Source organism: Pelagibacterium sp., assembly GCF_035555455.1.
Lineage (GTDB): Bacteria > Pseudomonadota > Alphaproteobacteria > Rhizobiales > Devosiaceae > Pelagibacterium.
The window spans coordinates 1-48,083 of record NZ_DATMGM010000048.1 but is presented as its reverse complement, the minus strand read 5'-3'; the positions used below and the strand labels follow the sequence as shown (position 1 = coordinate 48,083).

General features: G+C 61.6%; 53 protein-coding genes and 1 tRNA gene. 25 read left to right on the top strand and 29 right to left on the bottom strand.

Annotation, left to right across the window (positions count from 1 at the left end; translation table 11 throughout):
* The 3 genes from VNS12_RS09905 to VNS12_RS09895 form a co-directional block, all read left to right on the top strand.
* A partial coding sequence (locus VNS12_RS09905; protein WP_414693102.1) for a tetratricopeptide repeat protein occupies positions 1-1,870 on the top strand: 1,870 nt, incomplete at its 5' end.
* Between the two features lie 79 nt (positions 1,871-1,949).
* Complete coding sequence (locus VNS12_RS09900; RefSeq protein ID WP_325487667.1) at positions 1,950-2,147, top strand: type II toxin-antitoxin system VapB family antitoxin; 198 nt, start codon at positions 1,950-1,952, stop codon at positions 2,145-2,147.
* The gene (locus VNS12_RS09895; RefSeq protein ID WP_325487666.1) at positions 2,144-2,515 is read left to right on the top strand and encodes a type II toxin-antitoxin system VapC family toxin; all 372 of its coding nucleotides are present in this window, start codon (positions 2,144-2,146) and stop codon (positions 2,513-2,515) included. Before VNS12_RS09900 ends, VNS12_RS09895 begins: the two co-directional genes overlap by 4 nt.
* Here the strand turns inward: VNS12_RS09895 and fliP are convergent.
* Both fliP and VNS12_RS09885 read right to left on the bottom strand, forming a co-directional pair.
* Positions 2,505-3,290, bottom strand: a complete 786-nt coding sequence (fliP, locus tag VNS12_RS09890; RefSeq protein ID WP_325487665.1) for a flagellar type III secretion system pore protein FliP — start codon at positions 3,288-3,290, stop codon at positions 2,505-2,507. The two genes, VNS12_RS09895 and fliP, sit on opposite strands and share 11 nt — an antisense overlap.
* Entirely contained in the window at positions 3,271-3,858 is a 588-nt protein-coding gene (locus VNS12_RS09885; RefSeq protein ID WP_325487664.1) for a flagellar biosynthetic protein FliO, read from the bottom strand. Before VNS12_RS09885 ends, fliP begins: the two co-directional genes overlap by 20 nt.
* A 203-nt stretch (positions 3,859-4,061) precedes the next feature.
* On the opposite strand from VNS12_RS09885, the gene flgB reads away from it, so the two are divergent.
* From flgB to cckA, 7 genes are all read left to right on the top strand, one after another.
* Positions 4,062-4,466 carry a flagellar basal body rod protein FlgB gene (gene flgB, locus VNS12_RS09880; protein ID WP_325487663.1) on the top strand — a complete coding sequence of 135 codons (405 nt, stop codon included), beginning with the start codon at positions 4,062-4,064 and terminating at the stop codon, positions 4,464-4,466.
* Positions 4,467-4,505: 39 nt separating this feature from the next.
* Entirely contained in the window at positions 4,506-4,907 is a 402-nt protein-coding gene (gene flgC / locus VNS12_RS09875; RefSeq protein ID WP_325487662.1) for a flagellar basal body rod protein FlgC, read from the top strand.
* Between the two features lie 26 nt (positions 4,908-4,933).
* On the top strand, positions 4,934-5,257 hold the full coding sequence (gene fliE / locus VNS12_RS09870) for a flagellar hook-basal body complex protein FliE (protein ID WP_325487661.1): 324 nt from the start codon (positions 4,934-4,936) through the stop codon (positions 5,255-5,257).
* Positions 5,258-5,428: 171 nt separating this feature from the next.
* Complete coding sequence (gene fliQ, locus VNS12_RS09865) at positions 5,429-5,692, top strand: flagellar biosynthesis protein FliQ (protein WP_325487660.1); 264 nt, start codon at positions 5,429-5,431, stop codon at positions 5,690-5,692.
* Between the two features lie 2 nt (positions 5,693-5,694).
* A complete protein-coding gene (fliR, locus tag VNS12_RS09860) occupies positions 5,695-6,456 on the top strand; it encodes a flagellar biosynthetic protein FliR (RefSeq protein ID WP_325487659.1) in 762 nt (253 codons plus the stop codon).
* 3 nt (positions 6,457-6,459) lie between these two features.
* Complete coding sequence (gene flhB / locus VNS12_RS09855) at positions 6,460-7,542, top strand: flagellar biosynthesis protein FlhB (RefSeq protein ID WP_325487658.1); 1,083 nt, start codon at positions 6,460-6,462, stop codon at positions 7,540-7,542.
* Between the two features lie 173 nt (positions 7,543-7,715).
* Positions 7,716-10,265 (top strand): cell cycle histidine kinase CckA, encoded by a 2,550-nt coding sequence (gene cckA, locus VNS12_RS09850; protein ID WP_325487657.1) that lies wholly within the window; start codon positions 7,716-7,718, stop codon positions 10,263-10,265.
* A 15-nt stretch (positions 10,266-10,280) separates the two neighbouring features.
* Here cckA and VNS12_RS09845 read toward each other — a convergent pair whose 3' ends face one another.
* A complete protein-coding gene (locus VNS12_RS09845) occupies positions 10,281-10,445 on the bottom strand; it encodes a glycine zipper domain-containing protein (protein ID WP_325487656.1) in 165 nt (54 codons plus the stop codon).
* A gap of 277 nt (positions 10,446-10,722) precedes the next feature.
* Here VNS12_RS09845 and recA point away from each other — a divergent pair, with 277 nt between their 5' ends.
* Both recA and alaS read left to right on the top strand, forming a co-directional pair.
* Positions 10,723-11,790, top strand: a complete 1,068-nt coding sequence (gene recA, locus VNS12_RS09840) for a recombinase RecA (RefSeq protein ID WP_325487655.1) — start codon at positions 10,723-10,725, stop codon at positions 11,788-11,790.
* 226 nt (positions 11,791-12,016) lie between these two features.
* Positions 12,017-14,674 carry an alanine--tRNA ligase gene (gene alaS, locus VNS12_RS09835; protein WP_325487654.1) on the top strand — a complete coding sequence of 886 codons (2,658 nt, stop codon included), beginning with the start codon at positions 12,017-12,019 and terminating at the stop codon, positions 14,672-14,674.
* Here alaS and VNS12_RS09830 read toward each other — a convergent pair.
* From VNS12_RS09830 to VNS12_RS09820, 3 genes are all read right to left on the bottom strand, one after another.
* A complete protein-coding gene (locus VNS12_RS09830; protein WP_325487653.1) occupies positions 14,658-15,629 on the bottom strand; it encodes a DMT family transporter in 972 nt (323 codons plus the stop codon). The genes alaS and VNS12_RS09830 overlap by 17 nt on opposite strands.
* An 89-nt stretch (positions 15,630-15,718) precedes the next feature.
* Positions 15,719-16,699 carry a glycerophosphodiester phosphodiesterase family protein gene (locus VNS12_RS09825; RefSeq protein ID WP_325487652.1) on the bottom strand — a complete coding sequence of 327 codons (981 nt, stop codon included), beginning with the start codon at positions 16,697-16,699 and terminating at the stop codon, positions 15,719-15,721.
* Positions 16,700-16,781: 82 nt separating this feature from the next.
* A complete protein-coding gene (locus tag VNS12_RS09820; protein ID WP_325487651.1) occupies positions 16,782-17,996 on the bottom strand; it encodes an NADP-dependent isocitrate dehydrogenase in 1,215 nt (404 codons plus the stop codon).
* Between the two features lie 185 nt (positions 17,997-18,181).
* Here VNS12_RS09820 and VNS12_RS09815 point away from each other — a divergent pair, with 185 nt between their 5' ends.
* The 3 genes from VNS12_RS09815 to rpsD all read left to right on the top strand — a co-directional run bounded on the left by VNS12_RS09815 (position 18,182) and on the right by rpsD (position 20,918).
* A complete protein-coding gene (locus VNS12_RS09815; protein ID WP_325487650.1) occupies positions 18,182-19,054 on the top strand; it encodes an RNA methyltransferase in 873 nt (290 codons plus the stop codon).
* A gap of 78 nt (positions 19,055-19,132) precedes the next feature.
* On the top strand, positions 19,133-20,080 hold the full coding sequence (locus tag VNS12_RS09810) for a DMT family transporter (RefSeq protein ID WP_325487649.1): 948 nt from the start codon (positions 19,133-19,135) through the stop codon (positions 20,078-20,080).
* Positions 20,081-20,300: 220 nt separating this feature from the next.
* Positions 20,301-20,918, top strand: a complete 618-nt coding sequence (gene rpsD, locus VNS12_RS09805) for a 30S ribosomal protein S4 (protein ID WP_325487648.1) — start codon at positions 20,301-20,303, stop codon at positions 20,916-20,918.
* Between the two features lie 59 nt (positions 20,919-20,977).
* Here rpsD and sbmA read toward each other — a convergent pair whose 3' ends face one another.
* Positions 20,978-22,279 (bottom strand): peptide antibiotic transporter SbmA, encoded by a 1,302-nt coding sequence (sbmA, locus tag VNS12_RS09800; protein WP_325487647.1) that lies wholly within the window; start codon positions 22,277-22,279, stop codon positions 20,978-20,980.
* Positions 22,280-22,712: 433 nt separating this feature from the next.
* On the opposite strand from sbmA, the gene ttcA reads away from it, so the two are divergent.
* Both ttcA and VNS12_RS09790 read left to right on the top strand, forming a co-directional pair.
* The gene (gene ttcA / locus VNS12_RS09795; protein ID WP_414693104.1) at positions 22,713-23,546 is read left to right on the top strand and encodes a tRNA 2-thiocytidine(32) synthetase TtcA; all 834 of its coding nucleotides are present in this window, start codon (positions 22,713-22,715) and stop codon (positions 23,544-23,546) included.
* Positions 23,543-24,355 (top strand): inositol monophosphatase family protein, encoded by an 813-nt coding sequence (locus VNS12_RS09790; RefSeq protein ID WP_325487645.1) that lies wholly within the window; start codon positions 23,543-23,545, stop codon positions 24,353-24,355. Before ttcA ends, VNS12_RS09790 begins: the two co-directional genes overlap by 4 nt.
* 20 nt (positions 24,356-24,375) lie before the next feature.
* Here the strand turns inward: VNS12_RS09790 and VNS12_RS09785 are convergent, their stop codons facing one another.
* From VNS12_RS09785 to purC, 8 genes are all read right to left on the bottom strand, one after another.
* A complete protein-coding gene (locus VNS12_RS09785; RefSeq protein WP_325487644.1) occupies positions 24,376-25,629 on the bottom strand; it encodes a multidrug effflux MFS transporter in 1,254 nt (417 codons plus the stop codon).
* A 206-nt stretch (positions 25,630-25,835) separates the two neighbouring features.
* Entirely contained in the window at positions 25,836-26,171 is a 336-nt protein-coding gene (gene grxD, locus VNS12_RS09780) for a Grx4 family monothiol glutaredoxin (RefSeq protein ID WP_325487643.1), read from the bottom strand.
* Positions 26,172-26,259: 88 nt separating this feature from the next.
* A complete protein-coding gene (locus VNS12_RS09775; protein WP_325487642.1) occupies positions 26,260-26,580 on the bottom strand; it encodes a DUF6665 family protein in 321 nt (106 codons plus the stop codon).
* A gap of 6 nt (positions 26,581-26,586) precedes the next feature.
* Entirely contained in the window at positions 26,587-26,820 is a 234-nt protein-coding gene (locus VNS12_RS09770; RefSeq protein WP_325487641.1) for a BolA family protein, read from the bottom strand.
* Positions 26,821-26,834: 14 nt separating this feature from the next.
* On the bottom strand, positions 26,835-29,054 hold the full coding sequence (gene purL, locus VNS12_RS09765; protein ID WP_325487669.1) for a phosphoribosylformylglycinamidine synthase subunit PurL: 2,220 nt from the start codon (positions 29,052-29,054) through the stop codon (positions 26,835-26,837).
* Positions 29,055-29,669: 615 nt separating this feature from the next.
* Positions 29,670-30,329 (bottom strand): phosphoribosylformylglycinamidine synthase subunit PurQ, encoded by a 660-nt coding sequence (gene purQ / locus VNS12_RS09760; RefSeq protein WP_325487640.1) that lies wholly within the window; start codon positions 30,327-30,329, stop codon positions 29,670-29,672.
* A gap of 342 nt (positions 30,330-30,671) precedes the next feature.
* On the bottom strand, positions 30,672-30,917 hold the full coding sequence (gene purS / locus VNS12_RS09755) for a phosphoribosylformylglycinamidine synthase subunit PurS (protein ID WP_325487668.1): 246 nt from the start codon (positions 30,915-30,917) through the stop codon (positions 30,672-30,674).
* Between the two features lie 51 nt (positions 30,918-30,968).
* Entirely contained in the window at positions 30,969-31,733 is a 765-nt protein-coding gene (gene purC, locus VNS12_RS09750) for a phosphoribosylaminoimidazolesuccinocarboxamide synthase (RefSeq protein ID WP_325487639.1), read from the bottom strand.
* Positions 31,734-32,000: 267 nt separating this feature from the next.
* Between purC and VNS12_RS09745 the strand changes: the two genes are divergently transcribed.
* Positions 32,001-32,327: a DUF1476 domain-containing protein gene (locus VNS12_RS09745; RefSeq protein WP_325487638.1), complete on the top strand. Its 327-nt coding sequence runs from the start codon at positions 32,001-32,003 to the stop codon at positions 32,325-32,327.
* A 3-nt stretch (positions 32,328-32,330) separates the two neighbouring features.
* Here VNS12_RS09745 and VNS12_RS09740 read toward each other — a convergent pair whose 3' ends face one another.
* The 6 genes from VNS12_RS09740 to rpe form a co-directional block, all read right to left on the bottom strand.
* Positions 32,331-33,908 carry a cisplatin damage response ATP-dependent DNA ligase gene (locus VNS12_RS09740; protein ID WP_325487637.1) on the bottom strand — a complete coding sequence of 526 codons (1,578 nt, stop codon included), beginning with the start codon at positions 33,906-33,908 and terminating at the stop codon, positions 32,331-32,333.
* On the bottom strand, positions 33,905-34,906 hold the full coding sequence (locus tag VNS12_RS09735; protein ID WP_325487636.1) for a ligase-associated DNA damage response exonuclease: 1,002 nt from the start codon (positions 34,904-34,906) through the stop codon (positions 33,905-33,907). Before VNS12_RS09735 ends, VNS12_RS09740 begins: the two co-directional genes overlap by 4 nt.
* 64 nt (positions 34,907-34,970) lie before the next feature.
* Positions 34,971-35,522 (bottom strand): RBBP9/YdeN family alpha/beta hydrolase, encoded by a 552-nt coding sequence (locus VNS12_RS09730; protein ID WP_325487635.1) that lies wholly within the window; start codon positions 35,520-35,522, stop codon positions 34,971-34,973.
* 470 nt (positions 35,523-35,992) lie between these two features.
* A complete protein-coding gene (gene purB, locus VNS12_RS09725; protein ID WP_325487634.1) occupies positions 35,993-37,297 on the bottom strand; it encodes an adenylosuccinate lyase in 1,305 nt (434 codons plus the stop codon).
* A gap of 32 nt (positions 37,298-37,329) precedes the next feature.
* On the bottom strand, positions 37,330-37,749 hold the full coding sequence (gene fosX / locus VNS12_RS09720; protein ID WP_325487633.1) for a FosX/FosE/FosI family fosfomycin resistance hydrolase: 420 nt from the start codon (positions 37,747-37,749) through the stop codon (positions 37,330-37,332).
* 2 nt (positions 37,750-37,751) lie between these two features.
* The gene (gene rpe, locus VNS12_RS09715; protein ID WP_325487632.1) at positions 37,752-38,426 is read right to left on the bottom strand and encodes a ribulose-phosphate 3-epimerase; all 675 of its coding nucleotides are present in this window, start codon (positions 38,424-38,426) and stop codon (positions 37,752-37,754) included.
* Between the two features lie 174 nt (positions 38,427-38,600).
* Here rpe and VNS12_RS09710 point away from each other — a divergent pair, with 174 nt between their 5' ends.
* Positions 38,601-39,338 carry a cytochrome c biogenesis CcdA family protein gene (locus tag VNS12_RS09710; protein WP_325487631.1) on the top strand — a complete coding sequence of 246 codons (738 nt, stop codon included), beginning with the start codon at positions 38,601-38,603 and terminating at the stop codon, positions 39,336-39,338.
* Between the two features lie 31 nt (positions 39,339-39,369).
* Here the strand turns inward: VNS12_RS09710 and radC are convergent, their stop codons facing one another.
* The 4 genes from radC to VNS12_RS09690 form a co-directional block, all read right to left on the bottom strand.
* Positions 39,370-40,173 carry a RadC family protein gene (gene radC / locus VNS12_RS09705; RefSeq protein ID WP_325487630.1) on the bottom strand — a complete coding sequence of 268 codons (804 nt, stop codon included), beginning with the start codon at positions 40,171-40,173 and terminating at the stop codon, positions 39,370-39,372.
* Positions 40,170-41,006: a type I methionyl aminopeptidase gene (gene map / locus VNS12_RS09700; RefSeq protein ID WP_325487629.1), complete on the bottom strand. Its 837-nt coding sequence runs from the start codon at positions 41,004-41,006 to the stop codon at positions 40,170-40,172. Before map ends, radC begins: the two co-directional genes overlap by 4 nt.
* A 33-nt stretch (positions 41,007-41,039) precedes the next feature.
* Entirely contained in the window at positions 41,040-41,741 is a 702-nt protein-coding gene (gene sfsA / locus VNS12_RS09695; protein WP_325487628.1) for a DNA/RNA nuclease SfsA, read from the bottom strand.
* A 105-nt stretch (positions 41,742-41,846) separates the two neighbouring features.
* A complete protein-coding gene (locus tag VNS12_RS09690; protein ID WP_325487627.1) occupies positions 41,847-42,311 on the bottom strand; it encodes a hypothetical protein in 465 nt (154 codons plus the stop codon).
* Between the two features lie 122 nt (positions 42,312-42,433).
* Here VNS12_RS09690 and VNS12_RS09685 point away from each other — a divergent pair, with 122 nt between their 5' ends.
* From VNS12_RS09685 to VNS12_RS09670, 4 genes are all read left to right on the top strand, one after another.
* Positions 42,434-43,216 (top strand): competence/damage-inducible protein A, encoded by a 783-nt coding sequence (locus VNS12_RS09685; protein ID WP_414693103.1) that lies wholly within the window; start codon positions 42,434-42,436, stop codon positions 43,214-43,216.
* A complete protein-coding gene (gene gpt / locus VNS12_RS09680) occupies positions 43,213-43,707 on the top strand; it encodes a xanthine phosphoribosyltransferase (protein WP_325487625.1) in 495 nt (164 codons plus the stop codon). The genes VNS12_RS09685 and gpt overlap by 4 nt, the downstream gene beginning before the upstream one ends.
* Positions 43,707-43,985, top strand: coding sequence for an ASCH domain-containing protein (locus VNS12_RS09675; protein WP_325487624.1), 279 nt, complete (start codon positions 43,707-43,709; stop codon positions 43,983-43,985). The genes gpt and VNS12_RS09675 overlap by 1 nt, the downstream gene beginning before the upstream one ends.
* Before the next feature lie 20 nt (positions 43,986-44,005).
* Positions 44,006-44,092: transfer RNA gene (locus VNS12_RS09670), tRNA-Leu, on the top strand.
* 134 nt (positions 44,093-44,226) lie between these two features.
* Here VNS12_RS09670 and VNS12_RS09665 read toward each other — a convergent pair.
* Positions 44,227-44,883, bottom strand: coding sequence for a TetR/AcrR family transcriptional regulator (locus VNS12_RS09665; RefSeq protein ID WP_325487623.1), 657 nt, complete (start codon positions 44,881-44,883; stop codon positions 44,227-44,229).
* Positions 44,884-44,944: 61 nt separating this feature from the next.
* Here VNS12_RS09665 and VNS12_RS09660 point away from each other — a divergent pair, with 61 nt between their 5' ends.
* Entirely contained in the window at positions 44,945-45,469 is a 525-nt protein-coding gene (locus VNS12_RS09660; RefSeq protein WP_325487622.1) for a DUF1772 domain-containing protein, read from the top strand.
* 13 nt (positions 45,470-45,482) lie between these two features.
* Here the strand turns inward: VNS12_RS09660 and VNS12_RS09655 are convergent, their stop codons facing one another.
* On the bottom strand, positions 45,483-45,893 hold the full coding sequence (locus VNS12_RS09655) for a hypothetical protein (protein WP_325487621.1): 411 nt from the start codon (positions 45,891-45,893) through the stop codon (positions 45,483-45,485).
* A gap of 204 nt (positions 45,894-46,097) precedes the next feature.
* The gene (locus tag VNS12_RS09650; RefSeq protein WP_325487620.1) at positions 46,098-46,373 is read right to left on the bottom strand and encodes an EF-hand domain-containing protein; all 276 of its coding nucleotides are present in this window, start codon (positions 46,371-46,373) and stop codon (positions 46,098-46,100) included.
* Positions 46,374-46,753: 380 nt separating this feature from the next.
* Here VNS12_RS09650 and VNS12_RS09645 point away from each other — a divergent pair, with 380 nt between their 5' ends.
* Positions 46,754-47,629 (top strand): TraB/GumN family protein, encoded by an 876-nt coding sequence (locus VNS12_RS09645; RefSeq protein WP_325487619.1) that lies wholly within the window; start codon positions 46,754-46,756, stop codon positions 47,627-47,629.
* A 16-nt stretch (positions 47,630-47,645) separates the two neighbouring features.
* On the opposite strand, the gene VNS12_RS09640 is transcribed toward VNS12_RS09645, so the two are convergent.
* On the bottom strand, positions 47,646-48,083 hold a 438-nt coding region (locus VNS12_RS09640), incomplete at its 5' end, for a gluconokinase (RefSeq protein ID WP_325487618.1).

The window sequence follows — 48,083 nt, the reverse complement described above, 5'->3', positions numbered from 1 at the left end:
CAAACCGCTGCATGAGGGCGTGAGCGTTGCGATCGAGGATCGGCTGGCGGTGATTTCAGCGGAAGCGGGGCTGACGCTTTCCCGCGACGATGGGGTACGGTTTCGCACCCCCGAGATCGTCAGCGAAGCCGCCCTCGACCTGCGATCGGTGATGGCGCCCAATCCCGATGCCTTCCATGCGGCGCGTAGTGAAATCCTAATGCGGACCGCCGAGGCGGAAGGGCGCGAACTGGACCGGGCACGGCTCGAACTCGCACAGTTTTATCTAAGCAACAATCTTGCAGCCGAAGCTATTGGCGTTCTCAATGTGTTGGCCGAAGATTTGCGGCAGACCAGCCTCGAACCGAAGGTGAATATCCTGCTGGCGGCAGCCAATGCGCTGGCTGGACGCAGCTCCGAGGCCGTGGCGATGCTCAACACGCCCGCGTTCCGCGACGATGCCGACGCCATGGTGTGGCGCACCATCGCCCGGACGGAAAGCGGCGATTTCGCCGGAGCGCGGGTCGATGCCTTCGGGGCCGATCTGGTGATCGACAACTATCCCAATTGGCTGCGATCGAAGTTCCACATGGCGGCGATCCGTGCCGCGGTGGAGCAGGAAGATGCCGAGATGGCGGCAAAGATGCTGCGGGCGGTGGACCTGGCGGCGCTGACGCCCGAACAGGTGGCCGAATATGAACTTTTGTCGGGTCGGCTCGACCATGCCAACGGCAATGTGGCCGAGGCTTTGGAGAGTTATGGAAGGGTGATTGCGGCTGACCACCGGGCGCAATCGGCGGAGGCGGTGCTGCGGACGATTGAGTTGCTCGACGAGATGGGGCAGCTCGATCTTGCGCAGGCGATCGACACGTTGGGGGTGCTGTCCACGATCTGGCGCGGGGATCAGGTGGAAGTCGATACCGTCGCCAAGCTGACCGACCTCTATTATCGCAACGGAGAGTATCGCGAGGCGTTCGTGCTGACGCGGCAGATGGCGGACGAGTTCGAAAACAGCAGGGTGCTCGATGGGCTGATCAGCCGGGCGCGCAACGAATTCGCGGGGCTGTTCCTTGACGGACGGGCGGGCTCGCTCGATGCCGTTTCCGCGCTCAGCATCTATTATGATTACCGTCATCTGACCCCGCCGGGCACCGAAGGCGACACCATGATCCGCAACCTGGCCCAGCGGCTGATCGAGGTCGATCTGCTGGCCCAGGCCGCCGATCTGCTGCGCTATCAGGTCGATAACCGGCTTGAGGGGGCAGCGCGCGCCCAGGTCGCCGCCGATCTGGCGGTGGTCTATATCGCCAACCGTGATCCGGGCGCGGCGCTGCGCATCCTCAACGACACACGGCTGGCGGAACTGCCGCAAGGGCTGGAACGGCAGCGGCGCGTGCTGGAAGCCAGCGCGCTGATCCATGCGAGCCGCCACGATCTGGCGCTCGATCTGCTATCGACCCTGTCAGGGCGCGATACAGAGCTGCTGCGTATCGATGCGTTGTGGCGGGCGGAGCGCTATTCGCAGGCGAGTGAGCGGATCGAGGCGCTTTACTCACCCGATGTGGAGAGCGGCACACTGAGCCCGGTGGCGCGGACCAATGTGGTGAAAGCGGCCGTGGGCTATGTGCTGGCCAATGACCAGATCGGGCTCTCGCGCCTGCGCAGTCGGTTCTCCGAGGTGATGGTCAATGCGCCCGAATGGCCGATGTTCGCATTCGTTACCGAAGATGTGGACGCGACGGGATCAAGTTTCCGCCAGATCGCACGGCAGGTGGCCGATACCGGCGCGATCAATGGATTTCTCAACGCCTATCGCGAAATCTATGCTGGCCAGAATGCGGTGACGCCATTGCGGGCAGCGCCTGAAACCGGGCCGGTGGCGAGTTTATAGGATATCGTGGGCGTGCGTGCGTTGGGCCATTCTAAGGCCCGGCATTCGATGCTATATTCAAAAGCGAAGGAGGTGTGGCATGCACACACTGATCGCAGTTGATGATGAACTCGTCGAAAAAGCACGCGCACTGACCGGAGTACAAGAGAAGTCCGCATTGATCCGCGAAGGGCTCAAGGCGCTCATCGCACGAGAAAGCGCTCGGCGGCTGGCGCAACTGGCCGGATCCGAGCCCAATCTTGGCGACATACCGCGCCGGCGAAACGACGCGGAGTGATCCTCGTAGATACCTCGATCTGGATCAACCATTTCCGGGGCGGGGATCGGGAATTGATCGAGCATTTGGAAACCGGTCTCGTGACCATGCACCCGTTTGTCATCGGTGAGCTTTCGCTCGGCAACCTCCAAAATCGCGATGAAATTCTTACTGCACTAGGCAATCTTGCTCCGGTAAAAAGGGCTACGGAAGACGATGTCCTGAAGCTGATCGCCAATAGAAATCTTTGGGGCCGGGGAATTGGCTATATCGATGCGCATTTACTTGCGTCGGCTATAGAGCAGCCCGGTGTGAGGCTCTGGACTGGCGACAAAAGGCTGGCAGCCTGTGCACTCGAAATGGGGATCGGGTATCAGCCTACCCAATAAAACTTCGGATCAGCGAGCCTGCCACCAGGTGCCAGCCATCGACGAGCACGAAGAAGATCAGCTTGAAGGGCAGGGAGATGATGACCGGGGGGAGCATCATCATGCCCATGCTCATCAGCACCGAAGCGACCACCATGTCGATGACCACGAACGGCAAAAAGAGCAGGAAGCCGATTTCGAAGGCGCGGCGCAGTTCGGAGATCATGAACGCGGGAATGAGGATGCGCAGTTCGATCTCTTCGGGATTGTCCGGAACGGGAGCGTCGGTGAGATCCATGAACAGCATCACATCGCGCTCGCGCACGTGGTTGCGCATGAATTCGTGCAGCGGTCCTGCGCTGAGTTCCAGCGCCTCGGTCATCTCGATCTGGCCAGCGATCAGCGGCGCGATGCCCCGGTCGTAGCTGTCCTGAAGCGTGGGCAGCATGATGAACGCGGTCAGAAACAGCGCCAGTGAAATCATCACTGAATTGGGAGGCGCGGTTTGCAGGCCGATAGCCGTGCGCAGCAGAGAGAGCACAACGACGATGCGGGTGAAGCTGGTGACCATCACCAGAATCGAGGGGGCCAGCGCCAGAACGGTGATTAGACCGATCAACTGAATGGCGCGCTCGGTCAGCGTCGTCTCGTCGCCGAAGTCGATGGAGATGTTCTGGGCTAGCCCGGTCGAGGGCAGAAGCAGAAGCGTAGCAGCGGCAAGGCCCAGGGACAGCAGCAGTGTTGCGCCGGGGGAAAGCCCGCGACGCCTTGTTGCGTTACGATCTGCTGGCAGCATCCTCGAAATGATCGTCCCTCGCCTCAACGCGCGGTTCCGAGTCCACAGTGCTGGAAGCGGATACCGATACGCTTGTAGCTGAGTCGGGCACCGAGCGGGCCGGATTGTCGGGCTTTCCCCCAAGCAGGTCGGGTTCATCATCGACGGCGCGCAAAAGGCCGGTGTGACGCAACGAGGTTCCGGCGGGCCGAGCGGGTGTCGCAACGGGCTCGGGTGAAACGGAAGGTGCCGATTCAGCAACGGGCTTGCGGCGCTGCACGCGCTGCATCTGATGAGCCGCTGGCGCTGCAAATCCGCTTTCCACCACCAGATCATTGGGGCCGCCGATGACGATCAGATGCTCAGTCTCGTCGCGACGCACGATGACGGCCTGGCGCTTGTTGTCGATGGCGATCGAGTCGACGATCATCAGGCGGCGATTACGGCCACGGCCCACGCTGCGCGAGGCGTCGCCCACCAGCTTGATAAGCCAGACGGCGAGCACGATGAGCACCAGCACAATGGCAAGTGCGATGATCATGGTGAGGTAGTTGGTTTCCCCGCCGAAGAGGCTGGTCAGAAATCCCACAGGCTAGCTCCCTGGATGTGGCCCTCAGTCGCCAGACACATAACGGCATGAACCGCGGCGGGCAAGACTTGCCTACCATACGCCGCGATTGGGCGAAATTGGGGAGAGATACAGGGGGCCGTCCCGAGGGTTAACGCGCTGTTAACCATGTGGTGGGCAGAATTTGCCCAGTTGGTGGCAATTTCGAGATTCGGGGAGCCCACATGGCCATTGGCGATCTGCCGATCTTTGCGGCGCTCAAAAACAAGATGCAGTGGCATCAGACGCGCCAGACGCTGCTGGCCGAAAACGTCGCCAATGCGGAGACGCCGGGATATCGCGGGCGCGATCTGGCGCAATTTTCCATCGAGGACACGGTGCGCAGGCCCGGCGCGATGGTGACAACGGCGGCGACCAACAAAAAACACTATTCGGTCGGGGGCAATCCGGCCCGGGCCATGGGCGCGCGCACCATGAACAGTTTTGAGATCATGCCCGAAGGCAACGGCGTGACGCTCGAAGAAGAGATGATGAAAGTCACCACCAACCAGATGGATTATCAGGCCGCAACCACGCTCTATTCGCGCTCCATGCGGCTGATGAAGCTGGCGCTCGGAAAGCAAGGCTGACCGGGGCCATAGGGGATTACAGGCGCAATGAACGACTTCATGACATCGATCAAGATTGCCGGTTCCGGGCTCAATGCCCAGACGGCGCGCATGCGGGTGATCGCCGAAAACATGGCCAACGCCGATTCTGCCGGGCGCACCCCGGATGAAGACCCGTATCGGCGCAAGGTTCCGACCTTCCACGCCATGCTTAATCGCGAACTGGGCGCCTATGAGGTAGGTGTGGGATCGCTGTCGATGGATATGAGCGATTTCGATGCGCGGTATGAACCGGGGCACCCGGCTGCCGATGAGAACGGTTATGTCCGCTATCCCAACGTCAACACACTGATCGAAACCATGGATATGCGGGAAGCCCAGCGGACCTATGAGGCCAATCTCAACGTGGTGACCGTATCGCGCCAGATGCTGGGGCGGACCCTCGATATTCTGCGCGGCTGACGCACACACATAGATCTGGAGGGCATATGGCCACCCCATTCAACGCCGCTGTTGCGGCCTATGGTAATGTTTCCCGGCTGGTGAACGATCAGGGCGCTGGCAAAATCGCGGGGGCAGGGGCGGCGGCGTCCGGCCCGAATTTCGGGCAAATGCTGGCCGAACAGATCAATTCGGTGGTCGAGGCGGGCCAGCGGTCCGACCAGGCGAGCATCGACATGGTCAATGGCAACGCCAACGTGATCGACGTGGTGACAGCGTTGGCCGAAACCGAATCTGCGATCGAGACCATGGTGACCGTCCGCGACCGGGTCATATCGGCCTACGAAGAAATCATGCGTATGCCCATCTGAGATTGCATGATGATGGGCTGCAAATGGCGTTTATCTGCGCTTCCGGTGCTCACGTACAGAAAGTACGTTCCGCTCCGGTTCTCGATCAACACCATTTTCGCTCCATCCTGACGCAATCTCGGCTCAGCGGGTGTACCTTGTGGTTAACGAATCGCGGCGGAGCGTAGCGCCATGACAGGGGCGGAAACCCTCGATATTGCCACTTCGGGAATGTGGACCCTGATCCTCGTGGCGGCACCCATGATGATCGTCGGGCTTGTGGTGGGCGTGGTGATCGCGCTGTTTCAGGCGTTGACCCAGATTCAGGAAATGACACTGGTGTTCGTGCCGAAAATCATCGCGATCTTTATCACCATGCTGCTGATGCTGCCCTTTATGGGCGCGACGATGGGGGCGTATATGAACCAGATCGTCGATCTGATCATCCGGTCCTGACGATGGCGGTCATCTGGGGCCCGGATGTCGCCTATTATTTTTTCCTGATCTTTTCCCGGATCGGCACGATCCTGATGCTGATGCCTGCCCTTGGCGAGCAGACGATTCCCGCCCGGATGCGGCTGTCGTTCGCGCTGATGTTCTCCTTCATCCTCTATCCGGTGATCCTGCCGCATCTGGGGGCGGTGCCGGGCAATGTCGCGGGGCTGGCGGCAGCGCTGGGCCATGAGCTGGCCATCGGGTTCATCATCGGAGGACTGACGCGGCTGATCCTCACCGCGGCGCAGGTGGCGGGAGCGGTGATCGCCTATCAGATGGGCCTGTCGATGGCGCAGACCGCTGACCCCACCCAATCGGGCGTGCAGGGGGCGATCGTGGGGAACTTCCTCGCCATGCTCGGCGTGGTGCTGATCTTCACCACTGATCTGCATCACATGCTGCTGGCCGGTGCCTATGCGAGTTATGATTATTTCCCCCCCGACCAACCCTTGATGCTGGGGGATGCGGCCGAAATGGCGGTGCGCATCATCGCCCAATCGTTCATCATCGGCGTGCAGATGGCGGCGCCGTTGCTAGTGTTCGGGCTGGTTTTTTATCTGGGGCTGGGAATATTGGGCCGGCTGATGCCGCAAATCCAGGTGTTCTTCATGGCCATGCCGGCCAACATCATCATCGGGCTGATCCTGTTCGCGATGCTGCTGGGCCTGATGATCGGGCTGTATATGACGCATCTGGAAGATCACTTCGCGCAGTTTCTCGGGTAGGCCATGAGCGACGACAAACCCGAACAGAGCGAAAAGACAGAAGACCCGTCCCTCAAACGGCTGGAAGATGCCCACAAGAAGGGCGATGTGGTCAAAAGCCAGGAAGTCACGAGCTGGTTCATGGTGCTCGGTTCGGCGATGGTGTTTGCATTCGTTGCGCCGATGACCGGTGGCTCGATCATGGAGACGCTGGGGGAGTATATGGCGCGGGCCGATCTCTATGAGGTGGGCGGGCCGGGCTTTAACCAGTTCGTCTATGGCGCGGCGGTCAGCCTGCTCGGCGCGCTGCTGATCCCGATGATCCTGCTGGCGCTCTGCGGCATCGCGGGGAATATGGTGCAGCACAGGATGGTGTTTTCGGCGGAAACGCTGAAACCCAAACTGAGCAAGATTTCGCCGATATCCGGGGCAAAACGGCTGTTCTCCATGGAGGCGCTGGTCAATTTCGGCAAGGGGCTGTTCAAGCTCACGGTGTTTTCCACCATCATGGTGATGGTGGTGTGGCCGGAGCGCGATCGCCTCGACACCATCGTCCACGGTGAACCGTTGATGGTGCTGGAGCTGTTCCAGGAGGTGGGGATAAAGATCTTCATCGCCACGCTGATCGCCATCACCATCGTCGCGCTGCTCGACTATCTTTACATGCGCCACAAATGGTGGAAGCGGCAGATGATGACCGTCAAGGAAGTGCGCGACGAGTATAAGCAGATGGAGGGTGACCCGCATGTGAAGGGGCGCATCCGGCAGATTCGGCTGGAGCGCAGCCGCAAGCGGATGATGGCGGCGGTGCCCGACGCGACAGTGGTCATCACCAACCCGACGCACTACGCGGTGGCGCTCAAATACGATAATGAGATGGCGGCGCCCCAAGTGGTGGCCAAGGGGGTCGATGCCATCGCGCTGCGCATCCGGGGGCTGGCGCGGGATCACGACGTGCCGATTGTCGAAAACCCGCCGCTGGCCCGCGCGCTGCATGCGGGCGCAGAAATCGGCGATCAGATTCCAGCCGAACATTTCAAGGCGGTGGCGCAGGTGATCGGCTATGTGATGCGGCTGAAGCAACGCTCGAGCTGGAAGAGCGGTTAGGGTGAACTCTGACGGCGAAATCCGTCTATCGACCTCGGCTCGGTGCGGGTCAGCGCCTTTTAACCGAGATTGTTAACACTGAGTTAATCGATACTACCCAAGGCAAAGCGCGGTTTGCTACCAATAGAAGCCCGATTCGAACGGTGCGAAAGTTTGTGACGAGGAACAAAGCGATGGCCATGGCCCCGATCCACGAGGACAGCTATCCAGAACCGGTGGTGGCGCGTCCGTCCTCGAACGCGGCGCTGTGGCGCGTGCTGGTGCTGTCGCTGCTGTTCATCGGCGTGGCGGTGGCGTTTTCGCTGATGGGCGAGGTCATTTCGCCGGAAATGGTTGTGCTGTTTCTGGGCCTGCTGGCGGTTATCGGCGTGTTTTCGCTGTTCGCACTGGCGGCGGGACTGTTCCGCTTCGTGGGGGGCAAGGAAAAGCGCACCCTGTCGCGCGCCATCGTCGACAGCCTTCCTTATGGCGCGGTGGTCACCGATCGCGATGGCAAGATATTTTATGCCAATGCCTATTACGCGGAGCTTTCGCGCGGAGTGAGCCGGGGCATGCCGGTGGGGCTGCCGCGTCTGTTTGCCAGCCAGCCCGAAGCCAGCGAGGCGATTTATCGCTTGTCCCGCGCTGCTCGCGACGGGCGCTCGATCATCGAAGACGTCCGCATTGCGCGCGGGAATGACGCCGCGCTGTGGTTCCGGCTGGCGGTGCGCTCCTTGCCCGATTTCGACGGCGCGCCGGGAAAATCGGTGATCTGGACGGTCGAGGATATTTCTCGCGACCGCGAAACGCAGGAAAATTTCTACGTCGAATTGCAAAAGGCTATCGATTATCTCGACCACGCGCCGGCGGGGTTCTTTTCGGCTAATGCGCGCGGGCGCATCCAGTATATCAACTCAACGCTGGCGGACTGGCTCGGCTACGACCTTGCCGCGTTCGAAGCGGGTGATCTAGACCTCAACGAAATCGTCCACGGCGATGGCGCCGGGCTGCTGATGGGCGGCGGGCAGGACGGAGCGGTGCGGACCGAAATCGTCGATCTCGATCTGGTACGCCAGGATGGCACCAATCTGCCGGTGCGGCTGTTGCACAGGGCGGCGCGGCTGGCCGAAGGCGAATTGGGCGAAACGCGCACCCTCGTGCTTGACCGCTCGCGCGGGGTGGACGGTGAAGAGGCGCTGCGGGCCGCGGAAGTGCGGTTTTCGCGGTTTTTCAACAACACACCGATCGCCATCGCAGCGCTGGACAGCGAAGGGCGAGTGGTGCGCACCAACGCGCCGTTCACGCGCATTTTCGGGTTGGCCTCGGGGGAACGCGGCATCGAGGGGCTCGATGTCTCAACGCTGATCGATGCGGAAAACCGCGACAAGCTGGCGGCGGCGCTGGCCGATGCGCGGGCCCACAAATCAGAGATCGCCCCCGTCGACGCGAGCATTCCGGGCGACAAGCAGCGCAGCGTGCGCATGTTCATCTCCGGCGTGGAGCCGGGGGCAGACAGCGATGAAGCGGCTATTTTGCACGCGCTGGACATGACCGAGCAGCGGCAGCTGGAAGAACAGATCGCCCAAGGCATGAAAATGCAGGCCGTGGGGCAGCTGGCGGGCGGAGTGGCGCACGATTTCAACAACGTGCTGACGGCAATCATCGGGTTTTCCGACCTGTTGCTGCTCAAGCACCGGCCTTCGGACCCATCGTTTTCCGATATCATGTCGATCAAGCAGAGCGCCAACCGCGCGGCGGGGCTGGTGCGCCAGTTGCTGGCGTTTTCGCGCCGGCAGACGCTGCGGCCACAGGTTCTGGAAGTGCCCCAGCACATCGATGATCTCACCGTGTTGCTCAAGCGCCTGATCGGCGAGCAGGTGACGCTCGATGTGGAGCATGAGCGCGATGTGTGGCCGATCCGCGCCGATCTGGTGCAGCTCGAACAGGTGATCATCAACCTCGCTGTCAATGCGCGCGACGCCATGCCGGATGGGGGGCAGATCACCCTGCGCACCCGCAATGTGGGCGAAGCGGAAGCGGAAAGCCTTGCCTATCCGGGCATGCCACCGGCGGATTACGTGCTGATCGAAGTGGCCGATACCGGAACCGGCATGCCTGCCGACGTGATGGAAAAGATTTTCGAGCCGTTCTTTTCGACCAAGGAACTGGGCAAGGGCACCGGGCTGGGCCTCTCGATGGTCTATGGGATCATCAAGCAGACCGGCGGCTTTATCTATCCGTTGTCGGAGATGGGCAAGGGAACGACCTTCCGCATCTTCCTGCCGCGCCATATCCCGGAAGAAAAAGACGAGGCCACGCCCAAATCTGTGGCCGCACCGGTGAAGGACCTCACGGGCAATGAGCGCATTCTGATCGTCGAGGACGAGGAAAGTGTGCGCATGTTCTCGGCGCGGGCCCTTGCAACCACGGGCTATGAAGTGTTCGAGGCCGGTTCGGGCGAGGAAGCGCTGGAGGTGATCGAGGAGGTCAATGGCGAACTCGATCTGATCATTTCCGACGTGGTTATGCCGGAGATGGACGGGCCGACGCTGCTGACGGAAGTGCGCAAACGCTATCCCGATCTCAAGGTGATCTTTGTTTCGGGCTATGCCGAGGAAAACGTGCGGCAGGGGCTGGCCGACGACCGGAGCGTGGAATTCCTGCCAAAACCCTATACGCTCGACCAGATCAATTCCAAGGTGAAGGAAGTGCTCTCGGGCAGTGTGCCGGAGAAGTACGAGTAGCGGGGGCGGGCGGGATCAGTCGCGCCCGGATTTCCCTTTCCAATCGAGCGCCGCACCAACGGCGAGGCCGAGGGCCAGCCCGATGCCGATGCCAATGGCGACATTGTTGAGGACCAGGCCGAGCCCCACACCAAGGGCGATGCCGATGGCCACTCCGATGCCCAGTTTCGATCCTTCCATGTCGTATCCTTTCATCGGGCCTTTGCCCGTTGCGTCGTTGCTCGCGTTTCGATTCGCCTGAGCCGGGCCGCTGTTTCTAGCGCTTGTAGCCGAGGCGCGTCGTGGCCGATGGCGCCCAGACTAGCGGATTTTGCATTGCGGGCGCAAATCGCATCGACTTTTCGAGCTTGACATACCGGAAACAAAATGAGAACAAATATGAAACAAGCAATTATATGTCGAGCACCGTCCCTTCGCGTTGCCGCACGGGGCGAATGGTGAAATAAGGAGAACGAGAATGGCGGTTTCACAGCTTCGCGTTATAGACGGGGGTTCGATGGACAAGAACAAGGCGCTTGAAGCAGCGCTCGGGCAGATCGAGCGCAGTTTCGGCAAGGGTTCGATCATGCGGCTGGGGGAGAATACCTCGGTCAATGTCGAATCGATTCCAACCGGTTCGCTGGGCCTCGACATTGCGCTCGGAATTGGCGGATTGCCGCGTGGGCGCATCATCGAAGTGTTCGGGCCGGAAAGCTCGGGCAAGACCACGCTGGCCCTGCATGTGGTGGCCGAGGCGCAAAAGGCGGGCGGCATTTGCGCGTTCATTGACGCCGAACACGCGCTCGATCCAATCTATGCCCGCAAGCTGGGCGTCAATGTCGACGATCTGCTGATTTCGCAGCCGGATGCGGGCGAGCAGGCGCTGGAAATCGCCGATACGCTGGTGCGTTCGGGAGCGATTGATGTGCTGGTGGTCGACTCGGTGGCAGCGCTCACTCCGCGTGCCGAGCTTGAAGGCGAAATGGGCGATTCGCTGCCTGGCCTGCAAGCGCGGCTGATGAGCCAGGCCATGCGCAAGCTGACCGCCTCGATCTCGAAATCCAAGACCATGGTGATCTTCATCAACCAGATCCGCATGAAGATCGGGGTGATGTTCGGCTCGCCAGAGACCACGACCGGCGGTAATGCGCTCAAGTTCTATGCCTCGGTGCGTCTCGATATCCGCCGCATCGGCTCGATCAAGGACCGCGATGAAGTCGTGGGGAACCAGACCCGGGTCAAGGTCGTCAAGAACAAGCTTGCGCCGCCGTTCCGCCAGGTCGAATTCGACATCATGTATGGCGAAGGCATTTCCAAGACCGGCGAACTGCTCGATCTGGGCGTGAAGTCAGGGATTGTCGAGAAGTCGGGTTCCTGGTTCTCCTATGACAGCCAGCGGCTGGGGCAGGGCCGCGAGAACTCCCGCCAGTTCCTCAAGGACAATCCCGAGATTGCCATGCAGATCGAAAGCGGTGTGCGTGAAAGCGCCGGGCTGATCGCCGTCGATCTGATCGCGGCAGGTGGGGAAGACGACGAAGAAGAATAAAAGGCTGGCGGAACGCAGATGTGCACGAATGCCAGCTTGATGAGGGGCGCCGGACATCCGGCGCCTTTCTTGTTGGGCCGAGGCCAGATCACATTGCGCTTGCCGGACGCACGCGATAGAAGGCTTGCTCAGTTTTTGGGCCCTGCGGCATGTGCACGATGCCGGGGCGGCCTTCTGTAACAGACAATGCGGTTTTGGGCCGCAGACAGGGTTTCCGGGCTCGATCATGACAAGCGTAAACGATATCCGTTCGACCTTTCTCGACTTTTTTGCCGTCGAGGGGCACGAGAAGGTCGCGTCGAGCCCCCTGGTTCCACGCAACGATCCCACGCTGATGTTCACTAATGCGGGGATGGTGCAGTTCAAGAACGTGTTCACGGGCCTTGAAAAGCGCCCCTACAGCCGGGCCACCAGCTCGCAAAAATGCGTACGCGCCGGTGGCAAGCATAACGACCTGGACAATGTGGGATTCACGGCCCGGCATCTGACGTTTTTCGAGATGCTGGGCAATTTCTCCTTCGGCGATTATTTCAAGGAACAGGCCATCGAGATGGCCTGGACTCTTGTCACGAAAGAGTTCGGGCTCGACGCGTCGAAACTGCTGGTGACGATCTATCACACCGACGATGAAGCTGCTTCGTTCTGGAAAAAAATCGCCGGGCTGAGCGATGATCGTATCATCCGTATCGCAACGGCCGACAATTTCTGGACCATGGGCGATACGGGCCCGTGCGGGCCGTGCTCGGAAATCTTTATCGACCGTGGTGACCATATCTGGGGCGGCCCTCCAGGCACGCCGGAAGAGGATGGCGACCGGTTCCTTGAATTCTGGAATCTGGTGTTCATGCAGTATGAGCAGACCGGCGACGGGCGGCAGGAACCGCTGCCGCACCCGTCGATCGACACCGGCATGGGGCTGGAGCGCATGGCTTCGATCCTGCAAGGGGTCGAAAGCGTCTTTGAAACCGACATGTTCCGCCACATCATCGATTCCACCGCTTCGGCTGTGGGGCGCGCGCCAACACCTGAGACGGTCGCGTCTTACCGGGTGATTGCCGATCATCTGCGTTCTATGGCGTTCCTGATTGCGGAAGGTGTGTTGCCGGCCAATGAGGGGCGGGGCTATGTGCTGCGCCGGATCATGCGGCGGGCCATGCGCCATGCAACGCTGCTCGGATCGAACGAGCCGGCGATCTTCAAGATCCTGCCATCGCTGGTGCGGGAAATGGGGCAGGCCTATCCTGAGCTGGTGCAGGGTGAGGCGATGATCTCCGAAACCATCCGGCTTGAAGAAGAACGGTTTCTCAAGACCCTCAGCCGAGGTCTTCAGATTCTGGAAGAAGAGACTGTGGGCTTGGGCGAAGGCGATACGCTGGCCGGCGACACCGCGTTCAAGCTCTACGATACCTATGGTTTTCCGCTCGATCTGACCCAGGATGCGTTGCGCTTGCGCGGTGTCGGCGTCGATCAGGCTGGATTCGATTCCGCGATGGAACGCCAGAAGGCTGAGGCCCGCAAGAGTTGGTCAGGCTCAGGCGACGCGGCGACCAGCGCTGTGTGGTTTGCGGTGGCCGACAAGGCCGGGCCGACCGAATTTCTGGGCTATGAGAGCGAAGAAAGCGACGGCGCGGTGTCTGCGTTGGTCAAGGACGGGGCGAGCGTTGAGACGCTGGGGCCCGGCGATGAAGGCTTCATCGTGCTCAACCAGACCCCGTTCTACGGCGAAAGCGGTGGCCAGGTCGGCGATACTGGCACCATGGACAGCGAAGACGGCGCCAAGGTCGTGGTGTTGGATACCACCAAGCAGGCGGGCGGGGTTTTCGCGCATCGGGTGAAGGTGGAGGCTGGCACGATCCGGATCGGGGATGCGCTGACCCTGCGTGTCGATCACGGACGGCGCACGGCGATCCGTGCCAATCACTCGGCGACCCATTTGCTGCATGAGGCGCTGCGCGAGGTGTTGGGCACCCACGTGGCGCAGAAAGGTTCGCTGGTCTCTCCCGACCGGCTGCGCTTTGACTTTTCCCATGCCAAGCCGATGAGCGAGGCCGAACTGGCCGAGGTCGAGCGCATGGCCAACGCTATCGTCTTGCAGAACGCGCCGGTGGAAACCCGGCTGATGGCGGTCGATGATGCGGTCGAAGCGGGCGCGATGGCGTTGTTCGGCGAAAAATATGGTGACGAGGTCCGGGTCGTGTCGATGGGTACGGCGCTGGATGGAGACCGGGCAGGCAAGACCTATTCGATGGAGCTGTGCGGGGGCACCCATGTGCGCCGCACCGGCGATATCGGGCTGGTCAAGATCGTGCAGGAAAGTTCGGTCGCCGCTGGTGTGCGGCGCGTCGAGGCGCTGACTGCGGATGGCGCCCGGGCGCACCTCACCGAACAGGAAGATCAGCTCAAGGCGATCGCAACGGCGCTCAAGGTGTCACCGCGCGATGCCGCCGCGCGGGTCTCGGCGCTGGTCGAGGAGCGCAAGGGGCTAGAGCGCCAGCTTGCCGAAGCGCGGCAGAAGCTGGCCATGGGCGGCGGAACGGCGGCCAATGGTGCAGCGAGCGAAACCATCAATGGTGTGAACTTTCTGGGGCGCGTGGTCGAAGGTTTGCAGCCTAAAGACCTGCGCGGGCTGGTCGATCAGGGCAAGAAGCAGATCGGCTCGGGCATCGTCGTGATCGTGGGAACCACTGAGGACGGCAAGGCCGGAATCGCTGTGGGCGTGAGCGAAGATTTGGTCGGGCGCTACAGCGCGGTCGATCTCGTACGGACCGGCTCGGCGGCGCTGGGCGGGCAGGGCGGCGGCGGGCGGCCCGATATGGCGCAGGCTGGTGGACCGGACGGTGCCAAGGCGCAGGCGGCAGTCGACGCTGTCAGGGAACAGCTCTAGACGTAACGGGCTGGCTGTCGGTTTCCGGACCGGCGGCCTCCTCTGAAGCGGAGACAGGCGCTTGAGCCGGGCGGCGGCGGGCGAAGCGTGCCATCCGCGTTCCCAGAATGGCGCGCGCCGCATCGACGCCGGGTGTGGCGATCCCTGCGGCAACCACGATGGTAAGCCCGATGACGGCAATCGCGTCCGGGTGTTCGCCATAAAAGATGCCGCCGAGCAGGATGGCCCAGAAAATCTGGCTGTACTGGGCCGGGGCGATCTGGTTGGCTGCAGCGCGGCGGGTGGCGGCGATCATCAACAGATGGCCGGTGCCGATGAACAGGCCGATCATGGACAGCATGGCGAATTGGTGTGCCGTCGGCACGATAAATTCTGGAATCATGGCGATGCCGTTGAACACCAGGGCGTAGGTCAGCAGGACGCCGAGCAGCGAAATGCGGCGCTCGGTAGCTGATACCTTCTTGAGCACGATGGCTCCGCCGGAGGCGCCGATGGCCGCGATGACAGCGGACAGATGGCCAAATTCCAGGCTACGGAAACCGGGACGCACCACGAGCATCACGCCGCAAAATCCAATGGCCAGCACCACCCAGCGCATCGGGGACATATGCTCGCGCAGGATCACCACGGATAAAATGGTGACCAGAATGGGCGTGAGGAACACCAGCGCATAGACTTCGGCCAGCGGGATGGTGGTGAACGCGACGGTCACCATCACCATGGAGATGATGCCAAAGACGCCCCGCAGCTGCATGAGCCAGAAATTGTTGAGCTTGAACACGTCACGCCAGCGCTCGCCGCGTGGATTGGTGAGAAGCGCCGGGACGAAGGAAAATGCGGTGATGAAAAAAGCGATCTGGAACACCGACATGGTGTCGCCAAAGCTCTTGATCGCAGCATCGCCGAAAGCGAAGCTGGCATAGGCCGCAAACGCAAACAGGACGCCAACCGGCATCTCGACTACCCAAATCTGAAATGAATGCTCCCGAGATAAAGGGAGCCTTGATCGTTCATAGGCCGGATGGGGCGGATAGTCGAGTGCGGTCAGTCGTTTCGGGCTTTTGGGCCGATCTGCTCGATCACATTGGTCCAGATGAGGCCGGGAAACCCGGCGGGAACCTGTGCCAGGGTCTCGATATCGTCAATCCCCGCCGTGCCGGTATCACCGGCGCCGAATGGGCCCGTGAGAATGATGGTGGTGCCGGCGTTGGTGAAGCGTTCGATGAACAGGTTGGGCCATCCCCACAGGAAAGGCGCGATGTTGATCGGCACCATGATAGCGGTATTGGTGCAGGCTTCGGGCATGATACCGGTCCAGCCATAACCGATATAGCTGCCGAGACAATCGACGAGGCCGCGCCTTGTCCAGACGGTCAGGCCGGGCAGCAAGGCGGCGGCGCGCAAGGTGGGGGCATCGCCGCCATAAGCGCCCCAGAGAGCATCGCGCCATTGAGGGTTTGCGGCGACTAGGGAAGCGAGACGGTCTGCCTCTGTGGCGTCGTTGGATTTGAAATTGACGATGAAGCGGCCGTCGGGGATGGCGGAGAGCACGTCGTCCAATGAGGGCATTGCGCCCGTGCCGGTGCCACGCAGTGGATAGGTCTCGCCGCCGTCCGCGGTATAGCCAAAGCCGATGTCGAGGGTCTTGAGATAGGCCATGGTGTGGCTGCGGGTCTCGCCCGTGCCCGCGGTGCGGCAGTCTATCGTCCAGTCATGGAAAACAGCGAACTGGCCATCGGTGGTGGGGTGGACGTCGAGTTCGACGATTTGCGCACCCGCTGCGAAGGCGGCTTGCATCGAGGGAATGGTATTTTCGAGCAGGGCATGGCGGGGCGGGTAGATGCGCTCGGCGGTGCAGGTGTCGTTTTCGATGCCATCCCGGTCAAAAATCTGGTGCACGCCGCGATGGGCAACGAAGACGGGCTCTCCGGTGGGCGCGGCGGCGCGCCAGGACGCATTGGCCAGCCAGACGCCAAACACGAAAAGGATGACAAAAGCCAGCGCGCCTAGCAGGACCTTTTTCATGTTCGACTCCACTTATGACATTGCATCTGGCACAAAAAAGGCGGCGCTGGAAGCGCCGCCCATATCTCGGAGCAGGGCGGGGTTATTTGCCCATTGCCTTTTGCAGGTTCTCGTCGATGGCGTCGAGGAAACCCATGGTGGTCAGCCAGGGCTGATCCGGGCCGACGAGCAGGGCGAGGTCCTTGGTCATCTTGCCTTCTTCGATGGTATCGACAGTGACCTTTTCCAGCGTGGCGGCGAAATCAGCCAGTGCGTCGTTGCCATCGAGCTTGGCGCGGTGGGCGAGGCCACGGGTCCAGGCGAAGATCGAGGCGGTGGAGTTGGTCGAGGTTTCCTTGCCCTGCTGGTGCTGGCGGTAGTGACGGGTGACGGTACCGTGGGCGGCTTCGGCCTCGACCGTGCGTCCATCGGGGCTCATCAGCACTGAGGTCATGAGGCCCAGCGAGCCAAAGCCCTGCGCAACGGTGTCTGACTGCACGTCACCATCATAGTTCTTGCAGGCCCAGACATATCCGCCGCTCCACTTGAGCGAGGCAGCGACCATGTCGTCGATCAGGCGGTGTTCGTACCAGATCTTGGCGGCTTCGAACTTTTCCTTGAACTCGGCTTCGTAGATTTCCTCAAAAATGTCCTTGAAGCGTCCGTCATAGGCCTTGAGGATGGTGTTCTTGGTCGAGAGATAGCACGGGACGCCACGGCCCAGCGCATAGTTCATGGAAGCGCGGGCAAAGTCGCGGATGGAATCGTCGAGATTGTACATTGCCATGGCGACGCCGGAGCCGGGGGCATCGAAGACTTCGTGCTCGATCTCGGTGCCATCATCGCCGACGAATTTGATGGTCAGCTTGCCCTTGCCGGGGAAACGGAAATCGGTGGCGCGGTACTGGTCGCCGAAGGCGTGGCGGCCGACGATGATTGGCTGGGTCCAGCCGGGGACGAGGCGCGGCACGTTCTTGCAGATGATCGGCTCGCGGAAGATGACGCCGCCAAGGATGTTGCGGATGGTGCCGTTGGGCGAACGCCACATCTTCTTGAGGCCGAATTCTTCGACGCGGGCTTCGTCAGGCGTGATGGTGGCGCATTTGACGCCGACGCCGTGCTTCTTGATGGCGTTGGCCGCATCGACGGTGATCTGGTCGTCGGTCTCGTCGCGCTTTTGTACCGAGAGATCGTAATATTCAAGATCGATGTCGAGATAGGGGTAGATCAGCTTGTCCTTGATGGCCTGCCAGATGATCCGGGTCATCTCATCGCCGTCGATATCAACGACCGGATTTTCGACTTTGATCTTGCTCATACGATACTCCTCTATTGGTGCGGGTGGTGGTTGGTGAAGCCAGCGCCGCCCCTATAGCACTGGCGGGGTAAAGCGCAAAGCTTATGAGCGGCACAAGCGCGCAGGGGGGCGCGCGTAATTCTTGCCATCGCGGGTTGGTGGGATTAGAGCTTTGGCGATTTTTGACCTATTGGGGGCGGCGGGACATGTCCCGGCCGTTCCTCGGCAAGCGTTCAAGCCAGAGTGTGGCGGGCGCAAAGGAGCGCTGGCTGATGGCCGGAACTGACAGCAGCAAGGAATTTGTGTTTCGTCCCGTCCCGGCGGTTATTCTCGTCGCGCCGCAACTGGGAGAAAATATCGGCGCAGCGGCGCGGGCCATGGCCAATTTCGGGCTTTGGGATCTGCGATTGGTCAACCCAAGGGACGGCTGGCCGAATGAAAAGGCGCTGGCTTCTGCGGCGAAAGCCAGCCATGTGATCGAGCGGGTGCGGGTGTTTCCCAGCGTTGCCGAGGCGATTGCCGATCTGCATTTTGTGCTGGCGACGACGGCGCGCAACCGGGAAATGTACAAGCCCGTGATCGGGCCGGATGAGGCGGCGAACGGCTTGGCTGAGCGCATCGGAGCGGGGCAGAAGGCCGGTCTGATGTTCGGGCGCGAGCGCTGGGGGCTCGATAATGACGAGGTGGCATTGGCCGATGCCATTGTGACCCTGCCGGTCGAGCCGGCCTTTGCGTCCCTCAATATCGCGCAGGCGGTGCTGGTGATGGCCTATGAGTGGCGGCGGGCCGCGCTGCGGGACCAGCCATTGCCGTTTGCGGGGGATGCGGGCGAGCCGGCACAGCGCGAGCAGCTGGTGGGGCTTGTCGAGCAGTTGGGCGAAGCTTTGGACCGGGCGACATTCTTCAAGACGGCGGCCAAGCGTCCCGGAATGATGAACAATATCCGCGCCATGTTTGCCCGTGCCGGGTTCAACGCGCAGGAGGTGCGCACCTTGCGCGGGATCGTGGCGGCGCTCGACCGACGCCATGAGAGGGCCAATCCCAACAGGCCGCCCAAGCAGGAAAATGGCGACGACTGAACCCCTCAGTTGCCGGGGGCGGGGATGGGCGATACGCTTGGCGTCTTGAACCCGCCTCGATCTGATCTCAGGATTTTCATGGCAAAGCCAGTTCCGCCAGTCGGGGGACTTAGTGTCGGTACACCGCAAAGCGGCATGGGGTTCATGCTGCTGGCGGTCCTGCTGGTGCCGTTCAGCGATGCCCTGTCGAAAAGCCTGACCGGGGTTCTCAGCCCGTTCGAGATTGCGTTCTGGCGTTATGTCTTTCAGATGGCGGCGCTTGGGCTGGTGCTGATCGCGTTGCGGCGCAGGCCGGTGTGGGGGCCATGGCACCTGATGGTTCTGGGCGGGTTGACATCGGCGGCAACGCTCGCGGCGCTGATCGGCGCGTTCGTGACCATGCCCATCGCGACAGCGATTGCGATCTTTTTTGTCGAGCCGTTGATCCTGACGGTTCTGGCGGGACCATTTCTGGGTGAGCGCGCCGGAGCCCGTCGCTATGTGGCCGTTGGTGTGGGGTTGATCGGGGCGCTGATCGTTATCCGCCCGAGCTGGGATATTTTTGGGTGGAGTTCGCTTCTGCCGCTGATCGCCGCAACTGCATTTGCTGGCAATGCCATCGTGATCCGCAAGCTCTCGCCGGTGATGGATGCGGTATCGATCCAGTTCTGGTTCGCAGTGGTGGCGCTGATTGCCATTGGTGGCGGACTGCTGGCGTTGGGGCGGTTCGAGCTGATCGGTGGCATGGGCGGGTATGATCCTGATGGCCCGTGGGGGCAGCTTCTGTTCATGGGAATGCTGTCGGCCTTCACGTTCTTCCTGTTTTCCGAGGCGTTTCGCCGGACCCCCGCAAGCACATTGGCACCCTTTCAGTATCTCGAAATTGTCGGGGCAACGGCGGTGGGCTATGTGTTTTTCGGTGATTTTCCTGACAAATGGACCTGGGTGGGGACCGCAGTGATCCTCGCTTCCGGATTGTATGTGTTCCAGCGGGAGCGCAAACGGGGAGAAATCATCGGCCCAGCGACCTATGGCGAGGCCAAATAGCCCGGCGCGCTTGACTTTCCGGCCATGGCTTCATAGAAACCGCTCATCCCGAATGGCCTTGCCGTCCGGGAGAGCCACCCGGGACCGTCGGTTTGCCGTATTCGGTCCGGCCTTTATGGCTGGACCCGTTCACGTTTTTCGCACGGTCTGTCGGTTTCGCCCTTTGGGCGGAGCAGAGGAGGGGCGCTGTCTTTAACTCTGATTCTGAAGAGGACATGCGATGTCAAAACGTCATACGCAGAAGCATAAAATCGATCGCCGCCTTGGCGAAAACATCTGGGGCCGTCCGAAGAGCCCGGTCAACGCACGTGCCTATGGCCCCGGCCAGCACGGTCAGCGCCGCAAGGGCAAGCTTTCGGACTATGGCATTCAGCTCCGCGCCAAGCAGAAGCTGAAGGGCTATTACGGCTCGATCACCGAAAAGTCGTTCCGCCGCGTTTATGAAGAAGCTGCCCGTCGTCGTGGCGATACCGGTGAGAACCTCATCGGAATTCTGGAAAGCCGCCTGGACGCGATCGTTTACCGCGCCAAGTTCGTGCCGACCGTCTTTGCTGCGCGTCAGTTCGTCAACCACGGCCACGTGCAGGTGAACGGCAAGCGGGTCAACATCCCGTCCTACAACGTGCAGCCCGGTGACGTGATCTCGGTGCGTGACCGCTCCAAGCAGCTCGTTGTGGTTCTCGAAGCCGTCCAACTCGCCGAGCGCGATGTTCCGGATTATATCGATGCCGACCATTCCAAGATGACCGCGACCTATGTGCGCGTTCCGGCACTGGGCGATGTGCCCTATCCGGTGCAGATGGAACCGAACCTCGTCGTCGAATTCTATTCGCGCTAAGCGAATATCAGAGTTTCAAAAGAAAGGGCCGCCCGGTGGGGCGGCCCTTTTTTGTTGGTTCAGATGGTCTGCGGGGTGGGCAGATCCCCGTCGATGGGAGGGAATTCAACCTCGGTGTCGAGGAAGCGCGGATCGTCATAATCGACCCCCAGATCGGCCTCATAGGGAATGTGCGCTTCAAAGGCGCGCAGACGCTTGTAAACCGAGATCAGCGCGATGATCGTGGTCCAGGAGTTGGCGAGGAACTGGAAAGAATTCTCGACCTGATTGAAGGCATTGCTGATCTGCTGGAACAGACCAAAGGTCAGCGCACCCGCCGCGATGGTCGGAGACATGGCGATCAGCGGTACAAAGTTCGACCCCTGAAGATAGATGTATCGCGCGACGTTGAAATAAAGGTAGTGCCAGTAGAGGCGGAAGTAGTTGCGCTGGACTGCCTTGAAAAAGTCGCGGGTCCGGGTGGGACGGGCGCGTTCGGCATGGTCTTCGCCATAGACGAGTTCCTTGCGGAAGGCGGCTTCCACCCGCTGGTTCTGAAACTCCAGCCCCGGCAACCTGACGCCGACCAGACCCAGCAGAACTGTGCCTGCGGCGGCGGAAACCAGGGCAACCCACACCAGACTGCCATCCACGGCACCGACCAGCGGAAGCACGGTAATATTCTGTGACAGTTCCCAAAGCAGTGGCAGGAAGACCAGCAGCGTCATGATCGAGCCGATAAGGGTGACGGCCAGACCTTCGACAATTGCCGCAAACCTCTGGGTATCTTCCTGAATACGCTGGGCAGAGCCTTCCACGTGCCGGAGGTTGGTCCAGTTGGACATGTAAAAGAACGTCATTGCGCGGCGCCAGCGGAACAGATAGTGCGCGATGAAGAAGGCATTGAGCACCAGTGCCCCGATGCGGGGTAACAGGACGTAAAGCACTGTCCACAGTTCGGACGCCAGGGTGTCGAGTGAGACTGAACCGGGCTCGGTCAGCGCTGTCTGGATAAGGTTGTAGAACTCTCCGTACCAGGCGTTCATCCATGCGCCGATCTGCACGTCGAAAAAGACGATCTCGACGATGGATACGCTGCCGACGACCGACCACCAGAACCAGCGCCTGTTGCCGCCAATCCAGTACCAGGGAATGCAGAACAGATAGCCGGCTAATAAGATGTATTGATAGAGCCAGACCCGGTCGGCCGTGAGGAATGGATCGGGATCGAGTTCGGTTGGTGTTTGGCTCAGGATATTGCCGAGCGAAAACAGAGCGCCAAGATCGTCGCCGATCGTGAACCAGGCGAGCATGCATAAGCCCGCCCAGATGAGGGCGGCGGGGAAAAATATTCTGGGATTGGGGAAGAACGATCGAAACATGGCGTCCTCTGGTTAGAAAGAGGAGACTCTTGGTTCAAACCCGCCTCCCTAAGGTGATGTAAAGCCTCGTTAACGGCACTGACAAGACCAACCAGCGCTGCCAATTTGGCCAATGCCGGGCAATTGAGCAGTTTTTGAAAAGAATCTCGGCAAGCGGGTTCAATGGGCCGCAAGGGTTCGCTGTCACTATGGCGCGGACCGGACAGCCCCACATGTGCCGGGCAGACCGGTGCCTCAACGGTTCAATGCAACCTTGTACTGCGTCACTGGGCCGGGTGGACCCTGCAAGAGGATTTCCCACCCGGCCTGTTTTTTTGCATTCCGGCTTGCCTGCCCTTTCCCGCCAGACGCGCGGCATGTATCAACATGGCGTGCCGGGCGGTCCGGCACACGACCTATTCGCGGGTGTGCTGCCATGAGTGTTGCCGAGCCGATGAGCGCTTCGGATGAAGCCTGTCCGGAGCTGTTTCTGAATGCGCCGGGAACGGTTGAATTCAACAAACTGCGCAAGCGCCTCAACCGGCAGGTGCTTGAAACGATGGGCACCTATGGCATGGTCCGGCCCGGGGCAAAGTGGCTGGTGGCGCTATCGGGCGGCAAGGACAGCTATGGACTGCTGGCGGTGCTGCTGGACCTAAAATGGCGCGGATTGCTGCCGGTGGAGCTGTTGGCCTGCAACCTCGACCAGGGCCAGCCGAACTTTCCCAAACATATCCTGCCCGATTTCCTCACGCGCAATGGTGTTCCCCATCGCATCGAATACCGCGACACCTATTCGGTGGTGACCAGCAAGCTGCCGCAGGGCGCAACCTATTGTTCGCTGTGTTCACGCCTGCGGCGCGGGCATTTGTACCGGATCGCCCGGGAGGAGCGGTGTTCGGCGCTGGTGCTGGGGCATCATCGCGAGGATATCCTCGAAACGTTTTTCATGAATTTGTTCCATGGCGGCAGGCTGGCCGCGATGCCGCCCAAACTGCTCAACGATGACGGGGATGTCGAAGTCCTGCGACCGTTGGCGCAGTGCGCGGAGCCCGATCTGGCCCGGTTTGCCGAGGCCATGGAGTTTCCGATCATTCCCTGTGACCTGTGCGGATCGCAGGACGGCTTGCAGCGCAATGCGATGAAGGCCATGCTCGATGATATCGAACGCAGGATGCCGGGGCGCAAGGATGTCATGCTGCGGGCTCTGGGTAATATCAACGCCAGCCACATGCTGGATCCAAAACTGTTTGATTTCGCCATGTTGTCAGCGGAGGCAGGGCAATGAATATCGAGCGTCTGACGGCGATTTTGCGCGAGGCGGCAGCAGCCGAGATCATGCCGCGGTTTCGCCGGCTCGATGAAGGCGATATCCGCACCAAATCCCATATCCACGATCTGGTGACCGACGCGGATGAACAGGCCGAACGGGCAATTACCACGGCCATCAAGGCCGCTTCGCCGCATATGGTCGTTATTGGGGAGGAGGCCGTTTCGGCAAACCCCAGGCTGCTCGACACCGATTTCGGAAACGATACGGTGATCTATGTCGATCCCGTTGACGGAACGTGGAATTTTGCCGCCGGACTTCCGCTGTTTGCGGTGATGGCGGCGGTGGTACAGCGCGGCGAAGTGGTCTCGGGCGTCATCTATGATCCGGTCGGTGATGACTGGGTGATGACCGAGCGCGGCTGTGGGTGCTTCCAGGTGTTTCCGGACGGACGGATGGTGCGGCAGCACTTTGCCGAACCGGTATCTGTCGATCAGATGGTGGGCACGGCTTCAACGGCCTATATCCCGAGCGCAAAGCGGGCGGAAGTGCTGGGCAATATGGCCAAAGTGCATATCATGGCCAGCTATCGCTGCGCCGGTCATGAATACCGGCTGGGGGCCGGCGGGCACCTCGATTTCCTGATGTACAACAAGCTCACACCTTGGGATCACGCGGCGGGCTCGCTGATGATGGCGGAGTCGGGGGCTCACGTCGCCCATCTGGATGGGACAACCTATCGACCGGCCCATCTCGAAGGCGGCCTGCTGGTCGCCTCCGACATAGAAAGCTGGGACGCGCTGCGCCGTGAGGTGTTCACGATCTGACGCTGACGCAGTGCTGCGTGTTAGTGAAGATCGGCTGGCGGGCCGTCCTTATATTCTTCGCCGACCCCGAACAGCTTGCCGTTCTCGGCGATGAGGACGCAGCCGATGGCGAGCAGGCCGAAGATGAAATAGCCGGCCGCGATTGGGGTAACCGACCCATCGAAAAAGCTTCCGATATAGGTTCCGAGCAGGGCGCCGCCTACGGTCTGGATGAAGCCGAAGACCGAGGACGCGGTGCCAGCGACGGCGCCAAGTGGTTCCATGGACAGCGAATTCATGTTTGAGGCCGTCCAGCCGAACATGAACATGATCATGCACAACAGCGTCATGAACAGCCAAAGCGGCATATCGATGGTCATTGCGAGAACAAGCCAGATGGCGCTCAACGCGGTGAATACCAGAATGGCCCCATGGCTGAGCCGGCGCATGCCAACGCGGCGCACCATGCGCGAATTGGTGTAGGACGACACCGACATCAGCGAGGCCTGGAACGCGAAGGCGACCGGAAACAGCGTGCCCAGATCATAGACCCCGACATAAATCTGTTGCGAGGTGTTGATGAACCCGAACAGCGCGCCAAAGATGAAAGTGCCTGCCAATCCATACATGATGGCCATGCGGTTGGTCAGAACGATGCGGAAACCGTCCAGAACTACGGCAGGCCGCAAGGGCCGACGATGCTGGGGGGCAAGCGTTTCGGGGAGACGCAAGAAGGTCCAGATCGAAATGACCAGCCCGAGCACCGCCATGAAAATGAAGATATATTCCCAAGGTCCGGTGAGTAGGATCACCTGTCCGATGGCCGGCGCGATGACCGGAATGATCATAAATACCATGAAAACCAAGGACATAACCTCAGCCATGGCGCGGCCCCCGAACCGATCACGCACGATGGAGGTGGCGATGACCCGCGTGCCCGCCGCTCCCATTCCCTGCACAAACCGCAGCACCAGGAGGGTAGCGAAATTGGGAGAGAACACGGCGGCAAAGGCAGCGACCACATAAACGGCCAGGCCGACAAAAAGCGGTGCTCGTCGGCCAAACCGATCGGACAGCGGTCCGAACGCGAGTTGGGCTACGCCGAACCCGAGCATATAAGCGGTCAGGACGAACTGGCGGTCATTTTCATGGAGAACGCCGAGCGCTTCGCCCATGTAGGGCAGGGCGGGCAGCATCACGTCGATGGCCAGTGCGTTGAGAGCCATCAGCCCGGCGATGAGGGCAATGAATTCTGGCCGAGATACATCTCGGGTCGCTGTCGCAGTGGTTGTCATGAAAAACCTTGAAAAATGGCAAGGCCGGGACACCATAGCCCAGCCTTGTCGTTCAAGACTGACTGTCAATGGCGGATTTGGCAACCCCTCGGCATTTGCTTAGCTGGGGCTGCTCCCAACAGCTTGATCTTCAACATCAATTCGGTTGAAAGCAAAAGGCCCCGCGCGGTGTCGGGGCCCTCTGGTCTGCAAGATTGGAACGGTGATCAGGCGGTTTGCTTGACCGTAATGCCGGCCTGTTCGAGATGAGTCTGCAACTCGCCCGCCTGGAACATCTCGCGCACGATATCGCAGCCACCGACGAATTCGCCCTTGATGTAAAGCTGGGGAATGGTTGGCCAGTTGGAATAGTCCTTGATGCCCTGGCGCAGTTCGTCGCTTTCCAGAACGTTGGCGGACTGATAGTCGACGCCGAGGTAGTTCAGGATCTGGACGACCTGGCCGGAAAAACCGCATTGCGGGAAATCGGGGGTGCCCTTCATGAACAGGAAAACATCGCTGGACTTGACCTGCTGGTCGATGAAGGTGTTGGTTTCGCTCATGGAATTGTCCTTTCGGCGCTGGGTGGGCGCATCGGTCTTTACCGATAAATAGGATATCGCCGGGGCGGTGTCGAGGGTTGGGCGGGGATCAATTGCCGCGCCGGGTCGCGCCGAGGCCGTTGAGGACTGCGCGCGGGATGGAAAAGTCGGCAATGACATCGTTGTGCTGGCGGAAACCGCACAGTTCGCGCTGGACGAAATAGGCCCATACCGCCTGCTGTGCGGCGGCAAGTGCTTGTGGATGCTGATCTTTTTCAGCATCTTTGTAGGCGGCTACGGATTGGGCAACGCGCTTTTCAGCGGCCCCGAGCGAGGATGCCCGCTCGGCGGCGATCTCGTGTTCGAGGACGGCATAGCCGCCCTCGGGGTTGATGGCCCGGATCAGATCGAGGCTGTCTTTAAGGCTCATTCGAGCCTACTCCGGAGCACTTGTCTGGAGAGCAAGGGCGTGTAATTCACCGCCCATATTGCCCTTAAGTGCTTGATAAACCATCTGATGTTGCTGGACACGCGACTTGCCCCGGAACGCTTCGGAGACGACGGTGGCAGCGTAGTGGTCGCCATCGCCGGCGAGGTCACGGATGTCAACGGTGGCATCTGGCAGAGCCTGTTTGATGAGACTCTCGATTTCGACGGCATCCATTGGCATGTCGCGCTCCATATTCAGTGGTTTGAGGAGATTGTAGCCTCCATGAAGGTGGGAAACCAGCCTTCGTAGGCGGCTTCCAAGTCCTTGATGGATATGGGCTTTGCGTCTCCCAAATTCAAGGTCTGGCCGCCAGTGACGCCGATCGCGACGGCGCTGACCGGCGCATCGGCAACGATCCGACCGGCTTCGCCAGGAGTCGCGGTCACAATGTAGCGACCCTGATCCTCGGCAAACCACGTAGGCAAATGTTGAGTGGAAAATGAGTGGACTTGTGCCCCCATCATACCCGAGATGGCAGATTCTGCGAGCGCAACTGCGAGGCCACCATCCGAGAGGTCATGGACCGAGCGAACCCGGCCCGAACGGATGAGGGACAACACGTAGAGCCCGGCCTGCTTTTCGTGATCGAGATCGACCGGGGGAGGGGTGCCTTCATCGCGGCCGAGAATGTCGCGCAGATAGGCGGATTGCCCCATATGCTCGCCCCAGCCTTCGGGGGCGCCGATAAGGATGATGACATCGCCTTCGCCGGCAAAGCCCAGGCGGGCCATTTTCGCATGATCCTCGATCAGCCCGACACCGGCAATGGTGGGGGTGGGCAGGATGCCGCGCCCGTTGGTCTCGTTGTAGAGCGACACGTTGCCCGAGACGATGGGGAAATCGAGGGCCGTGCAGGCCTCGCCGATGCCTTTGATGGCATGGACGATCTGCCCCATGATTTCGGGGCGCTCGGGATTGCCGAAATTGAGGTTGTCGGTAGCGGCGAGAGGCTCGGCACCGGTAGCGATCAGGTTGCGCCAGCATTCGGCAACGGCCTGCTTGCCGCCCTCATAGGGATCGGCCTCGCAATAGCGGGGATTGACGTCGGAGGAAAAGGCCAGCGCCTTGCTGGGGTGGCCATCGACGCGAATGACACCGGCATCGCCGCCGGGGGTCTGGAGTGAATTGCCGCCGATCAGCGTATCGAACTGCTCATAAACCCAGCGCCGCGAGGAGTTGTTGGCCGAATTGAGCAGGGCCAGAAGACCCTTGGCAACATCGCCTTCGGGAAGGGTCGAGTTGTCGAACGGAGCAGGCACGGTGGGCGCAACCCAGGGACGATCATATTCCGGGGCTTCGTCGCCCAGATCCTTGATCGGCAGGTTGGCGACTTCCTTGCCCTCGAACAGCACACGGAAGCGTAGATCGTCGGTTGTGCGGCCAACGGTGGCGTAATCGAGTTCCCACTTTTCGAAGATCTTTTTTGCGGATTCCTCGTGGTCGGGATGCAGCACCATGAGCATACGCTCCTGGGACTCCGAGAGCATCATCTCATAGGGCGTCATGTGCTCTTCGCGCACCGGGACGGCATCGAGGGTGAGTTCGATGCCCAGATCGCCCTTGGCGCCCATTTCCACGGCAGAGCAGGTGAGGCCCGCCGCGCCCATGTCCTGAATGGCGATCACCGCGCCGGTGCCCATCAGTTCGAGACAGGCTTCGAGCAGGCGCTTTTCGGTGAACGGATCGCCGACCTGAACCGTAGGGCGCTTTTCATCGATGTCGTCGCTGAATTCCGCGGACGCCATGGTGGCGCCGCCAACGCCATCGCGCCCGGTGCGGGCACCCAGATAGACGACGGGACGGCCGACGCCCTTGGCTTCGGAGAGGAAAATCTTGTCGGCATCGGCGAGACCAGCGGCAAAGGCGTTGACGAGGATGTTGCCGTTGTAGCGTTCGTCGAACTGGACTTCACCGCCAACGGTGGGCACGCCAAAGGCGTTGCCATAGCCGCCGATGCCGGAGACGACGCCGGAGACCAGATGACGGGTCTTTTCGTGGCCAGGTTCGCCAAAGCGCAGGGCGTTCATGGCAGCGACAGGACGCGCGCCCATGGTGAACACGTCGCGCAGAATGCCGCCAACGCCGGTCGCCGCGCCCTGATAGGGCTCGATGAAGCTCGGGTGGTTGTGAGATTCCATCTTGAAGACGATGGCCTGTCCGTCCCCGATATCGACGACACCCGCGTTCTCGCCCGGCCCCTGAATGACGCGCGGGCCGGTGGTGGGCAGGGTGCGCAGCCACTTCTTGGAGCTTTTGTAGGAGCAATGCTCGTTCCACATGGCCGAGAAGATGCCCAGTTCGGTGTAGGTGGGCACGCGCCCGATCAGGTCCTGAATCTTCTGGTATTCCTCAGGGGTCAGGCCGTGGTCGGCGACGAGTTCGGGGGTGATGTCGATGTCGTTGCGGAATGTCATGTCAGCCATGGGGAAACTGGAGTGGAAAGAGGTTTGGGGCGGCGAGGGTGGACAGAGGCCCCCTCATCCGAGTTTTCGCTGTTGCGAAAACCCACCTTCTCCCCGAGGGGAGAAGGGAGCGGAGGCTGTGGGAGCGTGGGGGCAGAGCCGGGGCGCTGCCGGTTACTGGATCCCGGATCAAGTCCGGGATGACGGGGGTGGGTGGGAGCCTCTGAAGCTGATCACACTCACCGGCGTCGTCCCGGGCGAAGACCCGGGAACCAATATGCTCAGTGGTGCGGTGGGACTCGGCGCTCCGCTCATCGCCATCCCTTCTCCGACGAGGGGAAAAGGGGGCTCTTTTGGCAAGCAGATGGGCAAGGGCCGGGGCGCTGCCGGTTACTGGATCCCGGATCAAGTCCGGGATGACGGGGGTGGGTGGGAGCCTCTGAAGCTGATCACACTCACCGGCGTCGTTCCGGGCGAAGACCCGGGAACCAGTATGCTCGGTGGTGTGGTGGGCTGAGCGTCCCTCAACCCCGGTCCGTCGTCCACGATTACAGGCGAGCGGTGTGGGGGCGTGCAGGGCAATCCCGGGATGTGAGGGGAGGGATGCGCTGGGCCCGGGCATGGCGGTCAGCCCAGAAGGCCGGTGAACAGGGCTCTGCCGTCCACGCCGCCGTGGGCGGGTTCGATCAGGTTTTCCGGGTGGGGCATCATGCCAAGCACGTTGCCTGCGCGGTTGGTGATCCCGGCGATGTCGTTGAGCGACCCGTTGGGGTTGGTTCCCTCGGCGTAGCGGAACACGACCTGGCCGTTGTCTTCGATCTGTTTGAGGGTATCGGCGTCGGCGAAGTAATTGCCGTCGCGATGCGCGATCGGGCAATTGATCACCTGACCCTGGGCGTAGCCACGCGAGAACGGCGTGTCAGCATTAGCCACTTCGAGCCGAATCTGGCGGCAGACGAAGTTGAGCGAGGCGTTGCGCATCAAGACGCCGGGCAACAGACCAGCCTCGGTGAGGACCTGGAAGCCGTTGCAGACGCCCATGACCCGCACGCCGCGCTCGGAGCGCTCGCGGATGGTCGCCATGATGGGGGAGCGGGCGGCAATCGCGCCTGGACGCAGATAGTCGCCGTAGGAAAAACCGCCGGGAACGACGATCAGATCGACGTCGGGCAGGTCGGTGTCCTTGTGCCAGACGACGGTGGGGGCGTTGCCGCTGACACTGGTCAGGGCGGCGATCATGTCGCGTTCGCGGTTAAGGCCGGGAAAGACAACGACAGCGGACTTCATCGCGCAGGTCTCGCTTTTGAAAAATGGGGGCTGTACCGGATGGCCGCCTTGTCGGGATTCTTGCGGTAAATTGCAAGGGGAATCTGGTGGCGCGCGAATTTGTATCAGCGGCGCGGGAAATAAAGAAAGGCCGGAAGCGGTTCCGGCCTTTTCTTGTGCTTATTGCCCTGACGGGCCCTGGCAGGCGCTCAGACGACCGGAACGGTCCCGTAAGCGGCGACCATGACGCCAAGGGCGATAAAGAACAGGGCCGAAAGGGAAAGGGTTTTCAGCATTGCAGGCATACTCCATGGCGCGCGCGGAGCGCGACAAACTGTGCGGACTTACAATAAAATTGAACAGTTAACCGATGATCTCTACGGCGTAATTTTCGATCACCGTGTTGGCGAGAAGCTTCTCGCACATCCGTTCGAGTTCCGCCTTGGCGGAAACGGGATCGGTGGCGGAAAGTTCCAGATCGAACACCTTGCCCTGTCGGACCGAGTCCACGCCGGAAAATCCCAATCCTTCGAGGGAGCCTTCGATGGCCTGACCCTGGGGGTCGAGCACACCGTTCTTCAGGGTGACGATGACGCGGGCTTTCATGATGCTGTCCGGGTATCCTTTATGGGAAGGCGGGGCGGGGGAAAAACGAAAAAATTACTGAACGAGACGGGGGCCGGTGGTGAGGGCATTATCCGCCTCAACCAGAATGCCGAGCCGCTGGGCCACTTCGCGATAGGCATCGACAACGCCGCCAAGGCCCTCGCGGAACCGGTCTTTGTCGAGCTTGTTGCGGGTCTTGACGTCCCACAGGCGGCAATTGTCGGGGGAAATCTCGTCGGCGAGCACGATGCGCATCATGTCGCCTTCATAAAGACGCCCGCACTCGATCTTGAAATCGACGAGCTGGATGCCGACGCCCATGAACAGGCCGGTGAGGAAATCGTTGACGCGCACGGCCAGTGCCATGATGTCGTCGAGCTCCTGCGGACTGGCCCAGCCGAACGCGGTGATGTGCTCTTCCGACACCATCGGATCGCCCAGGGCATCGTCCTTGTAATAGAATTCGATGATCGAACGGGGCAGCTGGGTGCCCGATTCGAGACCGAGCCGCTTGCACAGCGACCCCGCCGCCACATTGCGCACCACCACCTCGATGGGGATGATCTCGACTTCGCGGATCAGCTGCTCGCGCATGTTGACGCGGCGCACGAAATGGGTGGGGATGCCGAGCTGGTTGAGACGGGCGAAAATGAATTCGGAGATACGGTTGGTGAGCACACCCTTGCCGTCGATGATTTCGTGGCGGGTGCCGTTGCCAGCCGTGGCATCGTCCTTGAAGTGCTGAATCAGCGTGCCGGGTTCGGGGCCCTCGTAAAGGTCCTTGGCCTTGCCTTCATAAATCTTGCGACGACGGTTCATTTCACCTGTCCGTGGATTGCGCGGCGAGCGATAGTTGGATTTCGGGGCACTCATGCGCCCTTTTGACGGCTCAATGCAAGCCCTTTCATGGGCTGCGACCGTTCGCTGGGAACCAGTATAGCGATTCCCCGCGCGGGAGGGCGCGAAAAGCTGTCGCAAGGGGGAAATGCCCGGATGGCGGGCGGGTGCGCGGCGGGTTGCGGTTGAATGTGGGGTGGGGAACGCATATTTTGAGAGGGACCCAAACGCGACGCCAAGGAGCCGCAGATGTCCTCATTCGACGACCGCCAGAAGGGCGAGGAAGCCAAATTCGCCCATGACGCCTCCCTGCGGTTTCGGGCAGAGGCGCGCCGCAACAAGCATCTGGCCCAGTGGGCCTGTGGGGAACTGGGGATTGCCGATGACGACGCCATCGCCAATTACCTCGCGGAAGTGATCGCCATTGACATGACGCAGGCGGGCCACGCGGACGTGGTGGCCAAGCTGCGGAGCGATTTCGAGGCCAAGGGGCTCGATATCAGCACCCACGCGATCGAGGCCAAGGTGGCCGAGTTCGATATGCGGGCCAAGCAGGAAATCCTGTCAGAGGGTTGAGGCTCAGGTCGCGGCGATCAGCGCCTCGACCTCTTCAAGCCGGGCTGCTTCGGCAGCCGGCTTGTCCCAGCGGATGCGGTTGATGCGGGGAAAGCGCAGGGCGACGCCGGATTTGTGGCGCGTCGAGGGCTGGGCGCTGTCGAAGGCCACTTCAAACACCAGGGATTTCTGCACCTCGCGCACCGGGCCGAAGCTCTGGAGCGTGTGGGAGCGGACCCATTTGTCGAGTTCGGCCAGTTCGGCGTCGGTGAAGCCGAAATAGGCCTTGCCGATGGGCACGATCTCGTCGTCGCGCCAGACGCCGAAGGTGAAATCGGAATAAAACGACGAGCGACGGCCATGGCCGCGCTGGGCGTACATCAGCACCGCATCGACCAGATTGGGATCGCGCTTCCACTTGAACCAGTTGCCGCGCGGACGGCCGGGCACATAGGGCGCGGCGCGCTGCTTGAGCATCACCCCTTCATGGCCGTGCAGCGTCGCGCCTTCACGGCGCAGGGCGGCGAGGTCATCCCAGGTGGAAAAATCCAGTAGCGGGGAAATATCGAGGCGGGTCTGCACGGTGGTGGCGAAGAACGATTCGAGGCGCTGGCGGCGCTCAGTCCAGGGGAGCGCTCGGATATCCGTGTTGCCGTCGAACAACATGTCATAGACGCGCACAAAGGCCGGGGACTCGGCCATCAGCCTGGCGCTGGCAGTCTTGCGGTTGAGGCGCTGCTGGAGGGCGTTGAACGAGGCGGGTTCGAAATCATGCCCGACCAGCAATTCGCCATCAAGAACGCCGTGACCGAAGGCGGCGTCGGCGAGATCGGGGAAGGCGGGGGCGATATCGTCGCCGGTGCGCGAGAACAGCGAGACGCCGTGGGGCCCGAGGATGAGCTGGATGCGGATGCCGTCCCACTTCCATTCGGCGGCGAAATCGGCGGGGTCGAGTTCGGCGAAATCGCGGGCCTCGTCGATGGGGTTGGAGAGCATGAGGGGATGGAAACGGGCGGCGTGGTGGATGGCGGGTTTCTCGGCCTTGCCTTCGAGCCAGGCGAAGAGAGGTTCATACGGGCTGGCGATGCCGTGCCAGATTTCCTCGATGTCCTGAAGCTCGACGCCGCTCATTTGCGCGAGCGCGGTCTTGGCCAGCCGGGCGGAAACCCCGATGCGCAGGGCGCCGGTGGCGAGCTTGACCAGCGCCCAGCGCTCATTGGTCTGGGCGCTGGTGAGCAATTGGGCGATGAGGGTGGGGAGTTCCGATCTGGCGGTGGTGTTGAGCAGATCGACCAGCGCGCCAAGGGTGGGCAGATCGCGGCCCTCGCCGGAGTGCGGCCAGATCAGCGCGATGGTTTCGCCCAGATCGCCGACATAGTCGTAGGAGAGGGCAAAAAGGTGTGGATCGACTTCGGCCAGAACCACATCCTTGAGCCGAGAGGCCTTCACCTGATCGAAGCTCAATTCGCCGGTGAGCACGGCCAGGGCATAGCCGCGATCGGGATCGGGGGTGGTGGCGAAATAATGGGCCAGCGCCTCGATCTTGCGGTTGCGCGAGGGGGTGAGGACGAGGGTTTCGAGCAGGCGGGCGAAGGCTTTCATGCGTCCTCGTCTTCTTCGCCATAGCCCTGAATATCGAGCGGTTCGGCGGTCAGTCCATCCTTGCGGCACTGATAGACGAGCGCATCCTCGCGGCCATGGGTGACCCAGATGGTCTGGGCACCGGTATCGGCAATGGTCTGGAGCAATTCGGGCCAATCGACGTGATCGGAAATGACCAGTGGCAGTTCGACTCCGCGCTGGCGGGCGCGCTGCTTGACGCTCATCCAGCCCGACGCCATGGCCAGAACCGGATCGGGGAAGCGGCGGCTCCAACGGTCCTTGAGCGCCGAAGGCGGCGCGATGACGACAGCGCCGGCAAGCTCAGAACGGTCGGCCTCGGTGGCATGGCGCAACGGGCCAAGGGGGATGCCGCGTTCCTCGTAGAGCGCGCAGAGGCGCAGCATGGAGCCATGCAGATAGATGGGCAGATCATAGCCGGCGGCGCGCAGCAGGCCGATGACCCGTTGCGCCTTGCCCAGCGCATAGGCGCCAACGATATGGGCGCGGGCCGGATATTCGGCGAGGGAGCGGAGCAGGCGGGCGATCTCGGAGGCCGGATCGGGGTGCTGGAATACCGGCAGGGCAAAGGTCGCCTCGGTGACCAGCAGGTCGCATTGCACCAGTTCAAACGGCTGGGCGGTGGCGTCAGGCCCGCGCTTGTAATCGCCGGTGACGACGACCCGCTGTCCATCCTGTTCGATGAGCACCTGCGCCGAGCCCAAAATATGACCGGCGGGATGGAGCGAAATGCGCACGCCATCGATATCGAGGGGTTTGCCATAGGGCAGGGGCTGGAAACTGCCCGCGCAATCGGGGCCGTAACGCGCCTGCATGATGGCAATGGTATCGGGGGTGGCCAGCACGCTGCCGTGGCCGGGCCTTGCGTGATCGGCGTGGCCATGGGTGACGATGGCGCGGGCGCGCGGCGTCAACGGATCGATATAGGTGTCGATCCGGGCGATGTGGAGATTGCGGTCTAGGACGGGTGCGCGCGCCATGATGGGGCAAACGCGCGGCGAACCGTTCGGTTCAGTTCGTCATGCGCGGTGGCACGAAGCGGCGTTAAAGCCGCCCCATCAGGCGGGTGAACATCAGCAGCCCTTCGGGCCAGGGACCGTGGCCGGATGCGACATCGATGTGGCCCACATCGCCAGCGATATGGAAATCCGAGCCCCAGCACGACGAAAACTCGGCGGCGCGCTCGACGGTGCACCATGGATCGTTGGACGAGGCGACCATCATGGAGGGAAATTTCAACGGATCACGGGGCAGGTCCTTGAAGGCGGCGGTGGCTTCGGGGACGTCCGGATGTTCGTCCACATCGGGCGGAGCGACAAGAAATGCACCGCGCACCTTGGTATCGGTGAGGCGGGCGCTGGCGGCGACGATGGCGGACACGCCGAGCGAGTGGCCGACAAGGACCACGGGGCGGGTTGCCATCATGATGTCGCGCTCGATGGCGCTCACCCAATCGTCCAGCGCGGGCTCGTGCCACTCTTCCTGCTCGACGAAGCGCGCGTTGCGGATGCGGCTGGCCCAGCGGTGCTGCCAGTGGCCGGGGCCAGCATGGCCCAGCCCGGGAATGATGAGAATGTCAGCGTCAGCGGTTTTCATATCTCGACTACTTGGTGGATTTCCCGCGCCGGTGCAAGGGGTGATGATTGCTGGCAGGACATGGGAGCGTGTTTCGTCGTGATGAGGAGGGCGGCGAAGAGTGGTTCGATTGCGGGTGCGGGTGTGGAGGAGAGGCTGCGGCCCCCTCATCCGACCGCTTCGCGGCCACCTTCTCCCACGAGGGGAGAAGGGGTTCTTGGGGGGGACGCTTGAGTTTTTTCGATGGGCTGCGGTGTGCTTGTCTGGTGGGCTCGACAAGCGCTCCGCACCGCTCACCCCGCCCTTCTTCGTCTCACCTCCACTGGAGCGATTTGCGGCTGCGCCATCGGCTCGAAGTCCCTCAGGGGGAGAGGGGGGCTCTTTTGGTGGGCGCTGGTGGCTTTCGATGCGTGGAAGCGAGCTTCACTTCTCCCACGAGGGGAGAAGGGGTTCCTCCCACGAGCGGGAGAAGAGACAGGGGCCTTGGGCGTCTATTCTCCGAACACGCGCCTGAAGATCGTATCGACGTGCTTGAGGTGGTAGGCGTCGTCGAAGCTGGCGTCGATCTGCTCGGGCGTGAGTAGCGCTGAGACTTCGGGGTCGGCCTTGAGGAAATCGGGGAACGCGCCTTCGCCGCGCCAGACTTTCATCGCGTTGCGCTGCACTGCCGAATAGCTGTCCTCGCGGCTCATGCCAGCCTGGGTCAGCGCAAGAAGGAAGCGCTGAGAATTGTGTAGGCCGCCGAGCTTGTCCATGTTGGCCTTCATGGTCTCGGGATAGACCACGAGATTGTCGATCACATTGGTGAGACGTGCCAGTGCGAAATCGAGGGTCACAGTGGCATCCGGGCCGATCATGCGCTCGACCGAAGAGTGCGAAATATCGCGCTCGTGCCAGAGGGCGACGTTTTCAAGCGCCGGAATGACCATGCCGCGCACGAGGCGGGCAAGACCGGTGAGGTTTTCCGTCAGCACCGGGTTGCGCTTGTGGGGCATCGCCGAAGAGCCCTTCTGGCCGGGGGAGAAATACTCTTCGGCTTCCAGAACCTCGGTGCGCTGGAGGTGGCGGATTTCGGTGGCGAGCCGCTCGATGGACGAGGCGATGACGCCAAGGGTTGCGAAATACATGGCGTGACGGTCGCGCGGTATCACCTGTGTGGAGACCGGCTCGACTGCGAGGCCCATCTGTTCGGCGACATATTCTTCGACCGAAGGATCGATATTGGCAAAGGTGCCGACCGCGCCGGAAATGGCGCAGGTGGCGATTTCCTTTTTCGCATTGACCAGCCGTTCGCGGCAGCGGGAAAATTCGGCATAGGCCTGCGCGAGCTTGACGCCAAACGTGGTGGGTTCTGCGTGGATGCCGTGGCTGCGGCCAATGGTGATGGTGTTCTTGTGCTCGTAAGCGCGCTTTTTGAGCGCGGCGAGCAGGGCGTCGAGATCAGCCAGTAGCAGATCGGCAGCGCGGGAGAGCTGGACCGAGAGCGTGGTGTCAAGCACGTCAGACGAGGTCATCCCCTGGTGCACGAACCGGGCTTCAGGGCCGACGATTTCGGCCAGATGGGTCAAAAAGGCGATGACGTCGTGTTTGACCTCGCGCTCGATCTCATCGATGCGGTCGACGTTGAAGCTGGCATCCTTGCCCTTGGCCCAGATCTCGTCGGCGGAAGCCTGCGGCACGACACCGAGCTTTGCCTGCGCGGTGGTCGCGTGGGCTTCGATCTCAAACCAGATCCTGAACTTGGTCTGCGGGGACCAGATATCGACCATTTCTTTGCGGGAATAGCGAGGGATCATAAGGAGATGTGCCTTGGTTCTGAGAGGGAGATTCAGCCTTGCCGAGGGGCGGCATAGCGTTTCATGCGTGCGTCGAGGGTTCCCGTGTGGAGCTCGAACAAATGGTTGTCATGGTCGTAGAAATAGAGGGAACGGCCTTCGCCCTCAACGCGGGGGCGGTCGGGCAGAAGAGTCGCGCCCAGCTTGGCCAACCGGTCGCGATAGGTGTCGAGGTCGGACTCGGCGACCTTAAAGGCGAAATGATTGTAGGTGCGGGTGGGGAGGGGATCGCCCTTCATCGTGGCGATCCAGATGTCGGACGCGCCGAGCAGGAAAAAGCGTTCCTCGGAGTGGGAGAACTGTTCAGCACCACTATCGTAGATCTTGCGTGCACCGAGCCCATCGACCAGCAGTGTTTCAGCGCGGTCGAGGTCGCTGACGATCAGGGTGATGTGGCTCAGCGCTTCGATCAAGATCAGCCCTCCATGGCGGCGTCGCGGATGGCGGAGATGCGGGGGGCGTAGGTGGTGGGATCGTTGCCTTTATAGACAGCGGACCCGGCGACCAGAGCGGTGGCACCGGCGGCGGCCAGTGCGCCAGCATTGGTGGGATCGACGCCGCCATCGACTTCGATTTCGATGGGGCGGTCGCCGATCAGCGCTTTGGTGGCGCTCACCTTGGCGATAGCTTCGGGAATGAAGGCCTGTCCGCCGAAGCCGGGATTGACGCTCATGATCAATATAAGGTCAAGCTTATCAATGACGTGCTGGATGGCGGAAACCGGGGTGGCGGGGTTGAGCGCGACGCCAGCCTTCTTGCCCAGCGCTCGGATCGCTTGCAGCGAGCGGTCGAGATGGGGACCGGCTTCGGCGTGGATGGTGATGATATCGGCACCGGCTTTGGCGAAGGCTTCGAGATAGGGATCGACGGGAGCGATCATCAGGTGAACGTCGAGAATCTTCTTAGTCACCGGGCGGATGGCCTCGACGATCAGCGGACCGATGGAAATATTGGGGACGAAATGACCGTCCATCACATCGACATGCACCCAGTCGCAACCGGCCTCGTCGATGGCGCGGACTTCGTCGCCGAGCCGGGCAAAATCGGCCGACAGAATGGAGGGAGCGATCTTGACGGAAGGTGTGGACATTGAAGCCGCCTATATTGTGGGATTGAGCGCTTCTTAGACCGGAAGAGGGGCGGATCACAAGGGATGAGGGGCCGAATGGGGGCGGTTCTCACATCCACGTCATGCGTCCCCGCAACGCATTGCGGTTTCCGCCGCAGTCAGTAGAAGTGGCCGCAAACAAGGTTCGGAGTGGTCATGTTCGGATTTGAGTTGCCGGTGGTGTTCGGGGCGGGCGTCCTGAGTTTTTTGAGCCCATGTGTCCTGCCGCTGGTGCCAGCCTATCTCACCTATATGTCGGGCGCGACGTTCGAGCGGCTGCGTGAGGAAGGTGAGGCGGGCGGGCGGCTGTACGGGCGGACCGCGATCACCGCGCTGGCGTTCGTTCTGGGCTTCTCGCTGGTGTTCATCGCGTTTGGTGCGACGGCGACGTTCTTCGGGCAGGCGCTGCGCAAGGCACTTCCGGTGCTGATGCCGCTGGCGGGCGTTGTGATCATCGCCATGGGGCTGCATTTCCTCGGGGTGTTCCGGATCTCCTGGCTGTATCGCCAGTTTCAGATGGAAGGCCCGAAAATGGCCAGCGGGCCGCTGGGCGGGTTCCTGCTCGGGCTGGCGTTTGCCATCGGCTGGACGCCGTGTATCGGGCCGGTGCTGGCGGCGATCCTGACGGTGGCAGCAAGCCAGCAGACGGCCTGGGAAGGCGCGGCGTTGCTCGGCGTCTATTCGCTGGGACTGGGCGTGCCGTTTCTTCTGGCGGCGCTGGCCCTGGGGCCGTTCCTGACGTTCTTCGATGGCTTCAAGAAGCATCTGGGGACGGTGGAAAAGGTGATGGGCGGGCTGCTGGTGATCGTCGGAATCCTGTTCCTGACCGGCAATTTTACCCGTTTGGCTTTCTGGATGCAGGCCAATTTCGAGGTGCTCAACCAGTTCGGATAATGAATCCGGATTGCCCGGCAAGGGGCTGGAATTACAGCAGTTTCATGCCGCGCAGCGAGGTGTGGCGGGATTTGCCCACGATGATGTGGTCGTGCACGGTGATGCCCAGCGGACGGGCGATGTCGACGATCTGACGCGTCATCCGCACATCGGCGGACGAGGGCGCGGGATCGCCTGAGGGGTGATTGTGCACAAGGATCAGCGCGGTGGCCGAGAGTTCGAGCGTGCGCTTGATGACTTCGCGCGGATAGACGGGGGTGTGGTCGACGGTGCCGGTCTGCTGGACTTCATCGGCGATCAGCCGGTTCTTCTTGTCGAGGAACAGGATGCGGAACTGCTCGATGGTTTCGTAGGCCATGGCGGTCTTGCAATAATCGACGACTTCGGCCCATGAGCCCAGGATCGGGCGCTCGTGGATGGCATCCTTGCCGATCTTTTGCGCGGCAGCCAGGACGACCTTGAGCGAGAGAACCGAGGTGGGGCCCAGCCCCTTGATCTCTTCGAGCAGGTTCGGTGCGGCACCAATGGCTTCGGAAAACGTGCCGAACCGCTTGATCATGGCCTTGGCGATCGGCTTGGTGTCCCGGCGCGGGATGAGGGCGAACAGCAGCAGTTCGAGCAGTTCGTAATCGTGCAGCGCCTCGGCGCCGCCGGTCTTGAAGCGCTTGCGCAGGCGGTCGCGATGGCCGTGATAGTCCGGCGTGTCTGTCTCTTCGCGGCTGTCGGCGATGTCGTCGGGGGCGACATCTTGGAGGGGAAGAACGGGCGAGGGGTCGGATATCAGTTCTGATTCCGACAAACCGCCGATGGTTTTTTCCCCCTTGTCCGAAGTCATGCCGTGTCGCGGGCCTCCAGCGGGTTGAACAGGCCGCGCGGCGAGAGCGTGAAAATCTCGTGGCCGGTTTCGGTGATGCCGATGGAATGCTCGCATTGGGCCGAAAGGGTGCGGTCGCGGGTCACGGCGGTCCAGCCGTCATTGAGGATTTTCACATGCGGCTTGCCCAGATTGATCATGGGCTCGACGGTGAAGATCATCCCCGGCTTGAGCTCAACCCCGGTGCCGGGGGTGCCGAAATGCATGATGTTGGGCTCGTCATGGAACAGCCGACCGATGCCGTGCCCGACGAAATCGCGCACCACCGACGCGCGCTCGCCTTCGGCATAGCGCTGGATGGCAGCGCCGATATCGCCGGTGGTGTTGCCGGGCTTGGCCACTTCGAGACCGAGACGCAGGCTCTCATAGGTGATCTCGATCAGCCGTGCGGCCTTGCGGGAAATGTCGCCGACCGCATACATGCGGCTCGAATCGCCGTGCCAGCCATCGACGATCAGGGTCACGTCGATGTTGACGATATCCCCCTCGCGCAGGGGGCGGTCTGACGGCATGCCGTGGCAGACCACGTGGTTGATCGAGGTGCAGGTGGAATAGCGGTAGCCGCGATAATTCAGTGTCGCCGGCATCGCGCCATTATCGCGGGCGAATTCATAAACAAAGCGATCGAGCTTATCGGTGGGAACGCCCGGCTCGACCATGGGGGTGAGCAGATCAAGCGCTTCGGCGGTTAGGGCGCCAGCCTTGCGCATGCCGACAAAGCCGTCTTCGCCATGCAGGGGAATGACGCCGTGCATGCGTTTGGTCTTGGCCGATGCTTCGACATAGGTGGTCATTGGATTCTCCGTATTGCAACGAAGGTAATCGTCTCAATGCCGGATTGGAAGAGCGCGGCCAAGGCGGATGGCCTGCGGGGAGATCACAGTATCGTAGCACAGGGCCTCGACGCCTGCTTCGCGGGCGCTGGAAAAGGCGGTGGCATAAGCAGCATCGATGTCGCTGGCGAGCGCAAAGCCGGTGCAATCGGCGCGCTGCACGAGATAGAGCATCACGGCGCGGTGGCCTTCTGCGACCATGCGGGCGAGGTCGACGAGGTGGCGCGCGCCGCGAGCGGTAACCGAATCGGGGAATTCGGCCAGACCGGGCGCGCGGACCAGATGGACGTTCTTGATCTCAAGATAGCAATCGGGCAGGCCGTCACCGGTCAACAGAAAATCGACGCGGCTCTTTTCGGCGTATTTCACCTCCGGGCGCACGGTTTCGTAGGCGGCCAGTTCGGGGATGGCGCGCGCGGCAAGGGCGCTGGCAACGATGCGGTTGGGGTGGGCGGTGTTGATGCCCACGGATCCGGTGGGCAACTCCACCAGTTCGAGCGAGAAGGCCAGCTTGCGCTTGGGGTTGTCCGATTTCGACAGCCACACGGGCAGGCCCGGCATGTTGAGCCCGGTCATCGCGCCGGGGTTGGCGCAATGGACGGTGATCTCTTCGCCGGTTTCAAGGACGACATCGGCAAGGAAACGCTTGTAGCGCCTGACGAGGGTTCCGCGGATCAGCGGGGAGGGAAAGAGCATGACTGGCCTGGATGGAATGGGGGTGAAGGCCATTCATAGCGGCAACATGGCAGCCCGGCCAGCCAGCCGCAGTCGCGTTGGGTGTATTGCGCCGCTCGGCGCGGGTTAGCGTGTCCAGAGCGCGATCTGGATGACATCTGGATCGAAGGGCACGCTTTCATCGCGGGTTCCTTCGAATTCCATCCAGCTTATGCGCGCGGTCACGGTCGTGGCGTTGAGGAAAAACAGGGGGCCGCCGGGCAAGGGGAAGGGCATCGACGGACTGGACATCGTGAACCTGCCTGAGGGAAAGGACGCCTCGACGGTTTCCACCCGGGTCCAGGGTTTGCCGCTGATCTCTTCCACCGGGGGATGATCGGGCTCGGACTCGTGGATCGCGATGCGGATGTGCTGGTTGAGGCAATCCTGGGTATAGATGACGATCCCGGCGGCGGGGACGAAGAGGCTGCGCCTATCCATTTCGGCGGTGATCTCAATGGGCGCCTCGAAGCCGGCATCCTCGGCATCGATGAGATAGAACTGGCCGTAATCGGCCTGCCACGCAAACCTGGCCCATCCGCGCAGCGCCATATCACGCGTCCATTTCGGGTTTGCGTCCGAACCCAGTCAGGTCACTTCCATCGTTTTGCTTGCATAGTCTCGCTTGATTTTCCAAGCCAGTGCGGGCATCCATGGCGCTCCCTTTGCAAAGTATGGCACCCATGGACGAACCCGCAGTTACCGCAGGCCTTATCGTCATAGGCGACGAAATTCTTTCAGGGCGCACGCACGACGTCAATATCGCGACGACAGCGCAGTTCTGCACCGATCTGGGCATCGAGCTGCGCGAGGTGCGGGTGGTGGCGGACGATACCGACGCCATCATCGAAGCGGTCAACGCGGTGCGCGCGCGCTACACCTATGTGTTCACCACCGGCGGCATCGGGCCGACCCATGACGACATCACCGCCGATGCCATCGCAAAAGCGTTCGGGGTGGCCCTGCCGGTCAACGAGACGGCGCGTGCCATGCTCGAAGCACGCTGGGCCGAGACCGGGGCAGAGGCGACGCCGGCAAGGATGCGCATGGCGCGCATCCCCGAAGGTGCGGACCTGATCGTCAACGCCATTTCGGCAGCGCCAGGATTCCGGATTGGCAATGTGCATGTGATGGCCGGTGTGCCTAAAATCATGGCGGCGATGCTGGAATCGATCGCGCCGACGCTCAAGGGCGGGCGCAAGGTGGAAAGCCGCACCGTTGCCGCCGCGATCGGCGAGGGTGCGATCGGCGATCCGCTGGCGGAAATCCAGTCGCGCTATGACGACGTCAAGATCGGCTCCTATCCCCAGATGGGGAATACCTCGATCATGACCTATCTGGTGATGCGCAGTCACGCTATACCCCGGCTGGAGGCGGCGACCGCCGAGGTGCAGGCGCTGGTCGACAGGCTGCACGCCGAAAGGAACATCGTTTTGCCCAAGGAACCTTACGCATGAACCCGCAGAACAAATCCTTCCCCGTTTCCTGGGATCAGTTTCATCGCGATTCCCGCGCGCTAGCCTGGCGGCTGACCAGCGAGGGACCATTCCACGCCATCGTCGCCATCACGCGCGGCGGGCTGGTGCCCGCGGCGATCATCGCGCGCGAGCTCAACATCCGCATGATCGAAAGCGTTTCGGTGAAATCATACGATCACCAGAACCAGGGCGGGATCATCGTGCTCAAGCCGATCAGCACCGATCTAGTCGCTGCCGACGCCGAGGGCAAGAAACTGCTGATCATCGACGATCTGGTCGATACCGGGGCGACGGCGCGGGTGGTGCGCGAAATGCTGCCCAATTCGCACTTCGCCACTGTCTATGCCAAACCGCAGGGGCGCGATCTGGTCGACAGCTTCATCACCGAAGTGAGCCAGGACACGTGGATCTACTTCCCGTGGGATCTGGATTTTACTTATGCGCCGCCCATCACCGGCGGAACCGACTGATGCTGATCAAGCTCGAAGTTCTGGAAAAGATAAAATCGGGTGAGATTACCCTGCAATTCCGGCGCTGGCGGCGGCGGACGGTGAAGGCCGGCGGGACGCTCAAGACGCGGGTGGGGGTGCTCCAGATCGGCGCGATCAACCCGATAATGCCCGAAAATGTAACCGAAGCGGATGCGCAGCGGGCCGGGTTCAAAGACGTGGCCGATTTCCTCAAATGGCTCGATACGATGAAGCCGGGGGACCTTGACCGCATCGAGGTGAGCTACAAGGGAGAATAACCGCCATTTCTGGCGGCCACGCGGGCGTGGTGGAATTGGTAGACACACAGGACTTAAAATCCTGAGGAGGTATCTCCGTGCGGGTTCGATTCCCGCCGCCCGCACCATCTCATCACTCACGCTAAACACGCTTTGCTCGCTGGCTGTGCGGGGCGGGCGAAAGCCCGGGCCGCAGTCGCGGCCTTGGGCCGATTCGCAGCTTCTCCGCTCACCCGCACCGGTTCCCGGATTGAAGTGTCGCTCAGTCTTCGGGGGGCAGAAGAAGCGCGGTCAAGGACTCTTCAAGCCATTCGGCGAAGTCGTCGACGGAACGGCCTTCGACGCTTGTGAACAACAGGAACAATTCGGGACTTGCCAGCCGGAAAATGGTGTCGGTCGCTGTGTGTTGGTCGAGGCCATCGCGCAGGGGACCGTTAGCGGTGAGCGCCAGGGCGACGAATTCCAGATTGCGCCGCCGACCTTCGTGGAGCCCGCGATAGAGATCGCCCAGACGCGGATCGCTTTCAGCGGCAGAGCGGGCGGTGGCGATCAGCGGCGCGACACGATGCAAAATAGCGGCGATGGAGTGGGCGAACATCCGGATTTGCGCCGGCTGACTGGATAATTTCTTTATTTCCTGAACGCCGGCCTGTTCGAGAAGGGGGACCTGCGGTTGGGTGCCCCGGATAGCGTCGCGAACCAGTCGCTCCAGCAGCGCGCGCTTGTTGCCAAACACCGCATAGATGGTCTCGTTCGATACGCCAGCCTTACGCGCTATGGCGGCGATGGTGGTGCGCGCCCAGCCCTGTTCCCTAAACAAGGTTTCCGCCGCTTTCAGAATGGCCATTTGTGTCTGCTCCGCCTGATTGCGGCGCAGATCGGAGCGATAGGGCCGGCGTGTATTGACATTATCGGTCATTTTGATACACTTATGCTGTATTCAATATATCGTTGGTCAATGATGGCGAGGAATCTGCAAGATGCAAGCCTCCCGAACACTGTCCCGGTCCGGAGTGGCCGTTGCGACTGCGCGCCCGGTCCTGCAATTTCTGGCGATTATGCTGATCGCGCTGGTGGCAGGAAGCACATTCGGCATCTGGAGGGGGTATGATCCGGGTGGCTATTCCGCGCTGACTTTTCTCGAAACCCTTCAGGGGGCGGTCGGCGGGCTCAACGTGACGTTGCCGCTAATGGGGGCTGGCGCGCTGGTGATGACCGGCATTCTTGCGGTGATGGCGCGGCGGGACCGTCCGGTGGCCGTTGCCTATGCGTTTGCGTTCGTTCTGATGGCGGTGGCGGCTGTGATCACCCGGTTTGCCAATCAACCGATCAACGCCGACGTGGTGACATGGACGCCGGATTCGATGCCAGCCAACTGGACCGCCATTCGCGATGTCTGGTGGCACTGGCATGTGGTGCGGACGATGTTGAGCATGCTGGGACTGGCCGTGCTGGTGCTGGCGATCATGGCCGACCGGAACCGGAGCAGCGCTCCTTCAGCCTAGGCGCTGATCAAGCTCACATCTGTGCGCAGCGGGAAAACAGGGTGGCGTCGGGGCCGCGATCGGGCCAGGTGATGGCGATGTCGGCACCGGCCTGGGAAAAGAGAATCGGCTCGCGAACGGTTTCGCCTTCAGCCTGACACGTGAGATCTGCCGTCGCTCCGCCTTCGGGGGTGGGGGCGATGTTGCTCATTTCGCAGATGTTTTCACGCCCTTCAAAACGGGTCGGCGTGATGGTGATGGGGAAGCCTTCACTCTGATCGGTGCACCAGACCGGATCGGCGGCCCAGCGGCCGACGTAAAAGGGTGTCGGTTCCGGCGATTCGCCTTCGCTGGTGGCCGGAGAGGGGGCTTGCGGTGTCTCGGAGCAGGCGGCAAGGAGGCCGCAAAGGGCGACGAGCACTAGGGCGGAGGGGCGCAGGGCCATGGCGGATATTCCCGATATTCTATGCGATTGCGTTGGACCAGGAACATCTTAGAGCAATTTCTGATCTGATTGAATCAGATCATGCACGCTACGTCCTTGTTTTGGCGCGCTTCCTTGGTCCGGGGGGCGCTCCCAAACAAAATCGACCGCTCCGCGCAAGGCGGAACGGCCGATCGAAAAGGAGGTCGTGAAACCCGCTGGGGCTTACTGGACGGCGGGGGCTTCCATCGTCTCGGCCGGAGCTTCGGTCGCGGCGGTCAGCGCGGCGAATTCCTCAGGCGACAGAACGCCATCGCCATCGGTGTCGAGCATCGCAAAGCTCTCAGGGGTCAGATCGGGAATCGCCGCCTGGAGCTCTTCAAGCGTGATTTCGCCGTTCTGATCGGCGTCGAGCGCGTTGAAATCGAGGGCCTGGGCAAAAGCGCCTCCGGTGGCCGAAAGACCAAGGGCAACGGCAAGGGCGATAACGGTTTTTTTCATGGGTTCAGTGCTCCATGTGAGAGATAACGCGGACAGTGCCGCACTGTAAGAATTCAACCGGGATTGGGCCCGGTCGCCGGATCCGCCTGATCGCGAAACCGTGAACACAGGGTGGGTGCGCCGGGTGGCGAGGATGGGACCTCTAAAGGGCTATGCCGAGGAAATTGTTGGGGTTTTTTGAGGCGGAAGCGGCAAGTATGGCGGCAATGGGATCGGTGCAAACGGCGCTATGCGGTGCAGAGCGGGCGGTTGGCGCGTTTGCGTGCCACAATCGGGGCGGAGTGGCTAAAGTGTTGCCTCAATCACGCGGACGTGATCGACCTTCGCAGGCGGAGCATTTTCGGCGCGCGGCCGTTGAGAGACCAACAAGGAGAGCGATCATGGCGTTTGGACGATGGACATTGGGTGCGGCCCTGCTGGTGCTGGGAGTGGCTGCGACGCCGAGTGCCGCGCAAACGCCACAGCCGCCGATCTGGGTCGTGGGGGACGAGGATTCGACGATCTATATGATCGGCACGGTGCACATGATGCGCGATGGCGTGGACTGGGAAAACCCGAAGCTGGAGGCGATTCTGGGCGAGACCGACGAGGTCTGGCTAGAATTGTCGGACTTCGAGCCGCCTGCGGACCTGTTTTCCAAGATCATGCGCACGGCAATATCGCCGTATCGCCCGCTGTCATCGCTGCTCGACGCCGATGAGATGGCGGGGCTGGAGGTGATTCTCGACCAGCACGGGGTGCCGCTGGACAGTTTTGACGAACTGCGTCCCTGGTATGCCTATCTTCAAATCTCAATGCTGGCGCTGACCCAGGCCGGGTTCGACCCGGAAGGGGGCATCGATGTGCGGATCAAGCAACGGGCCGACGAGCTGGGCGTGCCGGTGAGCGGGTTTGAAACCTTCGATGACCAGTTCGACATGCTGTCGGGCATGTCAGAGGAGGTGCAACTGGACCTGCTGCGCCAGACGATCATCGATTACGACGAGGCACAGGGCGGCCTCAGTGACGAACTGGAAAGCTGGATCGATGGTGATCTGACGGTGCTCGAACAGGAGACAGCGACGATCGCCGCTGAAATGGAGGAATTTTACGAGGCGCTGTTCGTCAATCGCAACCGGGGTTTTGTCGACGGGATCGAGGCCATCCTGGCTGGTGAGGGCACCGCCCTGGTGGCGGTGGGGCTGGGCCATTATGTGGGGCCGGATTCGATTCCTGCCATGCTCGAAGCGCGTGGGCATGTGGTGGATACGCTCTGACAGCCCGGCGGGCCCCTCAGGAGGCGAGTTGGGCTTTGGCCTCTGCGACCAGGGCATCTACGCTCAAGGCGACATCGAGCACGATGCCGTGTTCGTCGGGTTCGAACGGTTCGAGGGTCGCGAACTGGCTGTCGAGGAGCGCCGGCGGCATGAAGTGGCCGGGGCGGTTGGCCTGACGTGCGGCGATCACCGATTTGTCGCCGGTGAGGAGCACGAAGGCGATCGGCTCGCCCGCCCGGTTACGCAAGCAATCGCGATAGGCGCGGCGCAGGGCCGAACAGGCACATACGGCGCGGCCATTGGTGTCGGCGGTGTTGCGCATGGCGTCGGCGACGATCTCCAGCCACGGCCAGCGATCGGCATCGACCAGCGGTGAGCCGCCGCGCATTTTTTCGACATTGGCGCGGGGATGGAGATTGTCGGCGTCGATGAACGGCGCGCCAAGCGCAGCCGC

Excerpts from the sequence above, each read along its gene's own strand:
- VNS12_RS09825 (WP_325487652.1), bottom strand. The coding sequence starts at position 16,699 with ATGAAAAAGGTCCTGCTAGGCGCGCTGGCTTTTGTCATCCTTTTCGTG.
- VNS12_RS09775 (WP_325487642.1), bottom strand. The coding sequence starts at position 26,580 with ATGAGCCTTAAAGACAGCCTCGATCTGATCCGGGCCATCAACCCCGAG.
- alaS (WP_325487654.1), top strand. The coding sequence starts at position 12,017 with ATGACAAGCGTAAACGATATCCGTTCGACCTTTCTCGACTTTTTTGCC.
- VNS12_RS09830 (WP_325487653.1), bottom strand. The coding sequence starts at position 15,629 with ATGCCGGTTGGCGTCCTGTTTGCGTTTGCGGCCTATGCCAGCTTCGCT.
- ttcA (WP_414693104.1), top strand. The coding sequence starts at position 22,713 with ATGAGCGCTTCGGATGAAGCCTGTCCGGAGCTGTTTCTGAATGCGCCG.
- VNS12_RS09820 (WP_325487651.1), bottom strand. The coding sequence starts at position 17,996 with ATGAGCAAGATCAAAGTCGAAAATCCGGTCGTTGATATCGACGGCGAT.
- sfsA (WP_325487628.1), bottom strand. The coding sequence starts at position 41,741 with ATGCTCTTTCCCTCCCCGCTGATCCGCGGAACCCTCGTCAGGCGCTAC.
- VNS12_RS09665 (WP_325487623.1), bottom strand. The coding sequence starts at position 44,883 with ATGACCGATAATGTCAATACACGCCGGCCCTATCGCTCCGATCTGCGC.
- VNS12_RS09740 (WP_325487637.1), bottom strand. The coding sequence starts at position 33,908 with ATGAAAGCCTTCGCCCGCCTGCTCGAAACCCTCGTCCTCACCCCCTCG.
- fliQ (WP_325487660.1), top strand. The coding sequence starts at position 5,429 with ATGACAGGGGCGGAAACCCTCGATATTGCCACTTCGGGAATGTGGACC.
- VNS12_RS09745 (WP_325487638.1), top strand. The coding sequence starts at position 32,001 with ATGTCCTCATTCGACGACCGCCAGAAGGGCGAGGAAGCCAAATTCGCC.
- fliP (WP_325487665.1), bottom strand. The coding sequence starts at position 3,290 with ATGCTGCCAGCAGATCGTAACGCAACAAGGCGTCGCGGGCTTTCCCCC.
- VNS12_RS09710 (WP_325487631.1), top strand. The coding sequence starts at position 38,601 with ATGTTCGGATTTGAGTTGCCGGTGGTGTTCGGGGCGGGCGTCCTGAGT.
- fliR (WP_325487659.1), top strand. The coding sequence starts at position 5,695 with ATGGCGGTCATCTGGGGCCCGGATGTCGCCTATTATTTTTTCCTGATC.
- VNS12_RS09690 (WP_325487627.1), bottom strand. The coding sequence starts at position 42,311 with ATGGCGCTGCGCGGATGGGCCAGGTTTGCGTGGCAGGCCGATTACGGC.
- rpe (WP_325487632.1), bottom strand. The coding sequence starts at position 38,426 with ATGTCCACACCTTCCGTCAAGATCGCTCCCTCCATTCTGTCGGCCGAT.
- VNS12_RS09810 (WP_325487649.1), top strand. The coding sequence starts at position 19,133 with ATGGCAAAGCCAGTTCCGCCAGTCGGGGGACTTAGTGTCGGTACACCG.
- map (WP_325487629.1), bottom strand. The coding sequence starts at position 41,006 with ATGACCACCTATGTCGAAGCATCGGCCAAGACCAAACGCATGCACGGC.
- VNS12_RS09675 (WP_325487624.1), top strand. The coding sequence starts at position 43,707 with ATGCTGATCAAGCTCGAAGTTCTGGAAAAGATAAAATCGGGTGAGATT.
- VNS12_RS09730 (WP_325487635.1), bottom strand. The coding sequence starts at position 35,522 with ATGAAAACCGCTGACGCTGACATTCTCATCATTCCCGGGCTGGGCCAT.
- fliE (WP_325487661.1), top strand. The coding sequence starts at position 4,934 with ATGGCCACCCCATTCAACGCCGCTGTTGCGGCCTATGGTAATGTTTCC.
- VNS12_RS09645 (WP_325487619.1), top strand. The coding sequence starts at position 46,754 with ATGGCGTTTGGACGATGGACATTGGGTGCGGCCCTGCTGGTGCTGGGA.
- sbmA (WP_325487647.1), bottom strand. The coding sequence starts at position 22,279 with ATGTTTCGATCGTTCTTCCCCAATCCCAGAATATTTTTCCCCGCCGCC.
- flgB (WP_325487663.1), top strand. The coding sequence starts at position 4,062 with ATGGCCATTGGCGATCTGCCGATCTTTGCGGCGCTCAAAAACAAGATG.
- flhB (WP_325487658.1), top strand. The coding sequence starts at position 6,460 with ATGAGCGACGACAAACCCGAACAGAGCGAAAAGACAGAAGACCCGTCC.
- purQ (WP_325487640.1), bottom strand. The coding sequence starts at position 30,329 with ATGAAGTCCGCTGTCGTTGTCTTTCCCGGCCTTAACCGCGAACGCGAC.
- VNS12_RS09900 (WP_325487667.1), top strand. The coding sequence starts at position 1,950 with ATGCACACACTGATCGCAGTTGATGATGAACTCGTCGAAAAAGCACGC.
- purL (WP_325487669.1), bottom strand. The coding sequence starts at position 29,054 with ATGACATTCCGCAACGACATCGACATCACCCCCGAACTCGTCGCCGAC.
- VNS12_RS09770 (WP_325487641.1), bottom strand. The coding sequence starts at position 26,820 with ATGCCAATGGATGCCGTCGAAATCGAGAGTCTCATCAAACAGGCTCTG.
- VNS12_RS09655 (WP_325487621.1), bottom strand. The coding sequence starts at position 45,893 with ATGGCCCTGCGCCCCTCCGCCCTAGTGCTCGTCGCCCTTTGCGGCCTC.
- recA (WP_325487655.1), top strand. The coding sequence starts at position 10,723 with ATGGCGGTTTCACAGCTTCGCGTTATAGACGGGGGTTCGATGGACAAG.
- purB (WP_325487634.1), bottom strand. The coding sequence starts at position 37,297 with ATGATCCCTCGCTATTCCCGCAAAGAAATGGTCGATATCTGGTCCCCG.
- VNS12_RS09685 (WP_414693103.1), top strand. The coding sequence starts at position 42,434 with ATGGCACCCATGGACGAACCCGCAGTTACCGCAGGCCTTATCGTCATA.
- rpsD (WP_325487648.1), top strand. The coding sequence starts at position 20,301 with ATGTCAAAACGTCATACGCAGAAGCATAAAATCGATCGCCGCCTTGGC.
- VNS12_RS09650 (WP_325487620.1), bottom strand. The coding sequence starts at position 46,373 with ATGAAAAAAACCGTTATCGCCCTTGCCGTTGCCCTTGGTCTTTCGGCC.
- VNS12_RS09845 (WP_325487656.1), bottom strand. The coding sequence starts at position 10,445 with ATGGAAGGATCGAAACTGGGCATCGGAGTGGCCATCGGCATCGCCCTT.
- purC (WP_325487639.1), bottom strand. The coding sequence starts at position 31,733 with ATGAACCGTCGTCGCAAGATTTATGAAGGCAAGGCCAAGGACCTTTAC.
- radC (WP_325487630.1), bottom strand. The coding sequence starts at position 40,173 with ATGACTTCGGACAAGGGGGAAAAAACCATCGGCGGTTTGTCGGAATCA.
- VNS12_RS09790 (WP_325487645.1), top strand. The coding sequence starts at position 23,543 with ATGAATATCGAGCGTCTGACGGCGATTTTGCGCGAGGCGGCAGCAGCC.
- flgC (WP_325487662.1), top strand. The coding sequence starts at position 4,506 with ATGACATCGATCAAGATTGCCGGTTCCGGGCTCAATGCCCAGACGGCG.
- VNS12_RS09660 (WP_325487622.1), top strand. The coding sequence starts at position 44,945 with ATGCAAGCCTCCCGAACACTGTCCCGGTCCGGAGTGGCCGTTGCGACT.
- VNS12_RS09815 (WP_325487650.1), top strand. The coding sequence starts at position 18,182 with ATGTCCCGGCCGTTCCTCGGCAAGCGTTCAAGCCAGAGTGTGGCGGGC.
- grxD (WP_325487643.1), bottom strand. The coding sequence starts at position 26,171 with ATGAGCGAAACCAACACCTTCATCGACCAGCAGGTCAAGTCCAGCGAT.
- VNS12_RS09785 (WP_325487644.1), bottom strand. The coding sequence starts at position 25,629 with ATGACAACCACTGCGACAGCGACCCGAGATGTATCTCGGCCAGAATTC.
- VNS12_RS09735 (WP_325487636.1), bottom strand. The coding sequence starts at position 34,906 with ATGGCGCGCGCACCCGTCCTAGACCGCAATCTCCACATCGCCCGGATC.
- gpt (WP_325487625.1), top strand. The coding sequence starts at position 43,213 with ATGAACCCGCAGAACAAATCCTTCCCCGTTTCCTGGGATCAGTTTCAT.
- cckA (WP_325487657.1), top strand. The coding sequence starts at position 7,716 with ATGGCCATGGCCCCGATCCACGAGGACAGCTATCCAGAACCGGTGGTG.